At 72.3% G+C, this 55,894-nt stretch carries 53 protein-coding genes, 1 pseudogene and 2 riboswitches (1 of these 56 only partly in view); of the genes and pseudogenes, 28 read left to right on the top strand and 26 right to left on the bottom strand.

The window, feature by feature from the left end; all coding sequences use genetic code 11:
- The first annotated feature begins 1 nt into the window (after nt 1).
- Complete coding sequence (locus tag Q0818_RS14635; RefSeq protein ID WP_298876420.1) at nt 2–628, top strand: nucleotidyl transferase AbiEii/AbiGii toxin family protein; 627 nt, start codon at nt 2–4, stop codon at nt 626–628.
- A gap of 10 nt (nt 629–638) precedes the next feature.
- Here Q0818_RS14635 and Q0818_RS14630 read toward each other — a convergent pair whose 3' ends face one another.
- Both Q0818_RS14630 and Q0818_RS14625 read right to left on the bottom strand, forming a co-directional pair.
- Entirely contained in the window at nt 639–848 is a 210-nt protein-coding gene (locus Q0818_RS14630; protein WP_298876418.1) for a multidrug transporter, read from the bottom strand.
- Nucleotides 849–853: 5 nt separating this feature from the next.
- Nucleotides 854–1,669: an SDR family oxidoreductase gene (locus tag Q0818_RS14625; RefSeq protein WP_298876416.1), complete on the bottom strand. Its 816-nt coding sequence runs from the start codon at nt 1,667–1,669 to the stop codon at nt 854–856.
- 201 nt (nt 1,670–1,870) lie between these two features.
- On the opposite strand from Q0818_RS14625, the gene menC reads away from it, so the two are divergent.
- The 3 genes from menC (at nt 1,871) to Q0818_RS14610 (ending at nt 9,598) form a co-directional block, all read left to right on the top strand.
- Nucleotides 1,871–3,004: an o-succinylbenzoate synthase gene (gene menC, locus Q0818_RS14620; protein ID WP_298876410.1), complete on the top strand. Its 1,134-nt coding sequence runs from the start codon at nt 1,871–1,873 to the stop codon at nt 3,002–3,004.
- Between the two features lie 77 nt (nt 3,005–3,081).
- A complete protein-coding gene (locus Q0818_RS14615) occupies nt 3,082–4,470 on the top strand; it encodes a glycine--tRNA ligase (RefSeq protein WP_298876407.1) in 1,389 nt (462 codons plus the stop codon).
- A gap of 268 nt (nt 4,471–4,738) precedes the next feature.
- Complete coding sequence (locus Q0818_RS14610; protein WP_298876404.1) at nt 4,739–9,598, top strand: hypothetical protein; 4,860 nt, start codon at nt 4,739–4,741, stop codon at nt 9,596–9,598.
- A gap of 83 nt (nt 9,599–9,681) precedes the next feature.
- On the opposite strand, the gene Q0818_RS14605 is transcribed toward Q0818_RS14610, so the two are convergent.
- The 3 genes from Q0818_RS14605 to Q0818_RS14595 all read right to left on the bottom strand — a co-directional run bounded on the left by Q0818_RS14605 (nt 9,682) and on the right by Q0818_RS14595 (nt 12,077).
- The gene (locus Q0818_RS14605) at nt 9,682–10,260 is read right to left on the bottom strand and encodes an HhH-GPD-type base excision DNA repair protein (RefSeq protein ID WP_298876402.1); all 579 of its coding nucleotides are present in this window, start codon (nt 10,258–10,260) and stop codon (nt 9,682–9,684) included.
- A 170-nt stretch (nt 10,261–10,430) separates the two neighbouring features.
- On the bottom strand, nt 10,431–10,712 hold the full coding sequence (locus Q0818_RS14600) for a hypothetical protein (protein WP_298876400.1): 282 nt from the start codon (nt 10,710–10,712) through the stop codon (nt 10,431–10,433).
- Nucleotides 10,713–10,748: 36 nt separating this feature from the next.
- Nucleotides 10,749–12,077, bottom strand: coding sequence for a glutamyl-tRNA reductase (locus Q0818_RS14595; protein WP_298876399.1), 1,329 nt, complete (start codon nt 12,075–12,077; stop codon nt 10,749–10,751).
- 100 nt (nt 12,078–12,177) lie between these two features.
- On the opposite strand from Q0818_RS14595, the gene hemE reads away from it, so the two are divergent.
- The 5 genes from hemE to Q0818_RS14570 all read left to right on the top strand — a co-directional run bounded on the left by hemE (nt 12,178) and on the right by Q0818_RS14570 (nt 15,959).
- Entirely contained in the window at nt 12,178–13,263 is a 1,086-nt protein-coding gene (gene hemE / locus Q0818_RS14590; RefSeq protein WP_298876398.1) for a uroporphyrinogen decarboxylase, read from the top strand.
- A complete protein-coding gene (hemG, locus tag Q0818_RS14585; RefSeq protein WP_298876397.1) occupies nt 13,260–14,762 on the top strand; it encodes a protoporphyrinogen oxidase in 1,503 nt (500 codons plus the stop codon). Before hemE ends, hemG begins: the two co-directional genes overlap by 4 nt.
- A 112-nt stretch (nt 14,763–14,874) precedes the next feature.
- On the top strand, nt 14,875–15,276 hold the full coding sequence (locus Q0818_RS14580) for a hypothetical protein (protein ID WP_298876396.1): 402 nt from the start codon (nt 14,875–14,877) through the stop codon (nt 15,274–15,276).
- A 4-nt stretch (nt 15,277–15,280) separates the two neighbouring features.
- Entirely contained in the window at nt 15,281–15,691 is a 411-nt protein-coding gene (locus Q0818_RS14575) for a phage holin family protein (protein ID WP_298876395.1), read from the top strand.
- Complete coding sequence (locus Q0818_RS14570) at nt 15,681–15,959, top strand: hypothetical protein (RefSeq protein WP_298876394.1); 279 nt, start codon at nt 15,681–15,683, stop codon at nt 15,957–15,959. Before Q0818_RS14575 ends, Q0818_RS14570 begins: the two co-directional genes overlap by 11 nt.
- 250 nt (nt 15,960–16,209) lie before the next feature.
- On the opposite strand, the gene Q0818_RS14565 is transcribed toward Q0818_RS14570, so the two are convergent.
- On the bottom strand, nt 16,210–16,998 hold the full coding sequence (locus Q0818_RS14565; protein WP_298876393.1) for a DUF4239 domain-containing protein: 789 nt from the start codon (nt 16,996–16,998) through the stop codon (nt 16,210–16,212).
- A gap of 161 nt (nt 16,999–17,159) precedes the next feature.
- Here Q0818_RS14565 and hemQ point away from each other — a divergent pair, with 161 nt between their 5' ends.
- From hemQ to Q0818_RS14535, 6 genes are all read left to right on the top strand, one after another.
- Nucleotides 17,160–17,831 (top strand): hydrogen peroxide-dependent heme synthase, encoded by a 672-nt coding sequence (hemQ, locus tag Q0818_RS14560; RefSeq protein ID WP_298876391.1) that lies wholly within the window; start codon nt 17,160–17,162, stop codon nt 17,829–17,831.
- Complete coding sequence (hemC, locus tag Q0818_RS14555) at nt 17,828–18,826, top strand: hydroxymethylbilane synthase (protein WP_298876389.1); 999 nt, start codon at nt 17,828–17,830, stop codon at nt 18,824–18,826. Before hemQ ends, hemC begins: the two co-directional genes overlap by 4 nt.
- Nucleotides 18,823–19,638 (top strand): uroporphyrinogen-III synthase, encoded by an 816-nt coding sequence (locus Q0818_RS14550; protein WP_298876387.1) that lies wholly within the window; start codon nt 18,823–18,825, stop codon nt 19,636–19,638. The genes hemC and Q0818_RS14550 overlap by 4 nt, the downstream gene beginning before the upstream one ends.
- A complete protein-coding gene (hemB, locus tag Q0818_RS14545) occupies nt 19,635–20,618 on the top strand; it encodes a porphobilinogen synthase (protein WP_298876386.1) in 984 nt (327 codons plus the stop codon). The genes Q0818_RS14550 and hemB overlap by 4 nt, the downstream gene beginning before the upstream one ends.
- A gap of 184 nt (nt 20,619–20,802) precedes the next feature.
- A complete protein-coding gene (locus Q0818_RS14540; RefSeq protein WP_298876384.1) occupies nt 20,803–22,143 on the top strand; it encodes a glutamate-1-semialdehyde 2,1-aminomutase in 1,341 nt (446 codons plus the stop codon).
- Between the two features lie 128 nt (nt 22,144–22,271).
- Nucleotides 22,272–22,724, top strand: a complete 453-nt coding sequence (locus Q0818_RS14535) for a hypothetical protein (RefSeq protein WP_298876381.1) — start codon at nt 22,272–22,274, stop codon at nt 22,722–22,724.
- Between the two features lie 42 nt (nt 22,725–22,766).
- Here Q0818_RS14535 and Q0818_RS14530 read toward each other — a convergent pair whose 3' ends face one another.
- From Q0818_RS14530 to Q0818_RS14510, 5 genes are all read right to left on the bottom strand, one after another.
- Nucleotides 22,767–23,012: a hypothetical protein gene (locus Q0818_RS14530; protein ID WP_298876379.1), complete on the bottom strand. Its 246-nt coding sequence runs from the start codon at nt 23,010–23,012 to the stop codon at nt 22,767–22,769.
- 490 nt (nt 23,013–23,502) lie between these two features.
- Nucleotides 23,503–23,898 (bottom strand): ADP-ribosyltransferase domain-containing protein, encoded by a 396-nt coding sequence (locus Q0818_RS14525; RefSeq protein ID WP_298876376.1) that lies wholly within the window; start codon nt 23,896–23,898, stop codon nt 23,503–23,505.
- A 47-nt stretch (nt 23,899–23,945) separates the two neighbouring features.
- Nucleotides 23,946–24,152, bottom strand: coding sequence for a hypothetical protein (locus Q0818_RS14520; RefSeq protein ID WP_298876374.1), 207 nt, complete (start codon nt 24,150–24,152; stop codon nt 23,946–23,948).
- Nucleotides 24,149–24,331, bottom strand: a complete 183-nt coding sequence (locus Q0818_RS14515) for a hypothetical protein (protein ID WP_298876371.1) — start codon at nt 24,329–24,331, stop codon at nt 24,149–24,151. The genes Q0818_RS14520 and Q0818_RS14515 overlap by 4 nt, the downstream gene beginning before the upstream one ends.
- Nucleotides 24,332–24,414: 83 nt before the next feature.
- Nucleotides 24,415–24,819, bottom strand: a complete 405-nt coding sequence (locus Q0818_RS14510) for a YbaB/EbfC family nucleoid-associated protein (protein ID WP_298876368.1) — start codon at nt 24,817–24,819, stop codon at nt 24,415–24,417.
- A gap of 86 nt (nt 24,820–24,905) precedes the next feature.
- On the opposite strand from Q0818_RS14510, the gene cofD reads away from it, so the two are divergent.
- The gene (cofD, locus tag Q0818_RS14505) at nt 24,906–25,871 is read left to right on the top strand and encodes a 2-phospho-L-lactate transferase (protein WP_298876365.1); all 966 of its coding nucleotides are present in this window, start codon (nt 24,906–24,908) and stop codon (nt 25,869–25,871) included.
- Between the two features lie 174 nt (nt 25,872–26,045).
- Here cofD and cofC read toward each other — a convergent pair whose 3' ends face one another.
- The 4 genes from cofC to cofG form a co-directional block, all read right to left on the bottom strand.
- Nucleotides 26,046–26,678 carry a 2-phospho-L-lactate guanylyltransferase gene (gene cofC, locus Q0818_RS14500; protein ID WP_298876362.1) on the bottom strand — a complete coding sequence of 211 codons (633 nt, stop codon included), beginning with the start codon at nt 26,676–26,678 and terminating at the stop codon, nt 26,046–26,048.
- 189 nt (nt 26,679–26,867) lie between these two features.
- Nucleotides 26,868–27,878, bottom strand: coding sequence for a glucose-6-phosphate dehydrogenase (coenzyme-F420) (gene fgd / locus Q0818_RS14495; protein ID WP_298876359.1), 1,011 nt, complete (start codon nt 27,876–27,878; stop codon nt 26,868–26,870).
- Between the two features lie 9 nt (nt 27,879–27,887).
- Entirely contained in the window at nt 27,888–29,381 is a 1,494-nt protein-coding gene (locus Q0818_RS14490; protein WP_298876356.1) for an NAD(P)/FAD-dependent oxidoreductase, read from the bottom strand.
- Nucleotides 29,378–31,795 carry a 7,8-didemethyl-8-hydroxy-5-deazariboflavin synthase CofG gene (gene cofG / locus Q0818_RS14485; protein WP_298876353.1) on the bottom strand — a complete coding sequence of 806 codons (2,418 nt, stop codon included), beginning with the start codon at nt 31,793–31,795 and terminating at the stop codon, nt 29,378–29,380. Before cofG ends, Q0818_RS14490 begins: the two co-directional genes overlap by 4 nt.
- A 108-nt stretch (nt 31,796–31,903) precedes the next feature.
- Here cofG and Q0818_RS14480 point away from each other — a divergent pair, with 108 nt between their 5' ends.
- On the top strand, nt 31,904–32,293 hold the full coding sequence (locus Q0818_RS14480) for a hypothetical protein (protein WP_298876351.1): 390 nt from the start codon (nt 31,904–31,906) through the stop codon (nt 32,291–32,293).
- A gap of 25 nt (nt 32,294–32,318) precedes the next feature.
- Here Q0818_RS14480 and Q0818_RS14475 read toward each other — a convergent pair whose 3' ends face one another.
- The 3 genes from Q0818_RS14475 to Q0818_RS14465 form a co-directional block, all read right to left on the bottom strand.
- A complete protein-coding gene (locus Q0818_RS14475) occupies nt 32,319–33,137 on the bottom strand; it encodes a TSUP family transporter (RefSeq protein ID WP_298876348.1) in 819 nt (272 codons plus the stop codon).
- Between the two features lie 66 nt (nt 33,138–33,203).
- Nucleotides 33,204–34,022 carry an ABC transporter permease gene (locus tag Q0818_RS14470; RefSeq protein ID WP_298876345.1) on the bottom strand — a complete coding sequence of 273 codons (819 nt, stop codon included), beginning with the start codon at nt 34,020–34,022 and terminating at the stop codon, nt 33,204–33,206.
- Nucleotides 34,019–35,329, bottom strand: a complete 1,311-nt coding sequence (locus tag Q0818_RS14465) for an ABC transporter ATP-binding protein (RefSeq protein WP_298876342.1) — start codon at nt 35,327–35,329, stop codon at nt 34,019–34,021. The genes Q0818_RS14470 and Q0818_RS14465 overlap by 4 nt, the downstream gene beginning before the upstream one ends.
- An 87-nt stretch (nt 35,330–35,416) precedes the next feature.
- Here Q0818_RS14465 and Q0818_RS14460 point away from each other — a divergent pair, with 87 nt between their 5' ends.
- From Q0818_RS14460 to Q0818_RS14440, 5 genes are read left to right on the top strand one after another with little or no spacing between them, the layout of a single operon-like run.
- Nucleotides 35,417–36,481: an enoyl-CoA hydratase/isomerase family protein gene (locus Q0818_RS14460; RefSeq protein WP_298876339.1), complete on the top strand. Its 1,065-nt coding sequence runs from the start codon at nt 35,417–35,419 to the stop codon at nt 36,479–36,481.
- Nucleotides 36,482–36,515: 34 nt separating this feature from the next.
- Nucleotides 36,516–37,346, top strand: coding sequence for an LssY C-terminal domain-containing protein (locus Q0818_RS14455; RefSeq protein WP_298876338.1), 831 nt, complete (start codon nt 36,516–36,518; stop codon nt 37,344–37,346).
- Nucleotides 37,343–37,912: a hypothetical protein gene (locus Q0818_RS14450; protein WP_298876336.1), complete on the top strand. Its 570-nt coding sequence runs from the start codon at nt 37,343–37,345 to the stop codon at nt 37,910–37,912. Before Q0818_RS14455 ends, Q0818_RS14450 begins: the two co-directional genes overlap by 4 nt.
- Before the next feature lie 42 nt (nt 37,913–37,954).
- Nucleotides 37,955–38,881, top strand: coding sequence for a DnaJ domain-containing protein (locus tag Q0818_RS14445; protein WP_298876335.1), 927 nt, complete (start codon nt 37,955–37,957; stop codon nt 38,879–38,881).
- A 39-nt stretch (nt 38,882–38,920) separates the two neighbouring features.
- Nucleotides 38,921–39,103, top strand: coding sequence for a DUF5302 domain-containing protein (locus Q0818_RS14440; protein WP_298876333.1), 183 nt, complete (start codon nt 38,921–38,923; stop codon nt 39,101–39,103).
- A 66-nt stretch (nt 39,104–39,169) separates the two neighbouring features.
- On the opposite strand, the gene thiD is transcribed toward Q0818_RS14440, so the two are convergent.
- The 7 genes and pseudogenes from thiD to Q0818_RS14405 form a co-directional block, all read right to left on the bottom strand.
- Nucleotides 39,170–40,594 (bottom strand): bifunctional hydroxymethylpyrimidine kinase/phosphomethylpyrimidine kinase, encoded by a 1,425-nt coding sequence (gene thiD, locus Q0818_RS14435; protein WP_298876330.1) that lies wholly within the window; start codon nt 40,592–40,594, stop codon nt 39,170–39,172.
- A gap of 398 nt (nt 40,595–40,992) precedes the next feature.
- The gene (gene thiE, locus Q0818_RS14430) at nt 40,993–41,640 is read right to left on the bottom strand and encodes a thiamine phosphate synthase (RefSeq protein WP_298876327.1); all 648 of its coding nucleotides are present in this window, start codon (nt 41,638–41,640) and stop codon (nt 40,993–40,995) included.
- 341 nt (nt 41,641–41,981) lie between these two features.
- Nucleotides 41,982–42,752 (bottom strand): annotated as a pseudogene (thiM, locus tag Q0818_RS14425) (hydroxyethylthiazole kinase); the annotation flags it as partial.
- Nucleotides 42,744–42,835, bottom strand: a riboswitch (TPP riboswitch). It overlaps the preceding pseudogene by 9 nt.
- Before the next feature lie 354 nt (nt 42,836–43,189).
- The gene (locus Q0818_RS14420; RefSeq protein ID WP_298876324.1) at nt 43,190–43,855 is read right to left on the bottom strand and encodes an SDR family oxidoreductase; all 666 of its coding nucleotides are present in this window, start codon (nt 43,853–43,855) and stop codon (nt 43,190–43,192) included.
- A 117-nt stretch (nt 43,856–43,972) separates the two neighbouring features.
- Entirely contained in the window at nt 43,973–45,565 is a 1,593-nt protein-coding gene (locus tag Q0818_RS14415; RefSeq protein ID WP_298876321.1) for an HNH endonuclease signature motif containing protein, read from the bottom strand.
- Nucleotides 45,566–46,056: 491 nt separating this feature from the next.
- On the bottom strand, nt 46,057–46,413 hold the full coding sequence (locus Q0818_RS14410; protein ID WP_298876319.1) for a GntR family transcriptional regulator: 357 nt from the start codon (nt 46,411–46,413) through the stop codon (nt 46,057–46,059).
- A gap of 3 nt (nt 46,414–46,416) precedes the next feature.
- Nucleotides 46,417–48,180 (bottom strand): D-alanyl-D-alanine carboxypeptidase, encoded by a 1,764-nt coding sequence (locus Q0818_RS14405; RefSeq protein ID WP_298876317.1) that lies wholly within the window; start codon nt 48,178–48,180, stop codon nt 46,417–46,419.
- 36 nt (nt 48,181–48,216) lie between these two features.
- Nucleotides 48,217–48,327, top strand: a riboswitch (TPP riboswitch).
- Here Q0818_RS14405 and Q0818_RS14400 point away from each other — a divergent pair.
- The 4 genes from Q0818_RS14400 (at nt 48,320) to Q0818_RS14385 (ending at nt 52,348) form a co-directional block, all read left to right on the top strand.
- On the top strand, nt 48,320–48,958 hold the full coding sequence (locus tag Q0818_RS14400) for an ECF transporter S component (RefSeq protein WP_298876316.1): 639 nt from the start codon (nt 48,320–48,322) through the stop codon (nt 48,956–48,958). (Overlaps the previous riboswitch by 8 nt.)
- Nucleotides 48,958–50,406 carry an ABC transporter ATP-binding protein gene (locus Q0818_RS14395; protein WP_298876313.1) on the top strand — a complete coding sequence of 483 codons (1,449 nt, stop codon included), beginning with the start codon at nt 48,958–48,960 and terminating at the stop codon, nt 50,404–50,406. Before Q0818_RS14400 ends, Q0818_RS14395 begins: the two co-directional genes overlap by 1 nt.
- Before the next feature lie 145 nt (nt 50,407–50,551).
- A complete protein-coding gene (locus Q0818_RS14390; RefSeq protein ID WP_298877095.1) occupies nt 50,552–51,265 on the top strand; it encodes an energy-coupling factor transporter transmembrane protein EcfT in 714 nt (237 codons plus the stop codon).
- 81 nt (nt 51,266–51,346) lie between these two features.
- Nucleotides 51,347–52,348, top strand: a complete 1,002-nt coding sequence (locus Q0818_RS14385; protein ID WP_298876310.1) for a glycoside hydrolase family 26 protein — start codon at nt 51,347–51,349, stop codon at nt 52,346–52,348.
- Nucleotides 52,349–52,355: 7 nt separating this feature from the next.
- Here the strand turns inward: Q0818_RS14385 and Q0818_RS14380 are convergent, their stop codons facing one another.
- Complete coding sequence (locus tag Q0818_RS14380) at nt 52,356–53,582, bottom strand: ROK family transcriptional regulator (protein WP_298876308.1); 1,227 nt, start codon at nt 53,580–53,582, stop codon at nt 52,356–52,358.
- 76 nt (nt 53,583–53,658) lie between these two features.
- On the opposite strand from Q0818_RS14380, the gene Q0818_RS14375 reads away from it, so the two are divergent.
- A complete protein-coding gene (locus Q0818_RS14375) occupies nt 53,659–54,498 on the top strand; it encodes a LacI family DNA-binding transcriptional regulator (protein WP_298877092.1) in 840 nt (279 codons plus the stop codon).
- A 99-nt stretch (nt 54,499–54,597) separates the two neighbouring features.
- Nucleotides 54,598–55,894, top strand: partial view of a cellulase family glycosylhydrolase gene (locus Q0818_RS14370; RefSeq protein WP_298876306.1) — the start only. Its footprint extends 1,901 nt past the window's final position; 1,297 of the gene's 3,198 nt are visible here — the first part of the coding sequence; it begins with the start codon at nt 54,598–54,600; its stop codon lies off the right edge, out of view.

Raw genomic sequence — 55,894 nt, 5'->3', positions numbered from 1 at the left:
CTTGGAGTCCCTGAAAGGGTTCCTCCCCGACACGACGATCCTGGCATGGCGGATGGTCGCCCCGGTGGTTCCCCCCCAGGCCTACCTGTCCGGCGGCACCGGTCTCACCGCTCACGTACGGCACCGCGTGAGCCGGGATCTCGACTTCTTCACGGAGTCTGCGTTCGAAGTCGATGACCTTGTCGATGCGCTCGACGGCGCGGGGACTTTCGCCCCCACGATGATCGACACGGGAACGGTCAACGGGATCTTCGAAGAAACGAAGGTGCAGTTCCTCGACGCGTCGTCACAGCGTCTGCTCGAACCCACGACATGGTTCGGAGGCGTGCGACTGGCGAGCCTCGCCGACATCGTCGCCACCAAACTGAAGGTCATCCAAGATCGCGGGGCGCTGCGGGACTACTTCGACCTGATGGTGATCGATGAGCGTCTCCCGATGGAGGAGGGACTGCGCCTGCTCGTGGAGAAGTATCAGCCCAGGGCTCCGGCGGGGTTGATCGCCAACGTCGTACGCGGGCTCGGTTACCTGGGTGATGTGGAGGACGACCCCTTCCTTCCCGTGCAGAGAACGGAGATCGAGAGGTTCTGGTCCTCGCGTCAGCCTCGCCTCGCCCGTCAGTCCCTCTGACGCCGGGGCGTCACTGCTCGGTGATCGGCTCGTCCTTCTCGGCCGCGGGGTCGCCCTGACCGGGACCCGGGCGCACCGCGGCGTCGTCGCGCACGTCGATGCGCGTGACGCCGTCGTGCTCGCTCACGTCGAAGCGCGGTGCCGCATCGGCCTCGGTCGCCTTCGGCGCGCTCGTCAGCTGATCGTGACGGTTCTCTTCGAAGCTCTTCTCATCGCTCACGGTCGTCACTCCTTCTCGCCGGCCGAACGCCAGGCGTCGCTCTCCATGTGAGATCCCGCCTGCGGGCCCATGTGCAGCATCCCGCCGTCGACGACCCAGCTCGCGCCGGTGACGTACGAGCCGGAGGGCGAGGCGAGGAAGCGGATGACGTCGGCGATCTCCTCGGGCTTGCCGGGCCGACCGAGCGGGATGCCGGGGCGGTGGATGCGATCGGCGTCCTCGGCGGACATGTCGTTGATGGGGGTGGCGATCTCGCCCGGGGCGACGGCGTTGGCCGTGATCCCGTACTGGCCGAGCTCGAGGGCCATCGTCTTGATGAGGCCGCCGACGCCGTGCTTGGCGGCGACGTACGGTGCCGAGCCCACGCGGGGCTGATGCTCGTGCACGCTCGAGACGACGATGAGGCGTCCGCCGTTGCCGGCCTTCACCATACGGCGGGCCGCGGTGTGCAGGGCGAGGAACGCGCCGTCGAGGTTCAGCGAGATGTCGGTGCGCCACGTGTCGAAGTCGAGGTCGAGGAACGAGCCGCCGATCCCGCCTCCGGCGTTGTTGACGAACACGTCGAGGCCGCCGAGCTCGTCGGCCATGGCGTTCACGGCATCCGGGACCGCGTCGAAGTCGGTCGCGTCGAACTGCGCGACGATCGCGCGCACGCCGCGCTCGCGCACGGCTGCGGCGGTCTCTTCGGCGCCGTCCTCGTCGGAGTGGTAGGTGACCGCGACGTCCATGCCGGCGTCGGCGAGGGCGAGGGCGGTGGCCGCGCCGATGCCCGAGTCGGAGCCGGTGACGATCGCGTGGCGGGGGGTGAAGTCGTCGCTCATGCCCGCGACGCTACGCGGCGGGTTCGGCCCCGATAGTGGCCTTGCCAGGCTGCCTGCGAGGAGTTACGAAGGCACAACTCCTGCAGATCCGGCGGTGCCGTGGCATCCGGGTCCCGCGTGGGGCGGATCTGCCGGAGTTGTGCGTCCGGTCGGGACCCCGGCGCGGCGCGCCCCACGCCGCCCGCCGGATACCCTGCCCTCATGCCGCCCCGCATCTCCGCCGCCCCCGTGACGCTGGATGCCGTCGAGCTCCGCGTCCTGCACCTGCCCCTCGTATCGCCCTTCACGACGTCGTTCGGCACCGAGACGGTGCGCGAGGTCATCGTCGTGACGGCCGAGACCTCCGACGGCCGCGGCTGGGGAGAGGTCGTGACATCCGCGGAGCCGTACTACTCCAGCGAATACACGCAGGGCGCGTGGGACGTGCTCTCGCGCTTCCTCGCGCCCGCGCTGCTCGAGCGTCGCTCTCTCGCTCCCGAGGAGGTCGCCGGCATCCTGGACCGGGTCGTCGGGCACCGCATGGCCAAGGCGGGGCTCGAGCTCGCGGTGATCGACGCCGCCCTGCGCGCCGAGGGACGCAGCTTCGGCCAGTACCTCGGCGCCGAGAAGACCCGGGTGCCCTCGGGGGTCTCGGTCGGCATCCAGAGCGATCCGGCGGCGCTCGTCGACACCGTCGGCGGCTACCTCGACGACGGATACGTGCGCATCAAGATCAAGATCAAGCCCGGTCGCGACGTCGCCGACACCGCGGCGGTCCGGGAGGCGTTCGGCTCGATCCCGCTCCAGGTCGACGCCAACTCGGCGTACACCCTGCAGGATGCCGGCACCCTGGCCGAGCTGGATCAATTCGACCTCCTGCTCATCGAGCAGCCCCTGCAGGAGGACGACCTGGTCGACCACGCGAGCCTCGCGAAGCGCCTGCGCACACCCGTGTGCCTCGACGAGTCGATCGTCTCCGACAAGGCCGCCGCCGACGCCCTCGCCCTCGGTTCCGCGGCGATCCTCAACATCAAGGCCGGACGCGTCGGCGGCTACCTCGAGGCCCTCGCGATCCATGATCGCGCTCTCGCCGCCGGCATCCCCGTGTGGTGCGGCGGCATGCTCGAGACCGGGATCGGACGCGCCGCCAACGCCGCGCTCGCCGCCCTCCCCGGCTTCACGCTGCCGGGCGACATCTCGGCATCCGCCCGCTTCTACGACCGCGACATCGTCACCGAGCCCGCGGTGCTGGAGGACGGACACGTGCGCGTACCCACCGGCGACGGGATCGGCGTCGAGATCGACCAGGCGGCGCTGGAGGCGTTCACCGTGCAGCGCGAACGCATCGCGCGGTGAGCGCGGGCGGCTCTCGATAAACTGGATGCCGCGCCCTCGCGCTCGATCCCCACACCTTTGCGACCATTGGAGCCACCGTGGCCGAACAGTCCCGCCTCGACAAGGTCATCGCCCTCGCCCGCCACCGCGGGTTCGTCTTCCAGGCCGGTGAGATCTACGGCGGTTCGCGCTCGGCGTGGGACTACGGCCCCCTCGGCACGGAGCTGAAGGAGAACATCCGCCGGCAGTGGTGGCAGACCTTCGTCCGCGGTCGCGGCGACATGGTGGGCCTGGACTCGAGCATCATCCTCCCCAAGCGCGTCTGGGAGGCCTCGGGCCACGTCGCCACCTTCACCGACCCGCTCGTGGAGTGCCTGCACTGCCACAAGCGCTTCCGCGCCGACACCCTCATCGAGGACTTCGAGGCCCGCAAGAACCGCAAGGCCGAGAACGGTCTCGCCGACATCCCGTGCCCGAACTGCGGCATCAAGGGCCAGTACACCGAGCCCAAGTCGTTCTCGGGCCTGGTCAAGACCTACCTCGGCGTCGTCGACGACGAGTCGGGGCTCTACTTCCTGCGCCCCGAGACCGCGCAGGGCATCTTCGTGAACTTCTCGAACGTGCTCACGGCATCCCGTCGCAAGCCCCCGTTCGGCGTCGGCCAGGTGGGCAAGGCGTTCCGCAACGAGATCACGCCCGGGAACTTCATCTTCCGCACGCGCGAGTTCGAGCAGATGGAGATCGAGTACTTCACCCCGCCGGCCGAGGCGAACGAGTGGTTCGAGCACTGGGTCGAGGCGTGCTGGAACTGGTTCATCGAGCTCGGCATCGACCCCGAGAACATGAAGCGCTTCGACGTCCCCGAAGACGATCGCGCGCACTACTCCGCCGGCACGATCGACGTCGAGTACCGCTTCGGCTTCCCGGGCAAGGAGTGGGGCGAGCTCATGGGCGTCGCCAACCGCACCGACTACGACCTCAAGAGCCACTCCGAGGCATCGGGCCAGTCGCTCACCTTCTTCGATCAGGCCTCGGGCGAGAAGTACACGCCCTATGTGATCGAGCCCTCGTTCGGCCTGACGCGCGCCATGATGGCGTTCCTCGTCGACGCGTACCGCGAAGAAGAGGTGCCCAACGCCAAGGGCGGCACCGACACCCGCACGGTGCTCAAGCTCGACCCGCGCCTCGCTCCCGTCAAGGTCGCGGTGCTCCCGCTCTCGCGCAACGAGCGCCTGTCGCCGCTGGCTCGCGAGACCGCCGACGCGCTGCGCGCGGCCGGCTGGAACATCGACTTCGACGACGCCGGCGCCATCGGACGCCGCTACCGCCGCCAGGACGAGATCGGCACCCCGTTCTGCGTCACGGTCGACTTCGACTCCCTCGACGACAACGCCGTGACCGTGCGCGACCGCGACACGATGGGCCAGGAGCGCATCGGCCTCGACGCCCTGCACGGTTACCTCGCGGAGCGCCTGCGCGGCGCCTGACCCGCTTCTCGGGAGACCGGATGCCGAGGCCTCGGGGCCGTGGCATCCGGTCTTCGGCGTTCTGCGGGTGCGGTGGCCGCGGCCGGTCGCTCGGGTCCGCGGTCGGGAGCAGTCGTCCGGGCACGTGGGGACGGGGGCTCAGGTCGGGGGCGACGGCGTCCGGAGCTCGGGCGGGGGAGGAACCGTGCGCGCGCCGCTGTGGACGGCGACCGAGGGCGCGACGGGGTCTTCGCTAGCCTGGGGCGACGACCGACGCCGAGGGGGCACGATGGAAGTCGAACACACGGGCGCACGCTCGGGGATCTCCTGGCCCGCGCAGCCGGGGGCGCTCGTCGACACCGGGCGGTGCCCCTCGTGCTTCACCGCGATTACGGTGTCGCCCTGCCCCGCGTGCGGCCTCGATCTCACCGACGCCCGCACGGCCCGCGTGCTCGACCTGTCTCAGCGGATCGTCGCCCTCGTCGACGAGCGCGCGGCGGCTCTCCTCCTCATCCACCGCTCGAGCGAGAACGCCATCTCGGGCTCGATCGACGCGCCCGAGCGAGAGCCGGCTCCGCGCCTCGACTCCGGCGCCGCTGCGCCGCCGTCGATCCCGGGCGCGGCCGATGAGCCCGTCGGGAACGCCCCCTCGCCGGTGCTGTTCCCGCCGCCCGCGGGCCTCACCCCGCCGACCTCCGAGCGGCCGCTGTTGCCCGTGGCTCCGATGGCAGCCCGTGCCGTGGAGGACGGGGACGCCTCTCGCTCCGCCGCCCGGGCGGCGGGCGTCGCATCCCCGGCCGCGGCGGGCGTCGCATCCGCAGCCGCGGCATCGCCGACGGTGCCGGTCGCCCCGGCTCCGGTCGCCCCGCACGCGGATTCCCGCGGTTCCGTGCATCTCGCCCCCTCGGCCGACACGGGTGCGCGAACGCGGCCCGTCGGCCAGCCCCCCGTCTCCAGCGGCGGCGGGAGCCAGGGCGAACCCGCCACGCCCCGCCGCTCGAGCGTACAGGTGTTCCTGCTCTCGACCGGCGTGGTCCTGCTGGCCGTCGCGGCGGTGTTCTTCCTCACCGTCGCGTGGATCAGCGGTGGGCTCGTCCTGCGATCGGTCATCATCGGCATGGTCACGGCGGCCGTCATCGCCACGGCCTCCCTTCTGCGGCGGCGCCGCCTCGAGGCGACCGCAGAGGGGATCTCCCTGCTCGGCATCGCGCTCGTCGCTCTCGACGTGTGGGCCGTGCGCGCCAACGACCTCGGCGGCGCGGCATCCGTCGATCCGGCCGTCTACTGGGGCGCGGCGACGACCGCCGCCGGGGTCGCCTTCGTCGGCTGGGCCCGGCTCGCGCGGCACCGCGCGCCGCTGTCGACGGCGGTGCTCGCCCTCACCATCGGTCCTGCCCTGCTGGGCGCGGGGCTGGTCGGCCCTGATTCGGTGCTCGCCTGGTTCGTCGCGGGTCTGATCGTGGTGCTGGTCGCGCTCGCGGCGCCGTTCGCGCCGCTCCTCTCGCCTCCGCCACGCGCGCGGATGCGTCCCGAGATCGTCGCGGTGCGCGTCCTGGCCGCCCTGGCCGGGGTCGTCGCCCTGGCCGCGGCTCTCTTCATCGACCCGCAGGCCACCTGGTCGCCCGTCCTCTTCAGCGGATTGCTCGCCCTGGCCCTCGCGGCGCATGCGGGGGCGATGACCCGCCGAGGCGAGTCGCGTCTCGCGCCCGTGGCCGCGGTCGCCGCCGTGCTGTGCCTCGGATCCGGAGTCGCCGTCTCGGTCGTGCGTGCGGCCGATGCGACGCTCTCCGTGACGGTCCCGGTCATCGTCGCGGTCGTGGTCGCGGTCGCCCTCGACGTCGCCGGACGGCGCGCCGACGGGGGACCGGCTCGCTCCACGCTGCTCGCCGGGGCCGTCACCGCAGCCGTGATCGCCGGGCTCGCCGCCCTCGCACCCATCGGCGCCGCCCTGACCACCGTCTTCGCTCGGATCAGCGACGTAATGCCGATCTTCGGTCGATCGGCCCTCGACGTCGACCCGCCGGATGCCACTGCGACCGCCGCCGTGATCGCCCTCGCAGCCGTCGCGATCCTCGCCGCGGCCGCCTGGCGCCTGTCGGGCGCGTGGCGAGCGCGACGCCTCGTCGCCCTGGCCGCCGGTGCCGCCGTCGCTCTGCTGGCCGGTCCACAGCTGCGGGTCCTGCTCCTGGTCGTCGCCTGGTACCTGGTGCTCGCCGTCATCGCTGTGGTGGCCCTCCTCCGCCGTCGCGGCGCGCTGACCGGGGAGTCGGCCGCCGCGGGTCCGCTCGCGACTGCGGCAGGAGCGTCTGCACCCGTCCCGGTGGGTCCGCTCGTGGCCTCTTCCGACCCGTCGCCGGCCGCCGCCGCGGGTCCGCCCGCGAACCCCGCCGAACCGTCTGAGCCCTTTGCGACGGGTCCGCGCGCGATAACGGGCGAGCAGTCACTGCCCGTCTCCGCTGGTCCCCCGGTCGCCGGCGGGGTGGTTCTCGCCATCCTCGTCGGCACGATCTCACTGCTCGGCGGGCTGCTGCTGTCGTTCGCGTCACCCGTTGCGTGGGCCGTCGCGACGGTCGTCGTGACGGGCGTGATCGCCGTGGCGGCCGGCATCCACCGCCTGGTCCGGGTGGCGTCGACCGTCGCCGTGGTCGGGTTCGTCTCGATCAGCGCTCTGCTACTGCCGCTCGCCCTGCGTTCGGGTGTCGACGTCTCACTCGCGGGCGGATCGCCCTTCGCGGTCGCCGCGGTCGTCGCGGCCGGGTGCCTGGTGTTCGTGGGCCTCCCGGTCGCCCGCCTGGTCGGTCTCGACGCGGCCCAGCGCGCCGCCGGTGCACTCACCGCGATCATCGTCACGGTGCTCTCGTCCGGGGTGGCGCTGATGGGGGGTCCGCCCGCAGCCGATGCCTGGATCGCCGGAGCGTGTCTCGCTGCGGCGGTGGTCACCGTTGTTCTGACCGGCGCGCCGGGCTTCCGCTCCTGGCGCGTCGCGCGTCCCGCTGCGGCGCTGACGGCACCCCTCTTCGCCGCCGCCGGCGTCGACGCGGTGCTGCGAGCAGTCGACGCGCCGGCGTTCGCGCGAATGATCGTCGCGGCAGCGCTGGGCGTCGTCGCGGTGGCGGTCGCCCTTCGCGCGCTCGGGAGGGAGCCCGGCCTGCGGGTGCTCACCGACGCGGGTGCCGGGCTCGTCCTCGTGCTCGCGGTCGCTGCGGCACCCTCGGAGGGAGCGCGCTGGCTGCCGCTGCTTCTCGCAGCCGTCGCCGCCCTGCTGTGGGCCACCGACTCCGAGGGGCTTCTGACGTCGAACAGCGGGAGACGGCACCTCGTCTGGCTCGCGCTGCTCGTCGGTGCGATCGCTCTCTGGTCCCGCCTGCTCTGGCAGGGCACCGACACCGTCGAGTTCTTCACCCTGCCCGTCGGCGTGGCGCTCCTGACCCTCGCCGCCGGAACCGAGCGCGCCCGCCGTCGCCGCCCCGAACGCCCCGTCGCGACGCCCGCGGTGATCGCCGCGGCGGGCGTGGGCGTCGCCCTCCTCCCCACGGCGCTGGCAGACCCCGACGACCTCGTCCGCGCGGTCATCGCCGGGGTGCTCGCCGTCGTCCTCGTCGTCGGGGGCGCGTGGCTCCGCCCCGCTCGCACGCCCGACGCTCTGCCGGTCGCGGTAGCTGCCGCGGCGGCCCTGACCCTCGTGGTGTGCGTCGTGGTGCGCGTCGCCCACGCCATCGATCTCGGTGCGACCGGGTCTCCGGCGACGGATGCCGTGCTCCTCCTCGCGGCCCTCGCGCTCGCCGCCGCGGCGGTGGGGGTGTCTCGCCGCGCGGCGGCCTGGTCCGTCCCCGCCTCGCGCGGGATCGCGATCGCCGCGCTCGCCCTCTTCGCCCTGGGTGAGGCGGCGCTCGTTGCGACCGCGGTCGGCCCGATTCTGCGCGTGGTGCTGTCGATCGCTGCGCTCGGCGCGGTGGGCATCCTGCTGCTGCGCCGAGAATCCCGCGTGTGGTCCTCGGCTGTCGTCGGGGTCGCGCTCGGCGGAGCGGCGCTCGTCGGAGCCGTCGCGCTCGCGACCGGTGTGCGTCCGCTCGAGTGGGCGACGGTCCCTCTCGCCCTGGTTCTGCTGACGGCGGCGCTGTCGCGGTGGTCGCGCCCGCTGTCATCGTTCCTCGTCGCGATGGCAGCCGTCGGACTGGCCGCGGGACTGCTGCCCTCGGCCGCTCTCGCGGGCGGATCCCCGACCCGCGCGATCGGCGTCGTTGCGGCTGCCGCACTCGTCCTGGCGGCCGCGCCGCGCGTGATGCGCGGCCCCCGGGCGGCCCTTCTCGTGCCCGCGGTGGTGATCTCCGGCGCGGCCCTCGGGCTCGCGGCGATGTCGCGTGCCCTGCACGACGTACGGGCGCCCTTCTTCGACGTGTGGGCGCTCACGCTGTTCGTCTGCCTCGTGGGTGCGGCCGTCCTGCTCCTTCGTCGAAGCGCGGGGGTCCCTTCGTGGGTGCCGCCCGCCCTCGCCGTCTACGCCCTCGCCCTCACGGCCGCCCTCTCGGTCGCGCGGATGCTGACGTTCCCCGGGCCTGACGTCGTGCGGGTGGTCGTCGCACTCGCCGTGATCCTCGGGGTGGGCCTGTTCTGGCGCGGTCCGCATCGCGCGTCGGTGTGGTGGGCAGCCCTGGGTCTCGCCGTCGCGGTGGGCGTCACGGCGGTCGTGGCGGGGGCGGCGGATCCGATCGAAACAGCGACGGTTCCGATCGCGGCAGCGTTGCTCGCGAACGGCGTCCGTTCGCTGCGTACGAGGGCCGAGGTGGGCAGCTGGCCGGCCGTCGGCGCGGGTCTCGGCGTGCTGCTGATCCCGTCGCTGCTGTTCGACTTCGTCGGCGACTCGACGCTGTGGCGCGTCATCGGCCTCGGGGTGGTCGCCCTCGTCGCTCTGCTGTGGGGCGTACGCCGACGTCTCCAGGCTCCGGTGGTGCTCGGTGGTGTGGTCTTGATCGTTCACGCCGTCGCGCAGCTGTGGCCCTGGATCACCGCGCTGTACGAGAGCGCCTCGGGGCTGTGGTGGCTGTGGCTGGGCATCGCCGGCGCCCTGCTCATCGTGATCGCGGCGACGTACGAGCGTCGCATCCGGGAGGTGAAGGCGGTCGCGCTCGCCCTCCGCGCCCTGCGCTGAGGCGATCACCCCGGCGTTCGCGCTCTGCGCTCACCCGGATCGACCGCCGGGGCACAGAAACCGACCCGACCCGCCCCGCCCGGCTAGTCCTTCTTCGCTTCCTTCGCCGCCGCCTTCGCCGCCCGCTTGTGCTCGCGCACCTTCGTCAGCGACTCGGGGCTGACGATGTCGGCGACCGAGCGGAACGAGCCCTCCTCCCCATACGGGGCAGAGGCCTCTCGCCATCCGGCGCCGTCGAAGCCGCGCTGCTTGCCCAGCAGGGCGAGGAAGATCTTCGCCTTCTGCTCGCCGAAGCCGGGAAGCGCCTTCAGGCGCTTCAGCACGGTCGCCCCATCGGGGTCGTCGCGCGTCCAGATGTTCGCGGCATCGCCGCCCCAGTGCTCCTCGACGGCGCTGCACAGCGACTGCACGCGCGTGGCCATCGAGCCCGGGAACCGATGGACCGCGGGCGATTGGGAGAACGCCGCCGCGAACGCCTCGGGGTCTTCGTGAGCGATGGTCGCGGCATCCATCGATCCGGTCCGCTCCTGGATCTTCAGCGGTCCCGCGAAGGCCGTCTCCATCGCCACCTGCTGGTCGAGCAGCATGCCGACGAGCAGCGCGAGCGGGTTCGTCGACAGCAGTTCGTCGGCGGCGGGGTCATCGGTGATGCGCAGGCTCATGACCTCATTCTCGCGCGGACCGCACGGAAGGGGCGCCGCCGTTTGCGAGACCGCATCTCGTCGACGCACCCGCGTCGTCCCGTGCTCGCATCCTCAGCCGGATGCCGCCTCGCCGCCCGACCGTCGTCGCCCTGCACGGGCCGCTCCGGTGCGGTGCCCACGGCACGGGGTCACTCCGGCGCAGCGATCCACTTCTGCGCGAAGGGCACGGCATCCATCGATCCGAGGTCGTTCGTGATCTCGTTCAGCTGCGTGCGGAAGTCGTCGACACCGCCGGCCGGGAGGCGCTTGACGAGCGACCCGTCCACGCGCCGGATGACGACCTCGCTCACCGACGGGGCGTCGCCGCCCGCGTCGAACAGGCCGAGGACCACGGTCGCCGCCCAGCGGAGCCCGTTTCGGGAGCGGTCCTCGCCCGCGACGGCGTAGACCTCGGATGCCGGTGTGCTCACGGCATCCATCCTGCCCGAGGACGAGCAGGCGGGGCGTCAGCCCGCGTCGGCGATGTCGCCGCGCGTGGTGGCCGTGTCGGCGGAGCCTTCGACCTCGATGCCGAACAGCGCCGAGAGGGCGTCGATGTACTCGTCGGCACGGCCGGTCTCGGCCAGCTCGTGTGCGCGCGTGGTCGGGGTGTGCAGCAGCACGCCCACGAGATGGCGCAGGGCCTGCTCGGTCTGTCCGCCCTCGTCGCCGCGGGCCCGCACGCGGGCGACCTCGGCGTCGAGCACGCCGAACACGTGGGCGCGCAGCGCCACGACGGCGGGGGTGATGTTCTTGCGCTCGCCGACGGAGGCGAAGCGTCGGGCGGCGTCGCGCACGAGGTCGCGCGCCGCGTCGGTGGCCTGCAGCTCCTCGAGAGGGGCGTGCAGGCGGATGGTCTCGAGGTCGAGCAGGTCGACCCCCGGCACCGTCGCGACGTCGGGGTCGACGTTGCGGGGCAGGCCGAGGTCGATGACGAGGCGGCGGCCCGCGTGGTCGACCGGGCAGCCGGCGGCTGCGGTGGCCTCGGCGCCCGTGCGTCCGGCGGCGAAGGTCGCGGCACTGACGACGTGGTGCTCGCTCGTCGTGCAGGTGATGACGAGGTCGGCGTGCGCGACGGCGGAGGGGAAGGTCTCGGTCGAGACCGCGCGCAGACCGTGCTTGGCGGCGAATTTGGCGGCCCGGCCCGAGGGCGAGTGCACCGCGATGTCTTCGGCGCCCTGGTCGCGGAGAGCTGCGACGGTGGCGGCGGCGTACGCGCCGGTGCCGACCAGCAGCACGCGCTGCGTGGACCAGTCGGCGATGCGGCTGTCGGCGAGTTCGAGGCCGAGGCGCACGAGCGAGCGACCGGCGCGGCCGATCGCGGTGGAGTTCTTCACCCCGCGCTGGGCTTCGGACGCGCGCTGGAAAAGGCGCTCGAGCTCGGCGGAAGTGGTCCCCAGCTGCCGTGACTCGGTGAGCGCGCGACGCACCTGGCCGGCGATCTCGCCCTCGCCCACGACGACGGACTCGAGGCCCGAGGCGACCGAGAAGAGGTGCTCCGCGACGTCGTCGCCGCCGAGCACGGTGTAGGAGCCCTCGAGCTCGCTGGCCGGAACGCCCGTGGCGGCCTCGATGGCGCTCAGAGTGGCGTCGACGCCGAGGGCCACGGCCGCGGTGACGGGCTCGTCCATGTCGACGTACGCCTCGAAGCGGTTGCACGTGGCGACGACGACCGCGCCCTGCACGAGCTCGGCGTGCTCGGCGATCAAGGGGGCGACGGGGGTGCGGGGTACGCTGAGCCGCTCGAGGAGCTCGAAGGACGCGGTCTTGTGACTCGCGCTGACGCACAGCAACACGTTCATATTCTACGCCCGGCCATCCCGGGGTATTCCGGGTGGCCTCTCGACGTCAAGGCATCCCCCGCGCGCACAGGAGGCGGATGGGAGGATGGATGCCATGGCATCCCTCGACGCTCCCCTCCTCCGCGCCCTCCGCGGCGACCGCCCCGAGCGTCAGCCGGTGTGGTTCATGCGGCAGGCGGGTCGCTCGCTCCCCGAGTACCGGGAGCTGCGCGTGGGCACCCGCATGCTCGACGCCTGCCTCACCCCCGACCTCGCGGCCGAGATCACGCTGCAGCCGATCCGACGTCACGACGTGGATGCCGCGATCTTCTTCAGCGACATCGTCGTACCGCTGCGTCTGGCCGGTGTCGACGTCGTGATCGAGCCCGGCCGCGGGCCGGTGTTCGCCGATCCCGTGCGCACCGCCGACGACGTCGCGCGGGTGACGGCGATCGATCCGGCCGATGTGGCCGCGGCGGCGGAACCCGTGCGCGAAGCCGCCCGGCGCGTGACGGCCGAGCTGAGCGACAGCGTCCCGCTCATCGGCTTCGCCGGCGCCCCGTTCACGCTCGCCGCGTACCTGGTCGAGGGCGGCCCCTCGAAGGAGCACCTGCGGGCCCGCGGAATGATGCACGCCGACCCCGCCTCGTGGCACCGCCTCGCCGGGTGGCTGGCGAAGGTGTCGCGCGCCTTCCTCGACGCCCAGATCGAGGGCGGGGCGCAGGCCGTGCAGTTGTTCGACTCGTGGGCGGGGTCGCTCTCGCCGTCGACCTTCCGCGAGTTCATCGCTCCGCACTCCACCGAGGCGCTCGAGGGCATCGAGGTGCCCCGCATCCACTTCGGCGTCGGAACGGGTGCCTTCCTCGACGACATGCGCCTGGGCGGACTCGCCGACGCCGTGGGCGTCGACTGGCGGATGCCGCTCGACGAGGCCGCCGCCCTCGTCGGCCCCGACGTGACCCTGCAGGGCAACATCGACCCCGCGCTGCTCGGAGCGCCCTGGCCCGTCCTCGAGGCGCACGTCGACGACGTGCTCGCCCGCGGACGCGCGGCGCGCGCGCACGTGCTGAACCTGGGACACGGCGTTCCGCCCGACACCGACCCCGAGGTGCTGACCCGCATCGTCGCCCACGCGCACGCATCGCGGGCGCAGGAGGCCCAGGCGCACGAGGCCCCCGCTCCGGGGGAGCAGGGCGCGTGAGCGAGTCCCTCGAGCGTCTCGTGCGGCACGCGCACGAGACGCGCGTGATCGTGATCGGCGGGGGCGTCTCGGGTCTCGTCGCCGCGCGCGAGTGCGCGAAGGTGGGGCTCGAGGTCACCGTTCTCGAGGCCGCCGACGTGCTCGGCGGCGTGGTGCGCTCCGCCGAGGTGGGCGGGATGACGCTCGACGTGGGCGCCGAGAGCTTCGCCACCCGCGGCGGGGTGGTGCGCGACCTCCTCGGCGAGCTCGGCTTGGCCGACGACGTCGTCTCGCCGAACCCGGAGGGCGCGTGGGTGGCGGGCGTTCCCGGCGTGGGCGCAGCCCCCCTTCCGAAGGGCGGGGTGCTCGGCATCCCCGACAATCCCTTCGCACCCGACGTGCGACGCGTCATCGGCTGGTCGGGGGCATGGCGGGCCTACGTCGACCGCGTGCGTCCCCCGCTCACGATCGGTCACGCGCACAGCCTCGGCAAGCTCGTGCGCTCGCGCCTGGGCGCTCGCGTGCTCGACCGCCTGGTGGCGCCCGTCACGAGCGGGGTGTACTCCGCGCGGCCCGACGACATCGACGTCGATCTCGCCGCCCCCGGACTCAACGCCGCCCTCACGCGCACGGGCTCGCTCACGGGTGCGGTCGCCGAGCTGCGCGCCCGCCGACCGCAGACCCGTCCGGCCGATGCCCCGGCATCCGACGTCCCCGTCGCCGGGTCCGCGAAGGCCCCCGCGCCGGGAGGCGCCGTGCAGGGCATCGTCGGCGGCATGTCGCGCCTGGTCGACGCGCTCGCGGCCGGACTGCGCGACGCCGACGTCGAGGTGCGCACCGGTGTGCGGGCCGAGAGGCTCGACCGGACCGACGACGGCTGGGCGGTGTCGACGTCGGTCGATGACGAGCCGCTGACCGCGCGCGCCGTGATCGTCGCGCTCCCCGAAGGACCGGCGCGGCAGCTGCTCGCCCCGGTCGTGCCGGGTCTCGAGGCGGGCGATCCGATCGCGCCCGTGGTCGAGGTCGTGACCCTCGTGCTCGACGCGCCCGTGCTCGACGGTGCACCGCGGGGGACGGGCGTGCTCACCGTGCCCGGCAGTCACGTGGCCAAGGCCCTCACCCACTCGACCGCCAAGTGGGACTGGGTCCGGGATGCCGCCGCCCCCGGCGTCCACGTCGTGCGCGTGTCGTTCGGCGCACAGGGGGAGGAGCCCGCCACCGCTGCTCTCGACGACGACGCCGCGGCGCACCTGGCGCTGTCGGAAGCCGCCGCGCTGCTCGGCGTCGAGCTTCCGGCATCCGTTCTGCGCGCCGCTCACCGCGTGCGCTACGTGCAATCGCAGCCGGCCGCCACGATCGGTCGCGCCGCCGTCACGGCCGCCGCGCGCGATGCCGTGCGCGCGGTGTCGGGGCTCGGGGCGACCGGGGCGTGGCTCTCGGGCACCGGTCTCGCGCAGGTGATCCCCGACGCGCGCCAGGAGGCCGACCGCGTCCGCAGCGCCGCGCTGTGGCGGAGCTGACGGACCCTCACCGTCGGCCATGCGACGCCGCCTGTCAAGGGCGGATGCCGGATGCGGCATACATGACTACTGTGAGACTCGACCACCACTCGAACGAGCGTGAGGAGACCCCATGAGGGGCAAAGCAGCACTCGTCGTCGGACTCGTGGCGGGCTACGTGCTCGGAGCACGCGCCGGCCGCCAGCGGTACGAGCAGATCAAGGAGCAGGCCGAAAAGGTCTGGAGCCAGCCCGCCGTCCAGGGACAGGTCGAGAAGGTGAAGGCGCTCGGCGTCTCGGCTCTCAAGTCCGTGCCCGGCGTGGTGTGGAAGGGCGCGAAGTCCGTCACCACCGCGGCGTCCGGTTCGGGCACCGTGCAGGAGCGCGCCGAGCGCGCGGGCCGTGCCGCCAAGCGCTCCGCCGACGAGGTGGCCGACGTCGTCGAAGACGCCGTCGACGACGCCAAGCAGGCCGAGAAGTCCGCGACCACGCGCGCCCGCGCGGCCAAGAGCGGCTCCACCTCGTCCGGGAGCTGACCGCATGACCACTCCGCGCGGATTCCGCGATCGTTCCGACGACAGCCTGTTCGAGCTGCTCGGCGACATCCCCGAGCTGGTGCGCAACCTCGTCGTCGCCGAGATCAACGGCGCGAAGGCGTGGGCGCAGCGCACGGCGAAGGATGCCGGTATCGGCGCCGGCTGGTTCGTCGGCGCCCTCATCGTGCTGTTCTGGGCCGTGCCGGTGTTCTTCGCGTTCGTGATCGCCGGGCTCTCGTCGTGGTGGCCCGTCTGGCTGTCGGCCCTCGTCGTCTTCGGCGTGATGGTCGTGATCACGGCGATCCTGGCGCTGCTGGGCTACCTGCGGATCAAGAAGCTCTCGAGCCGCGAGAACCCGGGCAAGGCCATCGCCGAAGACGTCCGCATCGTCAAGGAGGCCCGCGATGAGTATTGAGCGCCCCGTCCCCGTGCCCCGCACCGCGGTGCCGTTGGGCATCACCGACCCGGTCGAGTCGGCCCGCGCCGAGCTGAAGGCCGCTCTCGCGGCCATCGAGGTCAAGGCCAACATCCCCCGCCGCGCGAGTGACGCCGTCGATCGCACGGTCCACGACGTGCGTGAGAAGGCGCAGCGCAACCCCGGGGTGGCTGCGGCCGCCGTGGCGGGTGTCGCCGCCCTCGTCGGCGTCGCCGTCTGGGGACTCGTGCGCGCCTACACGCGCTGAGACGTCACGAAGCGGCCCGCCCCCTCACCGGGGGTCGGGCCGCTTCGTCGTTTCCGGGCCGTGCGGTCGTTCCCGGGGCCGTGCCGCCGTTCCGGGGCCGTGCCGACATTCCCGGGCCGTGCCGCCGTCCCCGGGGCGTGCCGTCCTGCGGACTCTGCCCGCGGCGCGCCGTGCGGCGGGGCGTCGGGGCGGCGTGTCGGGTGCGGACTCCGCGGGACGGTTCGTCCGGGGCGGATGCCGCGACCCCGGCTCACGGCTCGTTCGCGAACAGTCCCCGCAGCAGATCCTCGAAGTACTCCGGCGTCACCGCGATCGGACCCGCGTACGCGTGGTCGAATCCGGCGATGGCGTACAGCAGCAGCGCCACGAACAGGGCGAGCAGGCTCGACATGAGCAGGTGGACGCGCAGGTTCCGCACCTCGATCAGGGCGATGAGGATCGCATTCAGCACGGCACCGACGCTCAGCACGATCCACAGAACGCTGGGCAGGGCGAGGTGGGTCAGCGCGATGCGGTCGCGGCGGTTCTCCACGAGCAGCTGGAACTGATCCAGCGACTGCTGCACGTAGAGGGTCTCGGCGGCCGTCGTCGGCTGCACCTGGCCGATGGCCTGCTGCATCGCGGAGATGTTGGCATCCGTCTCGGAGGGGATCTCCAGGCGCCGCTGCATCGGCCAATCGAGGTCGATCACGTTGCGCGTGTACTGCACGATCTGGTTCTGCAGCTCGTCGCCCTGCGGATCGGGGAGCAGCGCAGCCGTTCGATAGAGGGATGCCAGCGACGACGACTCCTGGAGCACCACCCCGTCGACCTCGGTGAAGTTGCCGTAGGCGGCCGCGGCGATGAGAGCGAGCGTCACGCCGTAGAAGACGCCGTACGCGCCGACCGCGTAGCTGAGCACGCGGTCCCACTCCTCACCCTGCGGAGCGACGCGGAAGACCCAGGTGCGCAGGACCAGCAGGATCACGCACGAGCCGCCCACCACCAGCACGATGAACAGCGGCAGGCCCACGGACATGGGCAGGTCGTAGAGCCACATCGGGCACCCCTTCGGCGGGCGTCCCCCGACGCCGTCGTCGCACAGTACCAAGGCGCGCGGGCGGCCCGCAGCCCCTCCCCTTCGCCTCGAGGGGCGCGGGGGTGCTTCACCGGTGAGTCAACCGGTTTGGAGCGCCACGCCGACCGGACGAGACTGGGTACATGTCCCACGACAGCTCCTCCTCCGTCTACACGCTGTGGGCGGTCTTCCGCCGCGACCCCGAGAACCCGGTGACCGCCGCCGAGTCCACCGAGCTCGCCGACCTCGTGTCGCTGATCGAGGCGGACGGCGTCACCGTCCGCGGCTTCTATGACGTCAGCGGTCTGCGCGCCGACGCCGACCTCATGGTCTGGCTCCACGGCGAAGACCCGCAGGCGCTGCAGCGCGACCTCCGGCGCCTGCGTCGCACCGATCTGCTGAAGAACCTCCTGCCCACGTGGAACGCGATGGGCGTGCACCGGGATGCGGAGTTCAACCGCTCGCACGTCCCCGGATTCCTCCGCGGCATCGAGGCGCAGCAGTGGCTGTGCCTGTACCCGTTCGTGCGCAGCTATGAGTGGTACCTGCTGCCCGAGGCGGAGCGTCGCGAGATGCTCATCGAGCACGGCAAGAAGGGCAGCGTCTACAAGGGCGTCATCGCCAACACCGTGGCATCCTTCGCCCTCGGCGACTACGAGTGGCTCCTGCCCATGGAGGCGGACGTGCTCACCGATCTCGTCGACATGATGCGCGACCTGCGGTACACCGAGGCCCGTCGCCACGTGCGCGAGGAGGTGCCGTTCTACACCGGCCGTCTCGTGACGCTCGACGAGATCCCCGAGATCCTCCAGTGAGCGCGCCTCTGCGGCTCGGTACGCGTCGCAGCACCCTGGCGATGGCGCAGTCGCAGATGGTCGCCGACGCCGTGGCCGCGGCATCCGGTCGCGCGGTCGAGCTCGTGCCGATCGTGTCGGAGGGCGACGTGAACCGCGCGTCGCTGTCGCAGCTCGGCGGCCGCGGGGTGTTCGCGAACGGCCTGCGCGAGGCGCTCGCCGCCGATCGCTGCGACTTCCTCGTGCACTCGCTCAAAGACCTGCCCACCGTGCAGCCCGACGGGCTCGTGATCGCCGCGACGCCGCCGCGGGAAGACGCGCGCGACGTCGTGGTCACCCGTGACGGCACCCCCCTCGGCGCCCTCGCCCCGGGGTCGCGCGTCGGCACGGGCTCGCCCCGCCGCGTCGCGCAGGCGCTGCGGCACAACCCGCGGCTCGACATCCGCGACATCCGCGGCAACGTCGACTCGCGTCTCGCGCGCGTGCGCGACGGAGAGCTGGATGCCGTGATCCTCGCCGCCGCGGGCATCTCGCGCCTCGGCGGCGACCTCGGCGGCCTGCACGCCGAGGCTCTGGGCCTGGCGGAATGGCCCACCGCGCCCGGGCAGGGTTCTCTGGCGATCGAGACCCGCAGCGACATCGACCCGGAGGTGCACGCCGCCCTCGCGCAACTCGACGACGAGGACACCCGCGTCGCGATCACGGCGGAGCGCGTGGTGCTGAACGCCCTCGACGCCGGGTGCAGCGCGCCGGTCGGCACTCACGCGTCGCTGGCCGGGGGCGACCTGCGGCTGCGCGCCGTGGTGTACGCCCTCGACGGCACGCAACGGATCGGTATCGACCGGACCGTGCGGCTCGCACCGGGGTATGGTGGGGAAACGGGCAGTGGCAATGGAGCGGATGCTGCCGACGACGGGGGACCGATCGCGCGAGCGGCGCGAGCGGGCCGAGAAGCCGCGCGTCGGTTGCTCGAACGTGGGGCGGCCGACCTGGCACCACGAGAGTCGACCACATGAATGAAGGCCACTGGAACACGCCGAACCCGACCACGGGCGGCGTGCCGAAGCCGCTGAGCGGACGACGCGTCCTCGTGCCACGTGGTGGCCCCTGGGGCGACGGCGTGGCGGCGAGCCTGCGACAGCTGGGGGCCGTCCCGGTCATCGCGCCGCTGATCAACTTCGCCCCGACCAACGATCAGGCGACCCTCGACGAGGCGCTCGCCGATCTCGCAGCCGGTGCCTTCGACTGGCTCACGCTCACCAGTGCCACCACCGTCGACGTCCTGTACGCGTACAAGGCCGTCATCCCCGCCGAGACGAAGGTCGCCGTCGTCGGCGAGACCACCGCCGCGGCGATGCAGGCCGTCGGCTACCGCGTCGACCTCGTGCCCGAGCGCGACAACTCGGCGCAGGGGATGGCCGAGCAGATGATCGAGATCGAGACCGAGCCGCGCAAGGTCCTCACCCTGCGCAGCGAGATCGCCAAGCCGGTCCTCACGCGCCTGCTGATCGAGGCCGGGCACGACGTGCGCAGCGTCGTGGCGTACCGCACGGTGGGCGTGCCGGTGACCGAGAAGATCGCGACCGACGTGCACTCGGGTCGTATCAACGCCATCCTCGTCACCAGTGGTTCGGTGGCGGAGCAGGTGGTCGAGCAGTTCCCCGAGATCCCGGCATCCACGGTCATCGCGGCGATCGGACCCCGCACGGCCAAAGACGCCAAGCGCGCCGGACTGAGCGTCGACGTCGTGGCCGACAGGCAGACCGTCGACTCCCTCATCGAGGCGGTCGCCCGTTTCCCCCTGACCACCGACGAATCGACTTCATGAGCTTCCCCGAGCACCGCCCGCGGCGTCTGCGTCGCACTCCCGCCGTCCGTCGTCTCGCTCGCGAGACCCACCTCGTGCCGTCGCAGCTCGTGCTGCCCATGTTCGTGCGCGAGGGGATCACGGAGCCGAGCCCGATCGGCTCGATGCCCGGGATCGTGCAGCACTCGATGGATTCGCTCCGCCGCGCCGTGGCGGAGGCGGCCGAGCAGCGGATCGGCGGGGTCATGCTCTTCGGCGTGCCCGAGGTGCGCGACGCCGTCGGCAGTGGTGCCGACGACCCGAACGGCATCCTGAACCGCGCCACCGAGGCCGTCGTCGCCGAGGTCGGTGACGCGGTGGTCGTGCAGACGGATCTCTGCCTCGACGAGTTCACCGACCACGGCCACTGCGGCGTCCTGCGGGCCGACGGCGCCGTCGACAACGACGCCACCCTCGAGCGCTACACCGCGATGGGGCTCGCGCAGGCCCGCGCGGGCTCGGCGATGCTCGGGCTGTCGGGCATGATGGACGGCCAGGTGGGCGCCGTGCGCGAAGCCTTGGATGCCGAGGGCTTCACCGACACGCTCGTTCTGGCGTACTCCGCGAAGTACGCCGGCGCGTTCTACGGCCCGTTCCGCGAGGCCGTCGACTCGCAGCTGAAGGGCGACCGTCGTTCGTACCAGCTCGACCCCGGCAACGGTCGCGAGGGCGTGCGCGAGGCGCTGCTCGACGTCGAAGAGGGCGCCGACATCGTGATGGTCAAGCCGGCCCTGCCCTACCTCGACGTGCTCGCCGACGTGAAGGCCTCGGTCGACGTGCCGGTGTGGGCGTACCAGGTGTCGGGGGAGTACGCGATGGTCGAGGCCGCCGCCGCCCACGGGTGGATCGACCGCCGCGGCGCCATCATGGAGAGCCTGCTCGGCATCCGTCGCGCCGGCGCCGACGCGATCCTGACGTACTGGGCCCTCGAGGCCGCCCGCTGGCTCCGCGAAGAGCTCTGAGCCCCGCCCGCTGACGCGCGCTCGTGCGGCGCGCCGCGCTGACGCGCGCGCCGACGTGAGTCGCCAGAATGTGTCGCTTCGACCGCCTCAGAGGCGACGAATCTTGGCGGCTCACGCGGGTGAGCGGCAGCGAAGCTCACCCGCGCGGAGCCGACACCCGCGCGCGCCCGGAAGAATGGATGCCATGACCGATCTCAACGACCAGTGGTTCGCCCGCGCCAAGGACGTCATCCCGGGCGGGGTGAACTCGCCCGTGCGCGCCTACGGCTCCGTCGGCGGTACGCCGCGGTTCGTGCAGTCGGCGTCGGGTCCGCGCATCACGGATGCCGCGGGTCGCGAATACGTCGACCTCGTCGCGTCGTGGGGTCCGGCCCTGCTCGGCCACGCGCACCCCGAGGTGGTCGGCGCGGTGCAGTCCGCGGCATCCCGAGGTCTGTCGTTCGGTGCGCCGACGGGGGCCGAGGTGGAGCTCGCCGACCTCGTCGCGCAGCGCGTGCAGGTCGGCGATCTGAAGCCGATCGAGAAGGTGCGTCTGGTCTCGACCGGCACCGAGGCGACGATGACGGCGATCCGTCTCGCGCGCGGCGTCACCGGTCGCGACCTGCTGATCAAGTTCGCGGGGCACTACCACGGGCACTCCGACGGGCTGCTGGCCGCCGCGGGCTCGGGCGTTGCGACCCTCGCCCTGCCCGGCTCGGCCGGGGTTCCCGCGCCCATCGCGGCGCAGACGCTCGTGCTGCCCTACAACGACCTCGACGCGGTGCGCGAGGTGTTCTCCGTGCACGGCGAGAACATCGCCGCGATCATCGTCGAGGCGGCCTCGGCGAACATGGGCGTCGTCCCGCCGCTGCCCGGCTTCAACGCCGCGCTCGCCGACATCGCGCACGGCCACGGCGCGCTGCTGATCATGGACGAGGTGCTCACCGGCTTCCGCGTGCACCCCGCCGGTTTCTGGGGCCTGCAGGCCTCGCAGGGCGAGCGCTACCTGCCCGACATCCTCACGTACGGCAAGGTCATCGGCGGCGGGATGCCGCTGGCCGCTCTCGCCGGCCGCGCCGAGGTCATGGACCACCTTGCTCCCCTCGGACCGGTGTACCAGGCGGGCACGCTGTCGGGGAACCCGCTGTCGGTGGCCGCGGGCCTGGCCACGCTGCGCCTGGCGACGCCCGAGGTGTACGCCGCGGTCGACGCCGCCGCCGGCCGCGTCGCCGACGCGCTCGATGCGGCCCTGACCGCCGAGGGCGTGGTGCACGCCGTGCCGCGCGCGGGATCGCTGTTCGGTGTCGCCTTCCTGCCCGAGGTGCCCCGCGACTACGCGACCGCGCTCACGCAGCAGTCGTACCGCTACGCCCCGTTCTTCCACGCGATGCTGGATGCCGGAGTCTCGCTGCCCCCGAGCGTGTTCGAGGCGTGGTTCCTCACGGCGGCCCACGACGACATCGCTCTCGAGCGCGTGCTCGAGGCGCTGCCGATCGCGGCGAAGGCGGCCGCGGAGGCGCTGGATCCGACGCTGCTGGCCCAGTAGCCCAGAACGTCGAGCTCCCGGCCGCCTTGATACGGTCGATTGAGGGGGAGAACGATGACCGCATCGAATTCCTGGTCGGCGCCGCAGCACTGGGCGCCCCATCCGCGCCGAGCCGGCGCGTGGTCGCGATGAGGCGTCGTGTGCTCGCCGCCGTGGTCATCGCGGCGGGGCTCGCATCGGCCGGCTGTGCGCCGGCCGGCTCGGCCTCCACCGTCACCGTCACCTGGACCGGGCCCGACGGCGAGCAGACGGTCACGATGACGCCCGACGTGGTCGACTGCGACGACACCGGCGCACGTGGAACGTCGGTGCAGGTCGAGCCGCAGGGCACCTTCTCGTTCCGTACGAACGTCGACGAGGGAGCGCGCGGGTCGGTCGGGGTCTGCGCGGAGAGCGTGCTGGTCTCGTTCGAGTCCGACGACATCGACCTCACCGTCCGCGGGGATGCCGTGACGGTGGCTTCCAGCGACGGTGAGGCAGCGGTCGTCGAGGGATGGACGCCGGAGGACGGCATCGTCGAGTCGCCCGACGACGCGACACGCTATCCCGCGACGGTCACCGCGAGCCTGCGCTGCGAGTGACGCTGGCGCGGCCGCGTTCGCGTGCAGTGATCCATGCCGGTCTCACCCGTCGCCATCCGTGAGGAAGAAGAGCGGCTCGACGAACTTCCCCGGGGTCGTGATCGCCACGGCGGGCTGAGCTCGTGCGGCGTGCAGGGTCTCGCGGACGTGCGCCACGAGATCGTCGAGCGTGGGCGGGAGCGCGGCGGCGGGGTCCGGATCGGCGAGTTGCTCGGCGATGACCACGGGGCGTCCATCGTCCAACGTCGTTCGGGCCACTTCGAGGAGGACGGTCTCGGGCGGGAGCACGACCTCCTGCTCAGCCTGCTGAGCGGACAGGAACGAGATGTCGCGGCCCGTGCGGCTGACGATCGCGACGACGACCGGGGTCGAGAAATTCTCGGTCGCGATGCGAGGGTCCTTGCTCGTCGCGGTGACCCCGCGTGTCCAGCGGGCCGGCGCGAGCGAAGGAACCTAGGGCAGTCCGTGGAAGACGATCCCGGTGTACGGGGGCAGCCGTTCGAGTGCGCGCAGGAACCTGAGTGCCGCCTCGCCGGGATCAGTCATTCACGTCATCTTCCTCTTCTTCACCATCGGCGTCGAACGGCACAGGGGGGGGGGGGGCCGGGTGCCGGACGGACGACGCTGATCCCGGGAACCATACTGTCGGTCTTCTCCGGAATGGCGGGCCGACCACGGTACATTCCCTCCTCATGCCGGCGCCGGAGGTTCTCCATCGCCGCACGGGCTCTGGCTTGATCCTCCGGCGACAGGCCCGGGGCCATGCCGTCCGACTTGCTCATGAAACCTCCCGCATGAATATCTGAGTGATGCCGTTGACCTCCTGGCGCGCGAGCACCAGGAAGCGAGTGCCCGGCCGGAACAGCACTTCGTCTTCGGTCGACGCGTAGTGACTGACATGCTGGACACCTTTGCCGTGCAGCGAGTCGATCTGGTACTGAACGTCTCCCGCGAAGGCGTTCGTCTTATCGGCGCTTGTGAACGAGGCGTTCGTGACGACTTGACCCGGCTGATAGGCGTCGATGTAGGTTGCCCCCGGTTCCAGACGTTCACCACGGAAGACAGTTCCCTGATGATCGGGAAGGCGATCGAGAGCACGAACAGCCGCGTCGATTTGATGCTGCAGCTCCGGCGTCATCGGGATCTGCCCACGCAGGGCCTGATTGATCTCCACATGAGGTCGTTGAACCACCCCTTGATCGGCTCGAAGTGGTCGATCAACTACCCCAGACCCGCCGCGATCAGCGAGCCGAGCGGGTCGATGACGGCGGCGACGGTGGCCGCCACGGTGCTGAAGGCGGCGAGGCCGCCCTCGACCCAGTTGCCCGACTCGATCGCCGCCACCAACTGCGCACCGGAATCCAGCAGACCCGCCCCGCTGAACGGGGTCGCCGTGTCGACGGGACCGGCGATGAGGGCGTTGCTCACAGGCCCGCCTCCAGCGACCGCACCCACTCGAGCACCTTCTGCTCGTACGCCTCCAGATCAGCCCCCACACCGACGATCTCGGTTGCCGAGCGACGCACCATCTCTCCCGCCGCGCCGATCAACGACCCCGCGGCATCCGCGGCCATCGTCGCCGGCGGCACCAGGAACGCGCACAACACCCCGAACGGATGCCACGGCCCCCAACCGCGACGCGTGCGAGCCGATCAGCCCGACATCGACGGCGATACGCTCCGCCACGGGATCAGACCCGGAAGCCCATCGGCTGGGACGGCGGCGACTGCCGCTCGATCTCGCCCGCCAACCGCTCCACGATCGCCGAATCCGCACCGAACGCCGCGCGCGAGATCTCCAGCGCCTGCTCCCCCGCCAGCCGCTGCGCATCCCTCGCCGTCTCCACGATCACCCGCTCCAACGCATCGGGGCGCAACTCGTACGCCGCGTCGGCGAGACGGATACCGACCAACCGGCCCGTGGCATCCACCGTCACCGACACCTCGCGACGGGGCGAGGTCGCCGCCGCCCGCACGGCATCGATGTCGACCTGCACCTGCTGTGCCTGCTCCGCTCGCAGCTGCGCCTCGGCGACCTGCTGCTCGATCCGCGCGATCGCCGCCTCCGCCTCACGAGAAGAGAACAGATCACTCATTCGACCGAGCGTAGTCGGAGGCCTTCCACGAGGAGCGAGAGATGTGAACATCCTCACGAGCCGTGAGCGGGTGGAAGACTGGATCGATGCGTCCTCCCCAGCCCCGTGTCGTCGTCCTCGCCGGTGGAGTCGGGGGGTCGAAGTTCACCCTCGGCGTGCGCGCCGCTCTGCGCCGGCTCGGCGCGCCCGAAGCCACCGTCGTCGTCAACACGGGTGACGACCTGTGGCTCTCCGGCGTGCGGCTGCAGCCCGACGTCGACTCGATCACCTACGCCCTGGCCGGGGTGAACGACACCGTGCGCGGCTGGGGTCGCGCGGGCGATACCGAGCGGGTGAATGAAGAGCTGCAGGCGTGGGGTGCGGGTTGGCCCTGGTTCACGCTCGGCGACCTCGACCTCGGCACCCACCTCGCGCGCACCGGTTGGCTGCGCGAGGGCCTCACCCCGACCGAGGTGCTCGGTCGGATGGCGCGGCGGTGGCCGCTCGGCATCCGTCTGCTGCCCATGACCGACAGCGAGGTCGACACCCACGTTCTGCTCGAGGACGGGCGGCGCCTGCACTTCCAGGAGTGGTGGACGCGCCACCGCGCGCAGCTGACCCCCCGAGCGTTCGAGAACCCCGGGATAACGGATGCCGAGCCCGCACCCGGAGTGACGGATGCCATCGCGGCGGCCGACGTGGTGCTGCTGGCGCCGTCGAACCCGGTGGTGTCGATCGGTCCGATCCTCGCCGTGCCCGGCATCGCGGCCGCCCTGCGCGCGACCCCGGCGCGCGTCGTCGGCGTCTCGCCCATCATCGGCGGCCGGGTCGTGCGGGGGATGGCCGACGTGTGCCTGACGGCGATCGGGGTCGAGACCTCGGCCGCCGCCGTCGCCCGGCACTACGGCGCGCGATCGGCCGACGGGGTGCTCGACGCGTGGCTGCTCGCGGAGGAGGATGCCGCGTCGGCGGCGGACGTCGAGGCGGCGGGGATCCGAACGGTCGTGCGGCCGCTGTGGATGACCGACGAGAACGCGTCGGCAGCGATGGCCGAGGCGGCACTCGAGGCGTGAGGCGCTCCGGCGCGCGCTCCGACGGGCGCTCCGGCGCGCGCGGAATCGGAGGTCGGCGTCAGATCCGGATGCCGCGGGCTCTCTGATCCGGATCTGCGGCAGGTCTCCGTATCCGCCGCGCGGCTCCCGGCTTCGCGCGGCGCCCGGCGGCGGGCCGCCGCGCGGCTTGCGGCGTCAGGCCGCGGCCGCCGCCAGCACCGCGGCCGTGCGCGGGCCCACGCCCAGGGCGACGGCCTCGGCGAGCTGCACGGCCGTGTCGACGTCGCGGCGCAGCGTCGAGTCGCGGGGGACCGCGAGGTCGGCGCACCCGAGCAGGCGGTGGCGGGCGGCGGAGTCGGCGCCGAACGCCGACACCCACACCGCGCCCGGGCGGGCCGTGACGAGGGTCGAGCCGGTGCCCTCGGCATCCGGGACCAGACCCCGCTCCACGTGGCCGGCGAGCTCGAGGGCGGCGTCGAGGTCGTGAGGGGTGAGCGCGGGCACGTCGCCCAGGAGGGCGGCGCGCGGGGCGCCCCGTCCGGCCGTCTCGGCTCCGCGCGCGATCGCCGCGTCGAGGCCGCGCACGTCGCCCTCGGTGAGCACGTCGACTGCGGGCCACTGCGCGACCAGGTGGGTGATCTCGGTGTCGTCGGTCACGACGACGACCCGCGAGACTCGCGGCGTCGCCGCGGCGGCCGCGATGGTGTCGAGCGCGAGGGCACGGGCGAGTGCCTCGCGGTCGGAGACACCCGTCAGGCGCGTCTTGCCGATGGCGGCGGGTTTGACCGGGACGATGATCGTCCATCCGGTGGCGCTGGTAGTGCTCATCGCATCCATTGTGTGTCGTATCCGACGGATGTGCGGGTGGGGTATCGCTGCGGCGGCAAAGGTGCAGCGGGGTACGTCAGATGACCGTCGTTTCGCGAGATGACCCGCGATGCGACGCGAACCCGGGTCATCTCGGTGACCGGGCGTGATCTCGGGCCGCACTCGGGGACGCCCGGGGGCCCGGGGGCCTCAGCCGAAGCGCTTGCGCAGGCGCGGCAGTACCTCGGCCCCGTACGTGCGCAGGAACTCCTCCTGATCGTGACCGGGGTCGTGGAACACCAGGTGCCGGAACCCGAGGTCGACGTAGTGCGCGATGCGCTCGACGTGCTCGTCGATGTCGGTCGAGACGATGAACCGGGATGCCGCCCGCTCGATCGGCAGTTCGTCGGCGAGGCGCGCCATCTCGAGGGGGTCGTGCACGCTCATCTTCTCTTCGGCCGAGAGCGCCAGCGGCGCCCAGAAGCGCGTCTTCTCGAGCGCGGTCTCGTGGTCGGGGTGGTACGAGACCTTGACCTCCATGAGCGTGTCGATGTCGTCGCGCGTGCGGCCCTCCTTGCCGAGCCCCTCGTCGAGCGCGGGCAGCAGCTTCCCGGTGTAGAGCTCGGGGTCCTTGCCGCTGGTGGTGATGTACCCCTCGGCGATGCGGCCGGCCAGGCGCGTGGCCGCGGGGCCCGAGGCGCCGATGTAGATCGGCACCTTCTGCTCGGGGCGGTCGTAGATCGTGGCATCCTTCACCGAGTAGTAGGTGCCCTCGAAGGTGACGCGGTCTTCGGTCCACAGCTTGTCGATGAGAGTGATCGCCTCTTTCAGGCGCTGGAAGCGCTCGGGCGGCTCCGGCCAGTCGAGGCCGAGGGTCACCTCGTTGAGGGCTTCGCCCGTGCCGACGCCGAGGGCGACGCGGCCCGGGAACATCACACCGAGGGTCGCGAACACCTGCGCGATGACGCCCGGGTGGTAGCGGAAGGTCGGGGTGAGCACGCTCGTGCCGAGCATCACGCGCTGCGTGCGCGCGCCGAGAGCGCCGAGCCAGGGGAGGGCGTTCGGGGCGTGTCCGCCCTCGTGCCGCCACGGCTGCAGGTGGTCGGAGAGGAAGACGGAGTCGAAGCCCATCTCCTCGGCGAGTACGCCGAAGTCGAGGAGCTCGTTCGGGCCGAACTGCTCGCTCGAGGCCTTGTAACCGAAACGCAGGGGAATGGTCATCGCTGTCTCCTAGCCGTGCGGGTGGGTGGGGATGGAACCGGTGACGGGGGTGCGGGCGGGTTCGAACTCCGACCCGTCGGTGCCGGCGAGTCTCTCGTGGAACGCCTGCACCGTTCCGGGCCACAGCAGGGTCAGGCGGCCCGACCGCTCGTCGACGTACCAGTTGCGGCACCCGCCGGTCAGCCAGGGGGTGGATGCCGCGGCCGCCGCGATCTCGTCGGTGTAGGCCGCCTCGGCTTCCGGGCGCACCCGCAGCACGCGGTCGGGGCGTCGATCGCGCTCGCACAGCGCGCGCACGACGTAGGCGGCCTGCTCCTCCGCCATGAGCACGGCGGAGTTGTGGCCGAGGCTGGCGTTGGGGCCGTTCATCACGAAGAGGTTGGGGAAGCCCGCGACCACCGTGGACCCGAACGAGGTCATGCCGTCGGACCAGTGCGCGGCGAGCGTGTTCTCTTCTCCGTGCACGAGGTCGGCGTAGGGCTGCTGGGCCGCGGCGAAGCCCGTCGCCAGCACGAGCACGTCGGCGTCGTGATGCGCTCCGCTCGCGGCGGTCAGCACCGAGCCGTCGACCGACACCAGGGCCGTGGGCTCGAGGGTCACGGCATCCGAGGCCACCGCGGGATAGAACGCGTCGGACAGCAGCACGCGCTTGCATCCGAAGGCGTAGTCGGGGGTGAGCGCCTCGCGTAGCGCGGGGTCGGTGACCTGGGCGTGCAGGTGGTCGAGCGCGACGTCGCGGGCGGCGGCGGATGCCGTGGCGTCGCCCGAGCGGGAGGCGAAACGCTGCTCGCCCTCGGCGTAGAGCTGCGCGCGCAGCCGCGCGAGGTCGCCGGGGTGCGCGGCGAGACGCTCGCGCTCGGCGCGCGGGATCTCGTCGCCGCCGCGCGGCACGATCCACGCGGGGGTGCGCTGGAAGAGCGTGACGTGGGCGGCGCGGCGGGCGAGCTCGGGCACGAGCTGCACGGCGCTCGCGCCGGTGCCGACGACCGCGACGCGCTTTCCGGTGAGGTCGATGTCGTGGTCCCACCGGGCCGAGTGGAACAGGGGGCCGTCGAACGACTCGAGCCCCTCGATCGCGGGGACGTGCGGCTCGGTCAGGCGTCCGCAGGCCAGCACCAGGGAACGCGCGGTGACGGGCTCGGCGCCGGTGTCGAGTCGCCAGACCGCGCCGGCGGCATCCCACCGCGCCCCGAGGAGAGGGGTGCGCAGGCGCAGGCGATCGCCGAGGTCCTCGCGCTCGGCGACCCCGCGCAGGTACTGCTGGATCTCGCCGCCCGGGGCGAACGTGCGGGTCCAGTGCGGATGCGGGTGCGCGGCGAGGCTGTAGAGGTGCGCCGGCACGTCGCACGCGACGCCGGGGTACGTGTTGTCGCGCCAGGTGCCGCCCACGTCGGCAGCGCGTTCGAGCAGCACGACGTCGTCGCGGCCGGCCCGCCGCAGGGCGCCGGCCATGGCGAGGCCGGCGAAGCCCGCGCCGACGATCGCGACGTCGACGACTCTCACGCGGGGGCTCCGTCGGGCGTGCGGGCCCCGTCGGCCGGGAGGGGGAAGCGCGTGCCACCGCTCGTCACGATGGAGGGAGCCGCTGCGTCGGTGACCCGGTAGTCGGTCGTGCGCAGCCGGAACGGCCGCATGAGGCTCCGGGCGAGACGTTCGGCTGCGGGGACGGGCAGTTCGAGGCCCTGTTCGATCCCGGTGTCGGGGAGCACCCGCCCGTCGTAGAGCGTGCCGCCCAGGTCGTCGCCGCCGGAACGCAGCAGCACCGCCGCGGTCTCGCGGCCGACGCGGGTCCACGGGATCTGCACGTGCGCGATGCTGCCCGACAGCAGCAGTCGCGACACCGCGACCATCGCCCGGTGCTCGTCGACCGGTGCGCGTCCCGCGACCAGCGGCACGTCACCGCCGGGCAGGGGGATCGGGACGAACTCGGCGAAGCCGCGCGTACGGTCTTGGATCTCGCGCAGACGTCGCAGGTGGGCGATGCGCTCCTCGGCCGTCTCGACGTGCCCGTAGAAGAGCACCGAGGTCGAACGGAAGCCCGTGAGGTGCGCGGCGGTGATGGTCTCGATCCACGCGTCGATCTCGAGATCGGCCGGGGCGACGAGGGCGCGCACCCGCTCGCTGAGCACCTTCACGCCGGTTCCGGGCACGGTGTCGACCCCGGCGTTGTGCATCGCGGCGAGCGCGCCGCCCAGGCCGAGGCCGCCGCGATCGGCGAGATCGCGCACGTCGAGGGGACGGTAGGCGTGCACATGGATGCCGGGGGCGGCGGCCTTCACCGTCCGCACGAGGTCGAGATACCCTGCGGGGTCTTCGCTGCCGGGCAGTGCACCCTGGATGCAGATCTCGGTCGCGCCGAGGTCCACGGCATCCACCGCGATGGCCGCGGCGTCGTCGAGGTCGAATTCACCCGGTGCCGTTCGGCCGCTGCGCCGCAGTCCCGTCGAGGTGAGGTTGCGGTTCTGCACGAGGGTGATCGGCTCGCCGACCGTGTAGCGGCGGGCGTCGTCGGCGACGGCGGCGAGGTCGTCGAGCTCCGCGCCGGTGGCGTGCAGCAGGCGGGTCCAGTCGGCGTCGTCGAGGGTGAGAGGGGCGGATGCCGCCCGCTCGGCGAGGCGGCGCACACCCGGGTCGGAGGCGGCGGTGCCGCTGTGCGCGGGGGCCGACGGATGGGCGGTGGGTGAGACGTCGGCGGCGAGGCCATCGGCATCCGCCAAGGCCCGAACGGGCGCGTGCAAGGCCGAATCGATCCAGGTCGCGGCATCCCGCACGAATTCGGGGTGCGCGGTCAGACGCTCGCGCAGCGTGTAGCCGTGGGCGGCGGTGGACGCGGCCAGGTCGTCGATGTGCGGCCAGGGACGCTCGGGGTTGACGTGGTCGGCGGTGAGCGGCGACACCCCGCCCCAGTCGTCGATGCCGGCGGCGACGAGCAGACCGAGCTCGCGCGGGTCGGAGAGGTTCGGCGGCACCTGCACGCGCATGTCGGGACCGAGCACGAGCCGCGCCACGGCGACCGCCGCGAGGTACTCGCGCATGTCGGCGTCGGGAGCGCCCTGCATGGCGGTGCGGGGCTTCGCGCGGAAGTTCTGCACGATGACCTCTTGCACGTGCCCGTGGCGTTCGGCGCTCTCGCGAAGGGCGATCAGCGACTCGGCGCGGTCGCGGACGGTCTCGCCGATACCGACCAGGATGCCGGTGGTGAACGGGATGCCGGCGGATCCCGCGTCGTCGATGACCTTCAGCCGCAGCGCCGGGTCTTTGTCGGGCGAGCCGAAGTGCACCTGCCCGGGCTCTTCGTACAGGCGTCGGGAGGTCGTCTCGAGCATCATGCCCATCGACGGCGAGACCGAGCGCAGCGCCGCCAGTTCGTCGGGGTGCATGACACCGGGGTTGGCGTGCACGAGCATTCCCGTCTCGGCGGTGATGAGGCGGGCGATGTGCGCGACGTAGTCGATCGTGGAGGCGAAGCCGTGCTCGTCGAGCCAGGCGCGGGCTTCGGGCCAGCGCTCCTCGGGGCGGTCGCCGAGCGTCAGCAGCGCCTCTTTGCAGCCGAGTGCCTGCCCCTGCCGCACGACCGTGAGCACCTGCTCGGGGCTCATGTAGGCGGGCTTGCGCAGCAGGGCGAGCTGGCCGGGGGTGTCGACGAAGATGCAATAGTGGCAGCGGTCGCGGCAGAGCGTCGTGAGGGGGACGAACACCTTGCGGGAGTAGGTGATCACGCGCGGGCGGCCGGCGTTCTCGAGTCCCTCGTCGCGCAGGGCCGCGGCGACGGGGAGGAGCGCGTCGAGGTCGGCACCGAGCAGGGCCTCGGTCTCGTCGACGTCGGGTCGGTGCCCCGCACGCACGCGCTCCAGCAGGTCGTCGATGGTGGTGCCCCGGGCCGGTGCGACTCGCGGCGCAGCGCTGCCCGTGCTCATCGCTCAAGGCTATCCCCCCGCTCCGACATCCGGGCCGGAGGGTGATCGTTGCCGTCCTGTGAGGTGCCCGGCGGATCGACGAGTGACGACGCTGGCAGGATGGAAGGCATGGTGACCCTGCTGCTCGATTCGACGCAGCTCGAGGTCGTGCTCTCGCCGACCGAGCGGGCTCTGTCGTTCCGCAAGACCAACATCGTCGTCCCCCGCGAGCACATCGACCGGGTGCAGTTGACGGACGACGCGTGGACCTGGATCCGCGGGGTGCCCAACCCCGGGATCAACCTCCCCGTCGCCATCGGCGCCGGCACGTGGAAGTCCGCCGGGGGCAACGACTTCGTCATCATCCGGGGACGCAAGCCCAGCGTGGTCGTCGACCTTGCCGGTCACGAGGAGTTCGAGCGCCTGGTGCTCACCACCAAGCACGGGGTGGCGCTGGTGAAGGCGCTGCGCCTCGACGTGGCATCCGAGCCCGAGGACGTCGCCGACATCGTCGCCTGAGCGGCGGGGCGGGGCCGCGCGGGTCTCAGCTCGTGAACTGCACCACGGTGTCCCACGCGAGCTTAACGATGAGGATCGACAGGGTCGCGAGGAACACGATCCGCACGAACCCGCTCCCGCGGCGGGTGGCCATGTGCGCGCCGATGAAGCCCCCGGTGATGTTCATCACGGCCATGGCGAGACCCAGCACGAGGATGATCTCGCCGTGCACGCCGTAGACCGCGAGGGCCGCGAGGTTGGTGGTGAGGTTGGCGATCTTCGCGTTGGCGCTCGCCTGCAGGAATCCGTAGCCGAGCACGCCCACGATGAGGATGACGAAGAACGAGCCCGTGCCCGGACCCAGGATGCCGTCGTAGAACCCGACCAGCAGTCCGATCGCGCCCGCCCGCCAGGCGATGGCCGCGCGTCCGCCGTGTCGCGGGGCGTGCTCGAGGCCCATCTTCGGCTTGAAGAGCGTGTAGACCGCGACGGCGATGACTGCCACGAGCACCACGGGCGTCAGCACCTCGCGGGGGACGAAACGCGAGAGGGCCGCACCGACCGTCGAACCGGCGTACGCGCCCGCCACCAGCGGCACGAGCAGCACGAGCTGCACCCGGATCCTGCGCAGGTAGACCCAACTGGCCGAGAGCGTTCCGAAGAACGACGACAGCTTGTTCGTGCCGAGGATGAAGGGCGTCGCGACGTCTTTCGGTACACCGATGACGAGGGCGGGGAGCTGGATCAGGCCACCCCCGCCGACCACGGCGTCGACCCAGCCCGCCACGCCCGCGGCGACGAGCAGCAGCACGAGGGCGGCCGCCGAGACGGGGAGCCACTCGGCGATCACCGGTCCATCGAGCACGGTTGATTCTCGCCGCTGCGGGAGCCGCCGCCAAAAGCCGCCGACGAAAAGCGCAGTCCCGCGGGGTCAGTCGATGTCGCGGCGCCAGGTCGTGAACAGGCCGATCACGAGCAGCACCACGGCGTAGCCGAGCAGCACGAGGCCGCCCATCCACCACTCGAGGGCGTCTGCGCCCGTCGTGCCCATCGCGCCGAAGATGGTCTGCCCCACGAGCGCGTCGCTCGCGGCGCTGGGGAACCACTTCACCACGTCGCCGAAGCCCTCGACCACCCCGCCGAGGGTGCGGATGATCGGCTCGATGAACAACGTCACCGCGAGCACGATGACGATCGCGGCGACCTGATTGCGCACCACGGTGCCGACGCCGATGCCCACGACGGCCCAGAGCGCGAAGGCCAGCAGCATGCGGCCCACGAGCACCCAGGTGTCGGGGGAGGTCAGCTCGGCGTCGATCCCGAAGATGCTCAGCACGCCCGCTCCCGCCGCGATCGCGGCGAGAGAGCCCAGGATGCCGTACAGCAGGCCGACCAGGACGCCGACGACGAACTTGCCCACGAGGACGACGCCGCGACGAGGAGTCGCCAGGAACGTCGGGGTCAGCGTCTTGTGGCGGAACTCGGTGGTCACCATCAGGGTGCCGATGAGGAGGGGGAAGACGTAGCCGACGGCCGAGGCCGTGCTGTAGACGAGCGCGGGCACGCCGTCGGCGGACACCGCCGGACCCGTCGCTGCGCCGAGGCGGCCCGAGGCCACCCCGCCGAACACGAAGGCGAGGACGCCCGCGGTGAACGCGACGTAGACCATCAGCACGATGCCCAGCACCCACCAGCCGGCGGTGGTGAACTGCTTCGTGTACTCGGAGCGCGTGGCGGCGAGCAGCGTCATCGCGAGACCTCCTGCTCGTGACGGATGCGATGGTCGTCGTCGGCGGTCTCGTCGCCATGGGCGACCGCCCCCACGGGAACGATGTCGATCACCCCGGTCGAGGCCACCGCGTAGGACGGGCGGGGCGATTCGTCGGCCTCGGCGCGGGCGGGAGCGGCGGGAGCGGCCGTGGCGGGGGCGATCACCGCCACGAGAGCCGTGGACGGGCGCGGGTCGTCGGGCACGCGATCCTCGGCCGAGGGCGGCGCGAGCTCGGGTGCGGCGGCCTCGGCAATGTCGGCCGCGGCGTGGGCGGTCGCCGGGACGTCGGCGGGCGCGGGCGTCATGACCGGCGCGGACGCCGTGGCGTCGCCGGTCGCCTCGGGCGTGGCATCCGTCGGCGGGACGGAGGTTCCGCCGGCGCTCGCGTGCACGCGCGTGCCGCTGACGAGCTCGAGGAAGATGTCCTCCAGGCTCGCGCCCTTGCTCTGCAGGTTCGACAGGGCGATGCCGGCGCCGGCGGCGAGGGCCCCGATCTCGACCGGTTCGTGGTGGCGGATGGTGAAGCCGTTGCGCAGCAGCTGGTAGTCGATGCCGCGTCCGTCGAGCAGCTGCGACAGCGCGGTCCGGTCGGGGGAGTCGACGACGGTGGCGTACTCGTCGGGGTCGGCGAGGTCTTCGATGCCGCCCTGGAACACCAGGCGACCGCGCGAGATGATCAGCAGCGCGTCGACGGTCTGTTGCACCTCGGCGAGCAGGTGCGAGGAGATGAGCACCGTGCGCCCCTCCTCGGCGAGGTGGCGCAGCAGCGAGCGCATCCACCGGATGCCCTCGGGGTCGAGGCCGTTCGACGGCTCGTCGAGCACGAGCACGCCGGGGTCGCCGAGCAGCGCCGTGGCAAGACCGAGACGCTGGCGCATGCCGAGCGAGAAACCGCCGACGCGGCGCCCCGCGACGTCGGCGAGACCCACGAGACCCAGCACGTGGTCGATGCGGGAGGTGGGCAGGCCCGCGGCGCGGGCGTACACCTTGAGGTGGTTCGCGGCCGAGCGACCCGGGTGGAAGCTCGAGGCCTCGAGGGCCGCGCCCACCGTCTGCAGCGGAGAGTCGAGATCGGCGAACGCCTTGCCGCCGATGGTCGCGGTTCCCGCCGTGGGACGCACGAGCCCCAGCAGCATGCGCAGCGAGGTGGTCTTGCCGGCTCCGTTGGGGCCGAGGAACCCGGTGACCTGTCCCGGCTCGATCCGGGCGGAGAGATCGTCGACCGCCGAGACCGCTCCGAAGCGTTTGGTGAGTCCGGCGAGCTCCAACACCTGTCCGTCGGGCATTCGGCACCTCTCGTTCGGCGGGCGTTCCGTCCATCTTCCCCGATCCGGGGCCGAAAACACATCTCGGCGCGTGTGTAACGTGGCACCGTGCATGCACAGCGAACCGAAGACGACAGCGTCCTCGTCGGGGGTCGTCGCGGCCTCGGCCATCTCACGCTCAACCGGCCCCGCGCGATCAACGCCCTCGACCTCGAGATGATCCGTGCGCTGAACGTCACTCTCGACCGGTGGGAACGCGACACCGACGTCGATGTCATCCTGCTCGACGGAGCGGGCGACCGCGGCTTCTGCGCCGGCGGCGACGTGCGTGCCCTTCACGAGATGGTCACGGGCGGTCGCGTCGACGAGGTGCACGCGTTCTTCCGCGAGGAGTACGCGCTCGATCACTGCATCGCCACTTCCCGCAAGCCCGTGATCGCGATCGCCGACGGGGTGTGCATGGGCGGCGGCATCGGCCTCGCCGGTCACGCTGCGATCCGCATCGTCACCGAGCGCTCGCGCCTGGCGATGCCCGAGACGCGCATCGGCTTCACTCCTGACGTGGGCGGCTCCTGGCTGCTCGCCCGCGCCCCCGGGCGCCTCGGCGAATACCTCGCCCTGACGGGCGGGACGATGGATGCCGCCGACGCGCTGTACGCGGGATTCGCCGACCACATGGTGCCCACCGCCCACCTCGAGGCGCTGTACGAGGCGTTGGAGAACCGCGCCGACCCGTCGAGCCCGACCGAACTCGTGCTGCTGTTCGACGAGAGCCCCGAGCCGTCGCGGTTCGAGACGGCCAGGGAGTGGATCGACGACGCCTTCGCCGCCGACGACGTGCCCGCGATCATCGAAAGGCTCCGAGCGCGCTCCGAGGCGGAGGCGCACGAGACCGCCGAGCTGCTCGCCGCCTCGGCGCCCACGGCGCTCGCCGTGACGCTCGAGGCCGTCCGCCGGGCGCGCGCCCTGCCGTCACTGCGCGCGGCCCTCGCGCAGGAGTACGGCCTCGTCCTGTGGTTCGCCTTCACCCAGCCCGACCTCGTCGAGGGTATCCGCGCGCAGGTCGTCGACAAGGACCGGTCGCCGCGGTGGTCGCCCGCGCGGCTCGGGGACCTGCCGTCCGAGCGTGTGACCGAGGCGTTCGCGTACGAGCCGGAGCCGTCGCTGTGGTGACGTGCGCCGCCCCCGGGCGAGGGTCGACCCGGTCATGACCCCTCCGCGGCGCCGCTGGTCGATCGGTCGAGCCCTCGACGGGTTCTTCTTCGTCTTCGCCGGTCTCGCCGCGATCTGGCTCGCGTACTTGAGCTTCACCGAGTCGTTCTCGCTCGGCTGGGGCGGAGCCCTGATGGCGATCGCCTTCTGGGTGCTGCTCGCCTACCTCGTGCTGCCCCGGCTGCATCGCATCCTCACGGCGATCTACGTGCCCGACTACTTCATGGGGCGCACCCGCACCTCCGACGGGTTGCTGGGCGACCCCGTCAACCTGGCCTTCCTGGGTGAGCGGGAGCAGATCGAGCAGGTGCTGACGGATGCCGGGTGGATCGCCGCGGACCCGGTGACCCTGCGTTCGTCGTGGCGCATCGTCACCTCGACCCTGCGTCGGCGCAGTTATCCTCGCGCGCCGGTGAGTCCGCTGTTCCTCTTCGGTCACGTGCAGGATCTCGCGTACCAGCAAGAAGTCGCCGGCTCGCCCGCGCAACGGCACCACGTGCGCGTGTGGCGGTGCCCCGAGGGATGGCTCCTCCCGGGCGGCCGCCGAGTCGACTGGTTGGCCGCCGGGACGTTCGACCGCGCGGTGGGCCTCTCGCTCTTCACGCTCCAGGTGACGCACCGCATCGACGCCGACACCGACATCGAGCGCGACCACATCGTGGGAACCGTCGCCGGGAAGCCGGGGGTGTCGGTGGACGTCATCCGCGATTTCTCGACCGGGTATCACTCGCGAAACGGTGGCGGGGACAGCATCACCACCGACGGCGACCTGCCCATCATCGACGTGCGGGCCGTCGTCCCCGCCGGGCGGGAGCGGACGCCGTGAAGGAGCAGCGGCACCCGCGCAAGCGCGCGGCCTTCGAGCCGCCCCTCGAGCCCCGGCGCGCCGACCCCGCGATGCGGCGACCCACCGCGACGTCGGCCGGGGCGGTCCTCGTCCTGCTCCGTGCGCTCGCGGGGGCCCTCTGGGCGGTGAGCGTGGCGTTCGCGCTCCCGCCGTGGTTGCAGCAGATCGCCGGCGCCGCCAGCGGGGATGCGAGCGCTTCGACCGACCCGGATCTCGCCGGGCTCTCCGACCTCGGCCCCGCCACCGCGATCTTCCTGACCCTCATGGGCGCCCTGTTCGTGGTGCAGGTGGTGCTCGGCATCCGTATCCTCTTCGGCGGGAACCTGTCGCGCGTGCTCGTGATGCTCATCTCGGTCGCGTCGATCAGCGCGGGTTTCGTGGGCTGGTGGCAGGCGGGGGTCGAGATCACCCTGCGCACCACGCTGCTGACGCTCAGCCTCGACATCCTCGTGCTGCTGGCGCTGTCGAGCCGCGATGCGGCCGCGTACGCGCGGCGACCGCGCGGGCGCCGGGCGCACGGATCTCGCACAGGCGCGGCGCGTTAGCCTGAGAAGCGCCGCGCCTGTGCGGCGGAACGGAAGACGCACGTGTTCGACAGTCCCATGTCGTCCTCGGCATACGAGGTGCTCCGCGTCGCGGCCGACATCGACGACGAGGGTCTGCGCCGCGCCTACCGGGTGCGCCTGCGCGAGACGCATCCCGACACCGGCGGCGACGCCGCCCTGTTCGTCCAGGTGCAACGCGCGTGGGAGCTCGTCGGCACGCCCGAGGCGCGCAGCGCCTACGACCGGGGTCGCGGGACGACGACCGGGGACTGGGGCGGCGCGCCGACGGCATCCGCTCCCTCCCGTCCCACCGACACGCGCCCGCGGGCCCGCTCGCACGGCCAGCCCGGCGGTTGGCGGCGTGAGCGCTACCTCGACCTGATCCGCGAATGGGTGGGGCGCGGGGTCGACATCGCCGACCCGTACGACCCGGCGCTCGTGCGCTCGGCGCCGCCCGAGATCCGCCACATCCTCGCGGACGCGCTCGCCGAGGAGGAGACCGCGCGCCTGGTCTCGGAGCTCGGCATGGGGTACACCGTGTGGCACGACGTGCTGGCCGACCGCGACGGAGTCGATCCGGAGCAGAAGATCGACCATCTCGTGCTCGGCCCCAGCGGCCTGTACGCCCTGCTCAGCGAGGACTTCGGCGGCCCGGTCGGGGTGCGCCGCGGCGAGATCACGGGACCGAACGTCATCGGGGCGCCGGTCACGGAGCTCGTCTCGCGGGCGCGCGTCATCGCGCGTGCCGCCGGGGTGCGCTTCAGCGGAGCGATCGTGGTCCTGCCCGACGACGACGTGTTCGACGCGATCACCGAGCTCGGCAAGGTGCGCGGCACCCCCGTCGCCCTCGTCACGCGCAGCGCGCTGACCACCCTCCTGCGCCGCGGGATCACGGGGGCGCGCGAGGTGGGCGGCACCGAGCTGTTCGACATCCGCACGCGTCTGCAGCAGCGGGTGCGCCACGTCTGATCGCTGGTCTGTGCCGCGGGGCGTGCTTAGGGTGGGGGCATGAGTACCGACGACACCTCGGATGCCACGGCATCCGACGAGATGAAGCGTAAATTCCAGGCGGCGCTCGCGAAGAAGAACGGCCAGCAGCGGTCGGGTCAGGCACACCTCGACGGTCATTCCGCGGTGCAGGGCACGCACGCGGCGGTCACGAAGCGCGAATTCCGCCGCAAGAGCGGCTGACCCTCCGCGCGCGAGTCGCCGGGATCCGTCGCCGTCCGTTCGATCGGAGCGACGGATCCCGGCGACTCACGCGGTCGCCGTCGGCGCCTCGAAGAACGCCAGCTCCAGGGTCATCGAGCGGTCGTAGGCCGCGGCCATCGCTTTGCGGCTGGCGGGGGATGCCGCTCGCGCGGCGGCATCCGCGATCGTCGTCGCCTCGGCCGACGAGGCCGCGAACGCCTCGTCGCCGTAGGCGCTGAGCCAGTCGGCGTAGGCGTGGTCGGGGCCGAACGTGCCGCGCCATCGCACGCCGATGTCGGTGTACAGCACGAAGCAGGGCAGGATCGCCGCGACGAGCACCGCATACGAGCCCGCTGTCGATGCGGCGTGCAGGTGGTCGGTGTACGCGAGGGTGGATGCCGCCGGCTCCAGGCCCGCGGGATCGACGTGCGACCGGTGCAGCTCCGCCTCCTCGGCCAGGCACGACACCGACGCGGCGGCCCAGAAGCGCTGCTCCTCGACCGTGGGCGCGAGGGCCGCGGCTCGCGCGAGGACGCGCGCGTACTCGCGGAGGTAGAGCAGGTCCTGCCCGAGGTACCAGGCGAAAGCCGTGCGGTCCAGGGCACCGGATGCCAGACCGCGCACGAACGCGCAGGCGTCGACGGCGGCGCGGGTCGGGGCCGTGGCCTCCCAGCGCTCGGCGCTCCACGATCGGCCGAGGTCGAGGTGCGGGCGCAGCTCGTGCAGGTGATCGATCGGGCCGTTGCCCCGGCCGACGTGCAAGGCCTCGGCGTGTTCGAGGGCGCCGGTCAGCCAGCGCTTCGCGCGCGTCAGGGCGTCGGGCCACGACAGACCGTGAGCGGCCAGGGTCGCCATCGCCGACGACAGCGAGCAGCCCGTGCCGTGGGTGTGCGGGGTGTCGACGCGGCGTCCCGCGACGGGGTGGATGCCGGAGCCGTCGACGATCGCATCCGGGCTCTGCTCTCCGTCGAGGTGGCCGCCCTTGAGCAGGACCGTCGTGCGTGCGGTCCCGGCGAGGAGCTGCGCCTGGGCGATCGCGGCGTCCCAGGTCGTGGCCCGCGGCTGTCCCACGAGCACGGCGAGCTCGGGCAGGTTCGGGGTGACGAGGTCGGCGCGGTGGCAGAGGGCGCGCACGGCTTCCTCGGCGTCGGGCTCGAGGAGGCGGTCGCCGCTGGTGGCGACCATGACCGGGTCGAGCACGACGATCGCCGGGCGGACCTCGGCCAGCCATTCGTCGACGGTCGCCGCGACCTCGGCCGAGCCGAGCATGCCGATCTTGACGGCGTCGATCTCGACGTCGTCACTGACCGCGCGCAGCTGCGCGGCGAGGAACGCCGTGGGAGGCACGTGCACCTCGCGCACTCCCCGGGTGTTCTGCGCGACGAGCGCCGTGACGGCGGCCATGCCGTAGCCGCCGAACGCGGCGATGGACTTCAGGTCGGCCTGCACGCCCGCCCCGCCCGTCGGGTCGGTGCCGGCGATGCTCAGCACGCGCGGGCTCGTGATCCGGCTGCGCGCGTCCCGGTCGTTCCTGCTGTGGTCGCCTGTGTCGCGGTCGCCCGGGTCCCGGTCGGCTGCGGTCCGGTCGGCTGCGTCCGGGTGATCCGGGCCCCGGTGGTCAGTGCTCCGGTCGGCTGTGCCCCGGTGGTCAGTGCTCCGGTCGGCCGTGACCCGGTCGTTCGTGCTCCGGTCGGCTGCGCTCCGATCGTTGGTGCTCCGGTCGGCTGCGCTCCGGTCACCCGTGACCCGGTCGTTGGTGCTCCGGTCAGCTGTGCTCCGGTCACCCGTGACCCGGTCGTTCGTGCGCTGGTCGGCCATGCCCCGGTCGTTCGTGCTCCGGTCGTCCGTGCGCCCCTCGGCTGTGCTGCGGTCGTTCCTGTCGCGATTGCTCATGCTGCGGCCGCCCAGGCGGCGCGGATGTCGCGGACGACGGCGCCGGGATCGTCGGCTCCGCTCACCACCGACACCACGGCCACGCCGGCCGCCCCCGCCCCCCGCAGAGCGGCGACGTCGTCGACACCGATTCCACCGATCGCCACGCAGGGCACGGAGGTGGATGCAGCGAGCCCTGCGAAACCGTCCACCCCGAGCGGTCGCGGGTGGTCGGGTTTGGTGGCGGTGGCGCGGATCACGCCGACGCCGAGGTAGTTGACGGTGCCGACGGGCAGCGCTGCCGCAGCCGCCAGGTGGGCGGGCGTGTTCGCGGTCCATCCGACGAGCGCGTCGGCGCCGAGGAGAGAGCGGGCGGCCTCGACCGGAAGGTCGCTCTGCCCCAGATGGATGCCGTCGACCCGCGCCCCGCGGTCGCGGGCGGCGAGGACGACATCGAGGCGGTCGTCGATCACGAACGCGCATCGTCCGGCGACGACGTCGGCCAGGTCGAGGGCGCGCGCGAACAGTTCGCCGCCCGTGGCGACCTTGTCGCGCAGCTGCACCACCGTGACCCCCGCGTCGACGGCGGCGTCGACGACCTCGCGCAGACGCGCGAAGGGAAGGCGGTGGTCGGTGACCAGGTGCAGGGCGAGGTCGCGGTTCATCGGTCGATCCCTGCGTCGGCGGTACCGGTTCGTGCCGTCTCGGTTCGCGGGGCGTCGATTCGTGCCCTGTCGGATCGCGCCGTGTCGGTTCGTGCCGTCTCGATTCGTGATGTCTCGGTTTGTGCGGCGTCGGTTCGTGCCGTGTCGGTTCGTGCCGTCTCGATTCGTGACGTCTCGATTCGTGCCGTCTGGGGCCGTGACGTCTCGGTCCGAGCCGTCCCGGTTCGTGCCGTCTCGACTCGCGCCGCATCGGCGCCGGCCGTCTCGATGCGTTCCGTGTCGATGCGTTCCGTCTCCGTTCGTACCGTCGTGGTTCGTTCCGTTTCGACGGCGACCGCGTGCAGGTCGGACGGCTCGAGTCTCGCGAGCTCGTCGAGGAAGGCGACGGCGAAGGAGCCGGGACCTCGGGAGACGGATGCCGCCCGCTCCGACGCGATGGCCCACACGGCGCTCGCGGCGATCGCCGCTTCGAACGGCTCGGTCACCGCGGCGAAGGCCGCCATCGCGGCCCCGAGGGCGCAGCCGCCGCCGGTGACGCGGGTGAGCAGGGCGCTGCCGCCGGTCACGCGCGCCGTGCGGTCGGCATCCACGATGAGGTCGGTCTCGCCCGACACGGCGACGATCGCCCCGGTTTCGCGGGCGAGGGCGCGGGCGGCCTCGAGGGCGTCGTCGGGGGTGTCGGTTGCGTCGACCCCGCGGCCGCCAGCACCCGCACCGGCCAGGGCGAGGATCTCGGAGGCGTTGCCGCGGATGATCGTCGGCCGGGCGGCGAGCAGGTCGCGTGCGAGGGCGGTGCGCACCGGCAGTGCGCCGACGGCGACGGGGTCGAGCACCCACGGGGTTCCGGCGCCCACGGCCTCGCGGGCGGCATCGCGTTGTTCGGCGGTGGGGGTTCCGAGATTGACCAGCACTCCGCCCGCGATGGAGGCGAAGAGCCCGGCTTCGCCGGGGATGTCGCACATCGCAGGAGCAGCTCCGAGAGCGAGCAGAGCGTTGGCGGTGAAGTTGGTCACCACCGCGTTCGTGATGCACTGCGTGAGCGGAGTGGCCCGGCGGAGGGCCTCGAGGCATTCGGCGGGGGTGGACGGAGACGACGACGTGCGAACGACCATTCGCGACATCCCTTCGCTAGTACGAACTAGATCAGGTTCGACGGGTGTGTTCTCAGCCCTCGCGGGCACCCCGTGTCACTGCGGGCGACGCTAGCACAGCGCGCGCGGGGGTCGCGGGCGCGCTGTGCCAGCGAGCTGCGGTTGGTCGTAGCGAGGTCCGCAGGCGCGCTGTGCCAGGGAGCCGCGGTCGCTCGCCGCGAGGGTCGATGTCGAGCCGGAGCAGGCCTCAGGTGCGCTGCGCCACGGAGCCGCGGTCGCTCGCAGCGCGGGTCGATGTCGAGCCGGAGCAGGTCGCGGGCGCGCTGTGCCAGGGAGCTGCGGTCGGTCGCAGCGCGGGTCGATGCCGGGTCGGAGCAGATCTCGGGTGCGGCGTCGGCCGTGGCGCCGCGGGTCAGGGTGGGCGCGTTCGACGGCTTCCTGCGTGGGCCCCGCGCACGTCAGAACCGGGCCGAGAACCCGCCGTCGGTGTGAAGGAGCTGACCGCTGATCCATCGGCCCGCGTCGGACAGCAGGAACGCCGTCACTCCCGCGATGTCGCGCGGTGTGCCGAAGCGGCCGAGCGGGTGGTGTCCGGCGAGCGCGTCGCGAGTGTCGTCATCCATCCATCCGGTGTCGATCGGCCCGGGATTCACGACGTTGGCGGAGATGCCCCGGGACCCGAGCTCGCGCGCGGCCGAGATCACGATGCGATCGAGGGCGCCTTTCGAGGCGCCGTAGGGAAGGTTGCCGGTGGTGTGATCGCTGGTGAATGCGACGATCGCCCCTCCCGTCTCATCGACCTGTCGGGCGAACGCGGCGATCATCAGCAGAGTCGCGCGCGCGTTGACCGCGATGTGGCGATCGAAGCTCTCCGCGGTGGTGTCGAGGACGCCCGACTCGATCCCGTGCGCGTGGCTCAGCACGAGGGCGTGAATCGGCCCGCGTTCGTTCGACACGCGCTCGACGAGCTGCGGGGGCGCCGTGGGGCTGGCGAGGTCGCACGGATAGTCGCCGGAGTCGATCTCGCTGGTCACGACGTCCGACCCGTCGGCTTCCAGGCGGGGGATGACCCCGGCAGCGATGCTGTTCGCGCGCGCGGCGCCGGTGACGAGGGCGAGGGGCATGGAAGGAGGCTACGTCGTCGTCGTCGCTGCCGTCGATGGGCCATGCGGTCGTGTCGCCGGCGCGCGCGTAGGTCCGGCGGCGGGGCGATGGTGTCGCCGGACCGTGCGCGCAGCCGATCAGAACGGAGCAGGAGCGTCGTGTGGATCGGGAGGGGCGAGGTCGTCGGGGAGGAAGCGGACCGCGGGGGAGTAGGGCAGGGGTTCGTCGCTGTACATGCGGCCGGTGGGCGAGGTCCACTCGAGCACTCCGCCGGGGAGTTGCCTCACCTTCCAGCGAGTGAACTGCTTCTGCGTGTGATGGCGTTGGCAGAGGGCCGCGAGGTTGGTGACCGCCGTGGGACCGCCCAGAGCGTGGTCGAGAGTGTGGTCGATCTCGCAGCGGATGGCGGGCACGATGCATCCGGGCCACCGGCAGTGGCGGTCGCGCGCGCGGAGGTGACGGTCGATCGCCGACGTGCGGTGGTAGGTGTCGGTGTGGAGAACAGCGCCGCTGACGGGGTGCGTGACCACGCGGTCCCACGGGGTGGTGGTGGACTCCGCGAGGGCGCGGGCGGCGTGCGCGTCGACGGGGCCGTGTCCGACCAGATCGGCGGGGTCGGTGTTCTCGGTGGCGGGGTCGAGGATGCTGAGGGCGGGCACCACGACCTGTACCCGGGCGCGGATGGCGCCGAGGGTTCCGGGTCCGTCGTCGGTGCGGGTGGGGTCGGCGTCGGGCGCGGCGGTGAGGAGGAGATCGGCGAAGATGTCGGCGCGCAGCTGCGCGGTGGTGCGTTCGTCCGAGGCCATGATCGACACGGGTGCGGTCGCACTGGCAGTGGCGGCGACGGGGTCGACCACGCGAGAGCCCGTGGTGCCGGGGGCTGCGGAGCCGTCGATCGCGGTGCCGAGGCCTGTGGCTGCCCCCTCCGCAAGGGCCGCGACGAGCATGCGCCTGCCGCCGTCGAGAGTGCCATCGGACGCAGCCACCCCATCGCTCGGGCTCGCCCCACAGGCTCCCGGGACCACGAGCGCGCGGTCGTCCGGTGTCGGATCGGCGAGACCGAGAGCCGACCCTGCGCGGTGGTCGACGAGGGCACGGGCTTGCTGGGTGAGCCGGTCGTAGATGCCCACGGCCAGGACGGTGGGGAGCGTCGCCACGAGGTCGGACATGCCATCGACACCCGTGACGACACGTACGCAGCGGGTCTCGCGGCCGCGGGCGTGGCGTTCGGTGAGTGTCGTGGCGTGCAGGCGTTCGGCGGCGACGGAAAGGCGGGAGCGCAGACGCCCCGGACTGAGACCGGGCGCGAGCGAGACGGCGAGACGATCGAACTCGTCGCGCACCGCGGGAGGGAGGGTCTCGCCGATGTCGGCGATGACGTGCGCGTGAGTGCGGCTGATCTCGCCCGCTTCCCACGCGGAGAGGGTTGCCGGGTAGTCGTCGACCATGGCCATCGCGCGGGCGATCTGCCGTTGGACCGACCGATCAGAGAGGCCTTCGGCCGCGGCGAGCTCGGATGCCACCTCGCGGAGTGCCATCTCGGCGGCACGCGACGTGGCGCGCTGACCGGCCATCACATCGAGCGCGAGGTGACCGGCTTCAGCGAGGGCGCGTGTGCGGGCCGCTTCGGCGGCCGCCAGGGTCTTTCCGGTGCGCACGACCTCGTCGAGCACCGCGGACAGGGGCCGCGCCGGGCCGTCCGGTGTCGAGGGGGAGGTCTCATCGTGCATGTGTGCATGCTATCGGCGACCTCCGACATTACCCCCGGCCAGGACCGCTTTCTGTGGATGGATCGCGCGTGCGGGTGGCTGGGGAGGAGGGGTCGCCACCCGGCTTCTCGGCTCGCTTCGCCCACTCCGCTCTCAGGCCGCCGGACGCTCCGCCCGGCTCCTCGACCGCCGGCTGCTCCGCCGCCCGACAGCCTCGATCACCGTGCGCTCTGTCACCCCGGCTTCCCGGACACCGCCCGCCCACCGCCCGGCGGCGTCTCGCCCTGCCGCCCGTTCAGCCCTCAACGAAGCCTGGGCCAGCCCGCGCCGAATCCCGCGGAGCCGCCCGGTCAGCCTCGGCGAAGCCTGTGCGATCAGCCCGCGCCGGGAGCCGCCCGCTCAATCCTCGCGACCATCCCGAGATCAGCCCGCGCCCGGAGTCGCCGTCTCGACCCTCGCGGAGCCTGCGCGAACAGCCCCCGCGCCGAGAGCCGCACGCTCAGCCCTCGCCCTCACCCCTCGCCGAGGGCCGCCCGCACCAGGGCCACCGCGTCCGCCGGAGGAACGCCCAGGCTCCGGACCGTATCCGCGTACATCTTCGCCGCGTGCGCCGCGCGCGACGCCGCCGCGTCGCCCCCGCGCACGATCGTGCCGGCGCGACCGCGGGTCTCGACGTAGCCGGCCTCCTCGAGCTCGCGGTATGCCCGGGCCACGGTGTTGGCGGCCAGGTTCAGCTCGGTGGCGAGGGTGCGCACGGGCGGCAGGCGCGTGCCCGCGACCAGCGATCCGTCATCGATCGCGGCGATCACCTGCGCCCGCACCTGTTCGAACGGCGGGGTGGGGGACTCGGCATCCAGGGAGAATTTCATGGGTCAGTCGTTCACCCCGAAGAGATCGAGCGGATGGGTCAGGCGCCACCACGGGCTCGGCGGCTCGATCTCGGCGGCGAGCTGCACGTCGACCGTCGACGCGTCGACCGGCCCTGTCGCGGTGAAGGTTCCGACCGTCTCTCCCGTGCCGCGCGAATCGCCGAGATCGAAGCGCGTGGAGGTCTGCGCGCTGGCGCCGTTCCACAGCACGACGGTCGCGTCGGAAGCGGTCACCAGATCGATGTCGTCGCTCCACAGCGTCTCGACCTTGCCCACGACGGTTCCCGCGGTCACGGACGGACTAGGCTGCAGCTCCTCCTCGAGACGCGCGAACAGGTCGCGCGTGGCCTGGTTGCGCGTGTCGGGTCCGGGCTGACCGAGCACCGCCGCGTAGGCCCGGACCGTCGTCCCGGCGACCGTGATGTCTTTCGCGGTGAGCAGGTTCCACGCGTCGAGGGTGCCGGTCTTGACGCCCACCACTCCGGGGTCGCCGAGGAGCGCATTGCCGTTCTTGAAGGTGCCGGCCCCCGGGAGGGTCAGCTCGGGGGTGCGCACGATCTCCGCGATCACGGGGTTGGCGAGCGCCCGTTCGGCGAGCGCGATGAGGGCCGCGGGCGTGGCGGTGTTGCCCGCCTCGATGCCCGTGGGATTGACGATGGTGATCCCGTCGATGCCCCGCTCGGCGAGGTACGCGTTCGCGGCGTCCGAGAACGCGGCATCCGTGCCGAAGAGATCGGATGCCAGACGCTGGGCGTAGTTGTTCGCGGAGGCGATGAGCATGCCCTGCAGCATCTGCAGCTGGGTGAGGCTGCCGTCGACGGGGACGTCGAGGGAGGACTCGCCGCGAGCGCGGTACTGCCAGTAGTCGGCGCTGTCGGCCTGGGTGAAGGCGTACGACTTGCCCTGCTCGCCGGGCGCGAGGGGGAGGCGGTCGAGCACGACGAGCGCGGTGACCACTTTCGTGATGCTCGCGATGGACTCGGGCGCGGTCGCCGCCGACGACAGGGTGCCGGGCACGCCGTCGATCGCGATCGCCGCTTCTCCGTCGGCGGGCCACGCGGGTTGGGCCACGGGGGCCGCCTCGGGCTCCACCGCGACCGCGCGGGTCGTGGGCTGCACGGCGTTCAGCGGCCACAGCAGGGTCGTGGCGACGTACGCGGCGAGCATGAGCACGAGCAGCACCGGAGGCACGACCGTCGCCGGTCGCAGCCGTCGGCGCCGCACGCCGGAGAGCAGATCGGTCTGCCGACTCGTGGCCCCCGACACGACGAAGGTCGGCGACGGCCGTGGCGCCGACGCCTCGCCCGGATCGACCCACGCGAGCGCGCCGAGGAGCACCGGGGCGGGCGTCGGGGCATCGGCGGCGGGGAGGGATGCCGGGGCGGCGGGCGCCGGGGCGGAAGCCGGGGCGGAAGTCGGTGCATCCGCGGCGGGCGCGGGCGCGGCAGGCGCAGCCGGCGACGCGACGGCCGCAGCCGGCGACGCGACGGCCGCAGCCGCGGGAGCGGGGCGCGATGCCGGGGTGGCAGACGCCGGAGCGGAAGCCGGCGCATCCGCGGCGGGCGCGGGCGCGGCAGGCGCAGCCGACGACGCGACGGGCGCAGCGGAAGGAGCGGGGAGGGACGCCGACCCCTCGGCATCCGGCTCCGCGGCGTCGGTCGCGGACATCTCGTCGATCGCGGACGTCTCGGCGTCCGTCGTGTTCTCGAGCGACGCCTCGGCCGGGTCGCGCGCCGCGCGCCTCGAGGCCGGGATCTGCTCGTGCACCCGCCCACGCTACCCCGGCCGTCTGTCTATACTCTTCAGCACAACCACGGGAGTCCGGTGAGCCGGGCTGAGAGGAAGCGAATCCACGCTTCGACCGTCGAACCTGATCCGGATCATGCCGGCGCAGGGAGGAGATCACATGCACACGTCCACGTCTGCCCGCACGGCCCCCGCTTCGGCCGCGCTCACCGCGAACCGCTTCCGCTGGCGCGTCGTCGACATCGTCGTCGCCGCCGTCCTCGGCGTCGCCGTCGGCCTGGTGTTCTGGGGCTGGAACACCGTCGGGGGTCTCTGGTTCGCCGCGATGGACGGTCTGACCCCCGGCCTCGGAGGCATCGCCGTCGGCATCTGGCTCATCGGCGGCGTGATCGGCGGCCTCATCATCCGCAAGCCCGGGGCGGCACTGCTCGTCGAGGTGATCGCCGCGATCGTGTCCGCCCTGATCGGCAACGTGTGGGGCATCACGACCGTGGTCTCGGGCCTCGCTCAGGGCCTGGGTGCCGAGCTGATCTTCCTGGCGTTCCTCTACCTGCGCTTCACCCTGCCCGTCGCGATGCTCGCGGGCGTCGGCGCCGGCATCGGCGCGTGGGTGAACGAGCTGTTCCTCTCGGCCAACATCGAGCGCACCATCGAGTTCAACCTCATCTACCTCGCGACGCTGGTCGTCTCGGGCGCGCTGCTGGCGGGTCTCGTCGGATGGCTGCTCGTGCGCGCCCTCGCCGCGACGGGTGCGCTCAGCCGGTTCGCCGCGGGGCGGGAAGCACGCCGCGACGTCTGATGGCGCATCCCGCACGCGTCGACGTCGAGGGGTGGGGTTGGCGCTACGCCGGCCGTCGCCTTCCCGCGACGAGCGAGGTCGACCTGAGGATCGAGCCGGGCGAGAGGGTGCTGCTGCTCGGCGCCTCGGGCGCCGGCAAGTCGACGCTGCTCGCCGGCTTGGCAGGTCTTCTCGGCGGTAGCGACGAGGGCGAGACGACGGGTCGCATCCTCGTCGACGGGCAGGCGCCCGAGGCTCAGCGCGGACGGATCGGGCTCGTGCTGCAGGATCCCGAGTCGGGCATCGTCCTGTCGAAGGTCGGCGACGACGTCGCCTTCGGCTGCGAGAACCTGGGCGTCCCCGCGGCCGAGATCCCGGCGAGGGTCGCCGAGGCGGTGGCATCCGTGGGTCTGGCCGTGCCCCTCGACCGCGCCACCAAGGCGCTCTCGGGTGGGCAGAAGCAGCGCCTGGCACTCGCCGGAGTGCTCGCGATGCGGCCCGGACTGCTGCTGCTCGACGAGCCCACGGCCAACCTCGACCCGGTGGGCGTCGCCGAGGTGCGCGCCGCCGTCGAGCGGGTGGTCGAGCGCGAGGGGACGACCCTCGTGCTGATCGAGCACCGCACCGCCGTGTGGGCCGACCTCATGACACGTGTCGTGGTGCTCGCGCCGGGCGGCGGGGTGCTGGCCGACGGTCCCCCCGCCCGCGTCTTCGCCGAGCGCGGCGACGCTCTCGCCGCCGCGGGGGTGTGGGTTCCGGGACGCCCGGTCGACCTCCCCGAGCTCCCCGCGGTCGGAGGGACGGATGCCGTGCTCGCGACCCGCGGACTGTCGATCGGGCGCGAGAGGCGCGCGGTCGTGGCATCCGGGCTCGAGATCGTCATCCCGCCCGGGGCGGGCACCGTCGTCACGGGACCCAACGGCGTCGGCAAGTCGACGCTGGCGCTGACGCTCGCCGGGCTCCTGCCCGAGCTCGCCGGCGAGGTGGTCGCGGCGCCGTCGCTCGCCGCGCGGGGGATCACCCGCCCGTCGCGCTGGCGCTCGACCGAGCTGCTGACGCGCATCGGCACGGTCTTTCAGGAGCCCGAGCACCAGTTCCTCGCCTCGACCCTTCGTGACGAGCTCGCCGTCGCCCCGCGCGCGCTGAAGCGATCGGCGGCCGAGGTCGACGCGATCGTCGACGAGCTGCTGGAGCGGTTGGACCTGGCATCCCTCGCCCTGGCCAACCCCTTCACGCTCTCGGGCGGACAGAAGCGGCGCCTGTCGGTGGCGACCGTGCTCGCCGCCTCTCCCGAGGTGGTCGTGCTCGACGAGCCGACCTTCGGTCAGGACCGCCGCGGGTGGACCGAGCTCGTCGCCCTGCTGCAGCGCGAGATCGCGCGCGGACGTACGGTCGTCGCCGTCACCCACGACGCCGACGTGGTGCGCCACCTCGGCCAGCACCGGATCGAGATGGGGGATGCCGCATGACCGGCGTTCCTCGCTCGCCCGCGGTGCGGTGCGTCGATGCCGTCCGCACGTCCGGCGGTGCCCGGTGAGCCGCGTCGCTCAGGCCGAGGAGGTTCGGGAGGGCGCCGCGTGGCTCGACGGGGTCAATCCGGTCGCCAAGGTGCTGATGGCCGTGGTGCTGGCCGTGCCGCTTCTGGTGACGCTCGACGCGGTGAGTGCGAGCACCGCCCTCGTGCTCGAGCTGCTGTGCGTGCCGCTGACCGGACTGTCGTACGCGGTCGTCCTCCGACGACTCGTCCCCGTGCTGGTGTTCGCCCCCGTCGCGGCGATCAGCATGCTGCTGTACGCGCGGCCGGAGGGAACCGTCTATGGCACCTTCCTCTTCGCCACCGTGAGCGATGCCTCGATCGCCCTCAGCGTCGCGGTGCTGCTGCGTGTGATCGTGCTGGCGCTGCCGATGATCCTGCTGTTCGCCCGCACCGACCCCACCGCGCTCGCCGACGCGCTCGCGCAGGTGGCCAAGCTCCCCAGCCGGTTCGTGCTCGGGGTGCTCGCGGGGGCCCGGACGGTGGGGCTCTTCGTCGACGACTGGCGCACGATGGGTCTCGCCCGGCGCGCGCGTGGCCTCGGCGATCGCGGCGCGCTGCGACGGTTCTTCTCGATGGCGTTCGTGCTGCTCGTGTTCGCGGTGCGCCGCGGAACGAAGCTCGCCACGGCGATGGAGGCCCGGGGCTTCGGCGCCGACGTCGAGCGCACGTGGGCTCGTCCTTCGACCCTCTCGGCCCGGGATGCCGTCGCCGTCGGGGGATCGGCGCTGCTCGTCGCCGCGGCGCTCGGTGCGGCGGTGGCGGCGGGGGCGTTCCGGGTGGTGGGCACATAAAATAAGATATTTATAAAAGTGTGGCGCGCGGCGGTCCGAGCCGCCATGCTGGAGCCCTCGACGAAGAGAGGGGCTCCGCCCATGAAACGAACGCAAACGCTCGGGATCCTCGGATTGGCGGTGGCCGCCGTATGCGCGGCGACCGTCGTCCCACCGCCCACCGCCGCGGAGGCCTTCCAGCCCTCCACGCGGGCGAGCGTCATCCAGTACCTCACCTCCCTCACCGGGAACGGCATCGTCTCGGGCCAGCACAACAAGGAACCCGCGTCGCAGCCGGCGCAGTACACGCAGCAGGTGAAGGACATCACCGGGCAGTACCCGGGGCTGTGGGGCGGCGACCTGTTCTTCACCGCGACCGACGCCGCCAACCGTCAGCGCGTCGTCGATCAAGCCAAAACGGAGTGGCGCAACGGCTCGCTCGTGACGATCGCCTGGCACGCCTGTCCGCCGACGGGACCCAGCACCTGCGCCTTCGACGGCGGGGTGAAGAGCGCGATCTCCGACGCCCAGTTCCAGCAGATCATCACCGGGGGGACCGCTCTGAACACCACCTGGCGCCAGCGGATGGCCGAGGTCGTGCCCTATCTGCGCCAACTGCGGGATGCCGGGGTGCCCGTGCTGTTCCGTCCGTTCCACGAGATGAACGAGACGTGGAACTGGTGGGGTGGGCGCCCCGGCGTCAACGGCAGCGCGAAGATCTACCAGCAGATGAAGGACTACTTCGACGCGCAGGGCCTGACCAACCTGGTGTGGGTGTGGAACGTCCAGGACAACCCCACGGCGAACTGGGCGAGCTACTACCCCGGGTCGTCGTACGTCGACGTCGCCTCTCTCGACGTCTGGTACAAGAGCTTCCCCAGCTCCAGCGACTACACGCAGATGCAGAACATCGCGGGCGGCAAGCCCATCGCGATCGCCGAGATGGGCAAGGCGCCGACGGCGAGTCTGCTCACCTCGCAGACGCGATGGACGTACTTCATGATCTGGTCGGAGCAACTGCGCCAGAACAATACGAATGCCGAGATCCAGGCGGCGTACTTCCACCCGCGGGTGCTCAATCAGGGCGAGGTCGGACTGCCCTGATCCGAGGTCACGGTCCGGCGAAAGCCAGCGCCGGGCCGTGACCGGGGGTCAGCTGCCCCTGCAGGGTGAGAGCCGCGGCGCCGATCGCGGCGGAATCCGTCGGGTTGATGGACAGCTCCACCGTCGTCGGGTGCGCTTTCCGCGCGAATGCGCGTCCCAGGGCGGCGCGCACTTCGCGGACGTAGATCGAGCCCGCGGTGGCGACGCCCGGCCCCGACAGCACGATCTCGTCGAGATCGAAGAGGTTGGTGAGGGTCAGAGCGGCACCTGCGACGGCGCGGGCGCTCTCGATCACGAGGGGAGCTGCGGCCGGGTGCTGCTCGACGGCGGCGCGCGAGAGCAGTTCCCAGTTCTGCGCGACCGTCGCCTGCGGGTCGAGATCGAGCGAGCGGGCGGTCTCGGCATCCGCCAGCGCGAGAGCGACTGCGACCCGGGGGGCGGCGACGACCTCGAGGCATCCGCTGTTGCCGCAGAAGCACTCCGGGCCCCGTGGATCGACGGTGATGTGGCCGAGCTCGGCGGCGTTCGAGCTGGCTCCGCGGAAGAGCGCGCCGTCGCTGACCACCCCGGCACCGATGCCCGAGCCGATGTATATGCACGCGAACGTGCGGTATCGCGAGACCCCGCGGCTCCAGAACTCGCCCAGCGCGGCCGCGCTGGCGTCGTTGTCGACGAGCACCGGCATCCGCAGAGCGGTCTCGAACTCCGACCGCAGGGACACGTCGCGCCAGTGCGGGAGGGTGGGTGCCTCGATGGTGGTGCCGGGCCCGGAGCGCATCGGGCCCGGGAGCACGACGGCAACGCCTGCGACGCTCGTGGCAGGGATGTCTGCCGTCGACATGAAACGGTGCAGTGCCTGCGAGAGCCGCGTGATCACGTCGGCGGGAGCGTCGGTACCGGCGCCCGGGAGACGCTCGCGGGCCACCACGCCGCCGTTGGTGTCAGTGGCGACGAGGGTGACCGATTCGAAGCCGAGCTGCACGCCGACACCGTGGCGTGCTCGCCGGTTGATGTCGAGGAGACGACGCGGCTTGCCGCCGGTCGACGGTACGGTGCCGGCTTCGACGATGACCTCGTCGTCGAGGAGCTTGCGCACGATGAGCGAGATCGCGGGCTGCGTCAGGCCGGTCGCCGTCGTCAGCTCCGTGCGGCTGATGGGCCCGGCCGAGCGGATGAGGTCGACCACGAGTGCGCGGCTGCCGGGGGACTCGGGGGTCGCCTGCGGCCGTGCCATCGTCTCGCCTCCCGCGGCGCTGGGTAGATTACGCAGGGCCTGGATGAACCCCGAGAGGATCGTACCCGTGACGCACATGCGACCCCCCATCGGCATCGCGCTCGTGCGCGACGCCGAGATCCTCGGCGCGGAGCCGTACTTCCACGACCTCATCGTCGGGATCGAGGAGGTGACGCTCCCCGAGGGGTATCCGGTGCTGTTGCGCGTGCTCGCCACCCGCGCGGAAGAGGAACGGTTGTACCGGGCGTGGGCCGGGTCCTCCGACGTGACGGGTGTCCTACTCGTGGACATCGACGAGGATGACACGCGCCCGGCGCTCGTCATCGATCTCGAGCTCCCCGCGGTCGTGGTGGGGCCTCCGGTCGCGGAGAATCTCATGACCGTGTGGACCGACGACGACGCCGCGATGCGCTTGGCTGCGCAATACCTCGTGGAGCAGGGGCATGCCGAGATCCTGCACGTAGGGGGGCCGACCCACATCCGCCACTCCCTCTCGCGGCGCCGTGCGTTCGAGCAGTGCTGCGCGGAGGGGGGCGTCGTCGCCCGGACGGCGACGGGGGACTACTCCCGCGCCTCCGGCGAAGCCGCGACGAGCGCCGCCCTGGCGGCACACCCCGGCATCACCGCCGCGGTCTACGACAGCGATCTCATGGCGCTCGGTGGTCTCGACGCGTCGGCGGCCGCGGGCGTCGAGGTGCCCGACGGGCTCGCGATCATCGCCTGGGACGACTCCACCCAGGCGCAGCTCTCGACCCCGCCGCTCAGCGCGATCGCCCGCGACACGCGTGCCGTCGGCCGTCTCATCGGGCGGGCGATGCTCGACGTCGTGGCGGGGGCGCCTGCCGATGTTCGCCACGCCGCCGACGCCGCCCTGCGGGTCCGACGCAGCTCCAACCGTGACGAAGCCGTTACATAAATTATTTATCTAACCTCTTGACCTGCTCCGGCTGCTCGCGGATGCTGGGTTCATCGCCGCACGGCGAAACCCCGTCCGCCGGTCGAAGGAGCCTGGTCGTTGATCCATCCCCGTACCCCCGTCCGCGGTGTCGTCGCCGCGAGCCTCAGCGCAACGGTGATCGCCGCCTCGCTGTGGGCCGCCCCCGCCGTCTCGGCCGCATCCACGGCATCCGCTCCTCCCCTCGTGTCGCAGAACACGTCGTTCGTGGAGCGCGACGGCTCCCGACTCACGCTCGACGGTGAGACGTTCCGCGCGAGCGGGACGAACATCTACTGGCTCGGCCTCGACGAGAACGTCGGCGGCGTGGACTACCCCACGTACTTCCGCATCAAGGACGCGCTCGACACCGCGCACCGGATGGGTGTCAACGTCGTGCGCTCGCACATGATGACCTCGACCGGCCAGGACGACGCCAACCCGCTCGCGATCATGCCGCGCCTCGGCGAATACAACGACGCGGCGTTTCAGACGATCGACTTCGCCGTCGCGTACGCCGGAAGCCTCGGCATCCGCCTGATCCTGCCGCTGACCGACGAGTGGAGCTATTACCACGGCGGGCACCGCGACTTCACGACGCCGCTGGGGTTGGAGTCCGACGACTTCTACACCGCCCCTGAGGCGGTCTCGGCCTACCAGCAGTACGTCGACGTGATCCTCTCGCGCACCAATGCGCTGACCGGCGTGAAGTACGTCGACGATCCCACCGTGCTCGCCTGGGAGCTCGGAAACGAACTCGAGGGCATGACGCTCGACTGGATCAACGCGCAGGTGGACTTCATCTCGGAGCGCGCGCCTCAGCAGCTGGTCGCTGCCGGCCGTCGCTTCGACATCGACCCCGACACCCTCGCCGCGCCCGACCTCGACATCGTCGACGTGCACTACTACCCGCCCACGGTCGAGAAGGTGACGGCGGATGCCGCGTCCGTCGCCGCCGCCGGCAAGGTCTACATCGCCGGCGAATACGCCTCGACGGCCGCGTCGAGCGAACTGTTGGACGCCGCCGCCGCGGACGAGAACGTCTCGGGCATGTTCTTCTGGTCGCTGTTCGGCAACAACGACCGGGGCGGTCTCGTCCCCCACGACGACGGCTTCACCCTGCACTACCCGGGCGACACCGACCGCATGCGGCAGTCGGTCGAGGCGATCGGCGCCTATGGCCGCGATCTCGGCCTGCCCACGGGAGAAGGTGCTCCCGACGAGCCGCTCATCGTCTCGATCGAGCAGACCAACGCGATCAACCGGATCGCCTGGCGCGGGTCGGCGGGCGCGCAGGGCTACCGCATTCAGCGCAGCGTCGCGGGAGGCGACTGGAGCGACCTGACAGCCGACCCCGTCGGGGCCGCGGCCTCGCCGG

It is taken from the genome of uncultured Microbacterium sp. (assembly GCF_947489255.1).
Lineage (GTDB): Bacteria > Actinomycetota > Actinomycetes > Actinomycetales > Microbacteriaceae > Microbacterium > Microbacterium phycohabitans.
This window is presented reverse-complemented; position numbering and strand designations above follow the sequence as displayed.

What these genes read in the sequence shown, in the direction of transcription:
- Q0818_RS14440 (WP_298876333.1), top strand. Translation starts at nt 38,921, where the DNA reads ATGAGTACCGACGACACCTCGGATGCCACGGCATCCGACGAGATGAAG.
- Q0818_RS14540 (WP_298876384.1), top strand. Translation starts at nt 20,803, where the DNA reads ATGACCGATCTCAACGACCAGTGGTTCGCCCGCGCCAAGGACGTCATC.
- hemB (WP_298876386.1), top strand. Translation starts at nt 19,635, where the DNA reads ATGAGCTTCCCCGAGCACCGCCCGCGGCGTCTGCGTCGCACTCCCGCC.
- Q0818_RS14580 (WP_298876396.1), top strand. Translation starts at nt 14,875, where the DNA reads ATGAGGGGCAAAGCAGCACTCGTCGTCGGACTCGTGGCGGGCTACGTG.
- thiE (WP_298876327.1), bottom strand. Translation starts at nt 41,640, where the DNA reads ATGAACCGCGACCTCGCCCTGCACCTGGTCACCGACCACCGCCTTCCC.
- Q0818_RS14550 (WP_298876387.1), top strand. Translation starts at nt 18,823, where the DNA reads ATGAATGAAGGCCACTGGAACACGCCGAACCCGACCACGGGCGGCGTG.
- Q0818_RS14390 (WP_298877095.1), top strand. Translation starts at nt 50,552, where the DNA reads ATGGCCGTGGTGCTGGCCGTGCCGCTTCTGGTGACGCTCGACGCGGTG.
- Q0818_RS14565 (WP_298876393.1), bottom strand. Translation starts at nt 16,998, where the DNA reads ATGTGGCTCTACGACCTGCCCATGTCCGTGGGCCTGCCGCTGTTCATC.
- Q0818_RS14465 (WP_298876342.1), bottom strand. Translation starts at nt 35,329, where the DNA reads ATGCCCGACGGACAGGTGTTGGAGCTCGCCGGACTCACCAAACGCTTC.
- Q0818_RS14605 (WP_298876402.1), bottom strand. Translation starts at nt 10,260, where the DNA reads ATGAGCCTGCGCATCACCGATGACCCCGCCGCCGACGAACTGCTGTCG.
- cofD (WP_298876365.1), top strand. Translation starts at nt 24,906, where the DNA reads ATGCGTCCTCCCCAGCCCCGTGTCGTCGTCCTCGCCGGTGGAGTCGGG.
- Q0818_RS14455 (WP_298876338.1), top strand. Translation starts at nt 36,516, where the DNA reads ATGACCCCTCCGCGGCGCCGCTGGTCGATCGGTCGAGCCCTCGACGGG.
- cofG (WP_298876353.1), bottom strand. Translation starts at nt 31,795, where the DNA reads ATGAGCACGGGCAGCGCTGCGCCGCGAGTCGCACCGGCCCGGGGCACC.
- Q0818_RS14420 (WP_298876324.1), bottom strand. Translation starts at nt 43,855, where the DNA reads ATGCCCCTCGCCCTCGTCACCGGCGCCGCGCGCGCGAACAGCATCGCT.
- Q0818_RS14575 (WP_298876395.1), top strand. Translation starts at nt 15,281, where the DNA reads ATGACCACTCCGCGCGGATTCCGCGATCGTTCCGACGACAGCCTGTTC.
- Q0818_RS14610 (WP_298876404.1), top strand. Translation starts at nt 4,739, where the DNA reads ATGGAAGTCGAACACACGGGCGCACGCTCGGGGATCTCCTGGCCCGCG.
- Q0818_RS14470 (WP_298876345.1), bottom strand. Translation starts at nt 34,022, where the DNA reads ATGACGCTGCTCGCCGCCACGCGCTCCGAGTACACGAAGCAGTTCACC.
- Q0818_RS14385 (WP_298876310.1), top strand. Translation starts at nt 51,347, where the DNA reads ATGAAACGAACGCAAACGCTCGGGATCCTCGGATTGGCGGTGGCCGCC.
- Q0818_RS14380 (WP_298876308.1), bottom strand. Translation starts at nt 53,582, where the DNA reads ATGGCACGGCCGCAGGCGACCCCCGAGTCCCCCGGCAGCCGCGCACTC.
- Q0818_RS14410 (WP_298876319.1), bottom strand. Translation starts at nt 46,413, where the DNA reads ATGAAATTCTCCCTGGATGCCGAGTCCCCCACCCCGCCGTTCGAACAG.
- menC (WP_298876410.1), top strand. Translation starts at nt 1,871, where the DNA reads ATGCCGCCCCGCATCTCCGCCGCCCCCGTGACGCTGGATGCCGTCGAG.
- Q0818_RS14535 (WP_298876381.1), top strand. Translation starts at nt 22,272, where the DNA reads ATGAGGCGTCGTGTGCTCGCCGCCGTGGTCATCGCGGCGGGGCTCGCA.
- hemQ (WP_298876391.1), top strand. Translation starts at nt 17,160, where the DNA reads ATGTCCCACGACAGCTCCTCCTCCGTCTACACGCTGTGGGCGGTCTTC.
- Q0818_RS14625 (WP_298876416.1), bottom strand. Translation starts at nt 1,669, where the DNA reads ATGAGCGACGACTTCACCCCCCGCCACGCGATCGTCACCGGCTCCGAC.
- Q0818_RS14510 (WP_298876368.1), bottom strand. Translation starts at nt 24,819, where the DNA reads ATGAGTGATCTGTTCTCTTCTCGTGAGGCGGAGGCGGCGATCGCGCGG.
- Q0818_RS14570 (WP_298876394.1), top strand. Translation starts at nt 15,681, where the DNA reads ATGAGTATTGAGCGCCCCGTCCCCGTGCCCCGCACCGCGGTGCCGTTG.
- Q0818_RS14400 (WP_298876316.1), top strand. Translation starts at nt 48,320, where the DNA reads ATGCACACGTCCACGTCTGCCCGCACGGCCCCCGCTTCGGCCGCGCTC.
- hemE (WP_298876398.1), top strand. Translation starts at nt 12,178, where the DNA reads ATGGCATCCCTCGACGCTCCCCTCCTCCGCGCCCTCCGCGGCGACCGC.
- Q0818_RS14415 (WP_298876321.1), bottom strand. Translation starts at nt 45,565, where the DNA reads ATGCACGATGAGACCTCCCCCTCGACACCGGACGGCCCGGCGCGGCCC.
- fgd (WP_298876359.1), bottom strand. Translation starts at nt 27,878, where the DNA reads ATGACCATTCCCCTGCGTTTCGGTTACAAGGCCTCGAGCGAGCAGTTC.
- cofC (WP_298876362.1), bottom strand. Translation starts at nt 26,678, where the DNA reads ATGAGCACTACCAGCGCCACCGGATGGACGATCATCGTCCCGGTCAAA.
- Q0818_RS14480 (WP_298876351.1), top strand. Translation starts at nt 31,904, where the DNA reads ATGGTGACCCTGCTGCTCGATTCGACGCAGCTCGAGGTCGTGCTCTCG.
- Q0818_RS14375 (WP_298877092.1), top strand. Translation starts at nt 53,659, where the DNA reads ATGCGACCCCCCATCGGCATCGCGCTCGTGCGCGACGCCGAGATCCTC.
- Q0818_RS14395 (WP_298876313.1), top strand. Translation starts at nt 48,958, where the DNA reads ATGGCGCATCCCGCACGCGTCGACGTCGAGGGGTGGGGTTGGCGCTAC.